At 40.6% G+C, this 55,817-nt stretch carries 67 protein-coding genes, 1 pseudogene and 3 riboswitches (2 of these 71 running past the window's edge); of the genes and pseudogenes, 16 read left to right on the top strand and 52 right to left on the bottom strand.

Translation table 11 applies throughout. The features are described from left to right. Positions 1-199: the 3' portion of a helix-turn-helix domain-containing protein gene (locus HUS26_RS03090; RefSeq protein WP_254434129.1), read on the top strand. It extends 158 nt beyond the left edge of the window; 199 of the gene's 357 nt are visible here — the last part of the coding sequence; its start codon lies beyond the left edge, outside the window; the stop codon is at positions 197-199. Between the two features lie 183 nt (positions 200-382). Continuing rightward, positions 383-1,561 carry a MalY/PatB family protein gene (locus HUS26_RS03085; RefSeq protein WP_173915765.1) on the top strand — a complete coding sequence of 393 codons (1,179 nt, stop codon included), beginning with the start codon at positions 383-385 and terminating at the stop codon, positions 1,559-1,561. 17 nt (positions 1,562-1,578) lie between these two features. On the opposite strand, the gene HUS26_RS03080 is transcribed toward HUS26_RS03085, so the two are convergent. Next, positions 1,579-2,145: a superoxide dismutase family protein gene (locus HUS26_RS03080; protein WP_173915764.1), complete on the bottom strand. Its 567-nt coding sequence runs from the start codon at positions 2,143-2,145 to the stop codon at positions 1,579-1,581. Positions 2,146-2,229: 84 nt separating this feature from the next. After that, positions 2,230-2,427: a hypothetical protein gene (locus HUS26_RS03075; RefSeq protein WP_173915763.1), complete on the bottom strand. Its 198-nt coding sequence runs from the start codon at positions 2,425-2,427 to the stop codon at positions 2,230-2,232. A 125-nt stretch (positions 2,428-2,552) separates the two neighbouring features. Here HUS26_RS03075 and HUS26_RS03070 point away from each other — a divergent pair, with 125 nt between their 5' ends. Further along, positions 2,553-2,930, top strand: coding sequence for a kinase-associated lipoprotein B (locus HUS26_RS03070; RefSeq protein WP_173915762.1), 378 nt, complete (start codon positions 2,553-2,555; stop codon positions 2,928-2,930). 72 nt (positions 2,931-3,002) lie between these two features. After that, positions 3,003-3,713, top strand: coding sequence for a purine-nucleoside phosphorylase (gene deoD, locus HUS26_RS03065; protein WP_173915761.1), 711 nt, complete (start codon positions 3,003-3,005; stop codon positions 3,711-3,713). Between the two features lie 89 nt (positions 3,714-3,802). On the opposite strand, the gene HUS26_RS03060 is transcribed toward deoD, so the two are convergent. After that, complete coding sequence (locus tag HUS26_RS03060; protein WP_371809530.1) at positions 3,803-5,272, bottom strand: leucyl aminopeptidase; 1,470 nt, start codon at positions 5,270-5,272, stop codon at positions 3,803-3,805. A gap of 170 nt (positions 5,273-5,442) precedes the next feature. On the opposite strand from HUS26_RS03060, the gene HUS26_RS03055 reads away from it, so the two are divergent. Then, entirely contained in the window at positions 5,443-5,919 is a 477-nt protein-coding gene (locus HUS26_RS03055) for a divergent PAP2 family protein (RefSeq protein ID WP_173915759.1), read from the top strand. 40 nt (positions 5,920-5,959) lie between these two features. Here the strand turns inward: HUS26_RS03055 and HUS26_RS03050 are convergent, their stop codons facing one another. The 3 genes from HUS26_RS03050 to HUS26_RS03040 all read right to left on the bottom strand — a co-directional run bounded on the left by HUS26_RS03050 (position 5,960) and on the right by HUS26_RS03040 (position 7,849). After that, complete coding sequence (locus tag HUS26_RS03050; protein WP_173915758.1) at positions 5,960-6,145, bottom strand: hypothetical protein; 186 nt, start codon at positions 6,143-6,145, stop codon at positions 5,960-5,962. Between the two features lie 97 nt (positions 6,146-6,242). Next, on the bottom strand, positions 6,243-6,560 hold the full coding sequence (locus tag HUS26_RS03045; protein WP_254434128.1) for a YuiB family protein: 318 nt from the start codon (positions 6,558-6,560) through the stop codon (positions 6,243-6,245). Positions 6,561-6,628: 68 nt separating this feature from the next. Further along, entirely contained in the window at positions 6,629-7,849 is a 1,221-nt protein-coding gene (locus HUS26_RS03040) for an NAD(P)/FAD-dependent oxidoreductase (protein ID WP_173915757.1), read from the bottom strand. Positions 7,850-8,141: 292 nt separating this feature from the next. Between HUS26_RS03040 and HUS26_RS03035 the strand changes: the two genes are divergently transcribed. After that, positions 8,142-9,128: an NAD(P)/FAD-dependent oxidoreductase gene (locus HUS26_RS03035; RefSeq protein ID WP_173915756.1), complete on the top strand. Its 987-nt coding sequence runs from the start codon at positions 8,142-8,144 to the stop codon at positions 9,126-9,128. 397 nt (positions 9,129-9,525) lie between these two features. Here the strand turns inward: HUS26_RS03035 and HUS26_RS03030 are convergent, their stop codons facing one another. The 3 genes from HUS26_RS03030 to HUS26_RS03020 form a co-directional block, all read right to left on the bottom strand. Then, positions 9,526-9,888, bottom strand: a complete 363-nt coding sequence (locus HUS26_RS03030) for an iron-sulfur cluster assembly accessory protein (RefSeq protein WP_173915755.1) — start codon at positions 9,886-9,888, stop codon at positions 9,526-9,528. Positions 9,889-10,023: 135 nt separating this feature from the next. Then, positions 10,024-10,260: a YuzB family protein gene (locus HUS26_RS03025; RefSeq protein WP_173915754.1), complete on the bottom strand. Its 237-nt coding sequence runs from the start codon at positions 10,258-10,260 to the stop codon at positions 10,024-10,026. A 77-nt stretch (positions 10,261-10,337) separates the two neighbouring features. Further along, complete coding sequence (locus tag HUS26_RS03020) at positions 10,338-10,673, bottom strand: YuzD family protein (RefSeq protein ID WP_173915753.1); 336 nt, start codon at positions 10,671-10,673, stop codon at positions 10,338-10,340. A 162-nt stretch (positions 10,674-10,835) separates the two neighbouring features. Here HUS26_RS03020 and HUS26_RS03015 point away from each other — a divergent pair, with 162 nt between their 5' ends. Beyond that, complete coding sequence (locus HUS26_RS03015) at positions 10,836-11,057, top strand: NifU family protein (RefSeq protein WP_082233502.1); 222 nt, start codon at positions 10,836-10,838, stop codon at positions 11,055-11,057. A gap of 41 nt (positions 11,058-11,098) precedes the next feature. Here the strand turns inward: HUS26_RS03015 and HUS26_RS03010 are convergent, their stop codons facing one another. Then, a complete protein-coding gene (locus tag HUS26_RS03010) occupies positions 11,099-12,070 on the bottom strand; it encodes a D-glycerate dehydrogenase (RefSeq protein ID WP_173915752.1) in 972 nt (323 codons plus the stop codon). A gap of 142 nt (positions 12,071-12,212) precedes the next feature. On the opposite strand from HUS26_RS03010, the gene HUS26_RS03005 reads away from it, so the two are divergent. Both HUS26_RS03005 and HUS26_RS03000 read left to right on the top strand, forming a co-directional pair. Further along, complete coding sequence (locus tag HUS26_RS03005; RefSeq protein WP_173915751.1) at positions 12,213-12,719, top strand: phosphatidylglycerophosphatase A; 507 nt, start codon at positions 12,213-12,215, stop codon at positions 12,717-12,719. A gap of 98 nt (positions 12,720-12,817) precedes the next feature. Next, complete coding sequence (locus HUS26_RS03000) at positions 12,818-14,368, top strand: hypothetical protein (protein WP_173915750.1); 1,551 nt, start codon at positions 12,818-12,820, stop codon at positions 14,366-14,368. A 109-nt stretch (positions 14,369-14,477) separates the two neighbouring features. On the opposite strand, the gene HUS26_RS02995 is transcribed toward HUS26_RS03000, so the two are convergent. The 3 genes from HUS26_RS02995 to HUS26_RS02985 form a co-directional block, all read right to left on the bottom strand. After that, the gene (locus tag HUS26_RS02995) at positions 14,478-15,242 is read right to left on the bottom strand and encodes a TIGR01457 family HAD-type hydrolase (protein ID WP_173915749.1); all 765 of its coding nucleotides are present in this window, start codon (positions 15,240-15,242) and stop codon (positions 14,478-14,480) included. A 10-nt stretch (positions 15,243-15,252) separates the two neighbouring features. Beyond that, positions 15,253-15,693 (bottom strand): DUF86 domain-containing protein, encoded by a 441-nt coding sequence (locus HUS26_RS02990; protein WP_173915748.1) that lies wholly within the window; start codon positions 15,691-15,693, stop codon positions 15,253-15,255. 136 nt (positions 15,694-15,829) lie between these two features. Next, positions 15,830-16,105, bottom strand: a complete 276-nt coding sequence (locus tag HUS26_RS02985) for a YutD family protein (RefSeq protein ID WP_173915747.1) — start codon at positions 16,103-16,105, stop codon at positions 15,830-15,832. A gap of 132 nt (positions 16,106-16,237) precedes the next feature. On the opposite strand from HUS26_RS02985, the gene HUS26_RS02980 reads away from it, so the two are divergent. Next, positions 16,238-16,825, top strand: coding sequence for a YhcN/YlaJ family sporulation lipoprotein (locus tag HUS26_RS02980; RefSeq protein WP_254434127.1), 588 nt, complete (start codon positions 16,238-16,240; stop codon positions 16,823-16,825). Continuing rightward, a complete protein-coding gene (locus tag HUS26_RS02975) occupies positions 16,822-17,775 on the top strand; it encodes a M23 family metallopeptidase (RefSeq protein WP_173915746.1) in 954 nt (317 codons plus the stop codon). Before HUS26_RS02980 ends, HUS26_RS02975 begins: the two co-directional genes overlap by 4 nt. Positions 17,776-17,808: 33 nt before the next feature. Here HUS26_RS02975 and HUS26_RS02970 read toward each other — a convergent pair whose 3' ends face one another. The 16 genes from HUS26_RS02970 to HUS26_RS02895 form a co-directional block, all read right to left on the bottom strand. Beyond that, a complete protein-coding gene (locus tag HUS26_RS02970) occupies positions 17,809-17,913 on the bottom strand; it encodes a methionine/alanine import family NSS transporter small subunit (protein ID WP_173915745.1) in 105 nt (34 codons plus the stop codon). A gap of 1 nt (position 17,914) precedes the next feature. After that, on the bottom strand, positions 17,915-19,441 hold the full coding sequence (locus HUS26_RS02965; RefSeq protein ID WP_173915744.1) for a sodium-dependent transporter: 1,527 nt from the start codon (positions 19,439-19,441) through the stop codon (positions 17,915-17,917). Between the two features lie 217 nt (positions 19,442-19,658). Next, positions 19,659-21,218 (bottom strand): Na+/H+ antiporter NhaC family protein, encoded by a 1,560-nt coding sequence (locus HUS26_RS02960; protein ID WP_173915743.1) that lies wholly within the window; start codon positions 21,216-21,218, stop codon positions 19,659-19,661. Positions 21,219-21,392: 174 nt separating this feature from the next. After that, a riboswitch (Lysine riboswitch) is annotated at positions 21,393-21,572 on the bottom strand. Positions 21,573-21,626: 54 nt separating this feature from the next. Next, a complete protein-coding gene (gene yunB / locus HUS26_RS02955; protein WP_173915742.1) occupies positions 21,627-22,394 on the bottom strand; it encodes a sporulation protein YunB in 768 nt (255 codons plus the stop codon). 145 nt (positions 22,395-22,539) lie between these two features. Further along, positions 22,540-23,937: a bifunctional UDP-sugar hydrolase/5'-nucleotidase gene (locus HUS26_RS02950; RefSeq protein ID WP_173915741.1), complete on the bottom strand. Its 1,398-nt coding sequence runs from the start codon at positions 23,935-23,937 to the stop codon at positions 22,540-22,542. Positions 23,938-23,952: 15 nt separating this feature from the next. Then, positions 23,953-24,768, bottom strand: coding sequence for a sulfite exporter TauE/SafE family protein (locus HUS26_RS02945; RefSeq protein WP_173915740.1), 816 nt, complete (start codon positions 24,766-24,768; stop codon positions 23,953-23,955). 116 nt (positions 24,769-24,884) lie between these two features. After that, on the bottom strand, positions 24,885-26,282 hold the full coding sequence (gene sufB / locus HUS26_RS02940; protein WP_173915739.1) for a Fe-S cluster assembly protein SufB: 1,398 nt from the start codon (positions 26,280-26,282) through the stop codon (positions 24,885-24,887). A gap of 35 nt (positions 26,283-26,317) precedes the next feature. Further along, positions 26,318-26,761 carry a Fe-S cluster assembly sulfur transfer protein SufU gene (sufU, locus tag HUS26_RS02935; protein ID WP_173915738.1) on the bottom strand — a complete coding sequence of 148 codons (444 nt, stop codon included), beginning with the start codon at positions 26,759-26,761 and terminating at the stop codon, positions 26,318-26,320. Next, on the bottom strand, positions 26,751-27,971 hold the full coding sequence (locus HUS26_RS02930; protein ID WP_173915737.1) for a cysteine desulfurase: 1,221 nt from the start codon (positions 27,969-27,971) through the stop codon (positions 26,751-26,753). Before HUS26_RS02930 ends, sufU begins: the two co-directional genes overlap by 11 nt. Beyond that, positions 27,971-29,278 (bottom strand): Fe-S cluster assembly protein SufD, encoded by a 1,308-nt coding sequence (gene sufD / locus HUS26_RS02925; protein WP_173915736.1) that lies wholly within the window; start codon positions 29,276-29,278, stop codon positions 27,971-27,973. Before sufD ends, HUS26_RS02930 begins: the two co-directional genes overlap by 1 nt. Before the next feature lie 19 nt (positions 29,279-29,297). Next, positions 29,298-30,083, bottom strand: a complete 786-nt coding sequence (sufC, locus tag HUS26_RS02920) for a Fe-S cluster assembly ATPase SufC (RefSeq protein ID WP_173915735.1) — start codon at positions 30,081-30,083, stop codon at positions 29,298-29,300. A gap of 259 nt (positions 30,084-30,342) precedes the next feature. Continuing rightward, a complete protein-coding gene (locus HUS26_RS02915) occupies positions 30,343-30,513 on the bottom strand; it encodes a hypothetical protein (RefSeq protein ID WP_173915195.1) in 171 nt (56 codons plus the stop codon). 195 nt (positions 30,514-30,708) lie between these two features. Beyond that, positions 30,709-31,068, bottom strand: a complete 360-nt coding sequence (locus HUS26_RS02910) for a carboxymuconolactone decarboxylase family protein (RefSeq protein WP_173915734.1) — start codon at positions 31,066-31,068, stop codon at positions 30,709-30,711. Positions 31,069-31,142: 74 nt separating this feature from the next. Continuing rightward, complete coding sequence (locus HUS26_RS02905) at positions 31,143-31,970, bottom strand: MetQ/NlpA family ABC transporter substrate-binding protein (protein WP_173915733.1); 828 nt, start codon at positions 31,968-31,970, stop codon at positions 31,143-31,145. Between the two features lie 26 nt (positions 31,971-31,996). After that, the gene (locus tag HUS26_RS02900; RefSeq protein WP_173915732.1) at positions 31,997-32,665 is read right to left on the bottom strand and encodes a methionine ABC transporter permease; all 669 of its coding nucleotides are present in this window, start codon (positions 32,663-32,665) and stop codon (positions 31,997-31,999) included. After that, a complete protein-coding gene (locus HUS26_RS02895; protein WP_173915731.1) occupies positions 32,658-33,683 on the bottom strand; it encodes a methionine ABC transporter ATP-binding protein in 1,026 nt (341 codons plus the stop codon). Before HUS26_RS02895 ends, HUS26_RS02900 begins: the two co-directional genes overlap by 8 nt. A gap of 72 nt (positions 33,684-33,755) precedes the next feature. Continuing rightward, positions 33,756-33,874, bottom strand: a riboswitch (SAM riboswitch). Positions 33,875-34,071: 197 nt separating this feature from the next. Here HUS26_RS02895 and HUS26_RS02890 point away from each other — a divergent pair. Beyond that, entirely contained in the window at positions 34,072-34,488 is a 417-nt protein-coding gene (locus tag HUS26_RS02890; RefSeq protein WP_173915730.1) for a TlpA disulfide reductase family protein, read from the top strand. Here the strand turns inward: HUS26_RS02890 and HUS26_RS02885 are convergent. The 9 genes from HUS26_RS02885 to HUS26_RS02845 form a co-directional block, all read right to left on the bottom strand. Continuing rightward, the gene (locus HUS26_RS02885; RefSeq protein WP_173915729.1) at positions 34,481-34,798 is read right to left on the bottom strand and encodes a hypothetical protein; all 318 of its coding nucleotides are present in this window, start codon (positions 34,796-34,798) and stop codon (positions 34,481-34,483) included. The genes HUS26_RS02890 and HUS26_RS02885 overlap by 8 nt on opposite strands. A 108-nt stretch (positions 34,799-34,906) precedes the next feature. Further along, positions 34,907-35,215, bottom strand: a complete 309-nt coding sequence (locus HUS26_RS02880) for a thioredoxin family protein (protein WP_173915728.1) — start codon at positions 35,213-35,215, stop codon at positions 34,907-34,909. Positions 35,216-35,231: 16 nt separating this feature from the next. Then, on the bottom strand, positions 35,232-35,579 hold the full coding sequence (locus HUS26_RS02875; RefSeq protein ID WP_173915727.1) for a topoisomerase: 348 nt from the start codon (positions 35,577-35,579) through the stop codon (positions 35,232-35,234). A gap of 127 nt (positions 35,580-35,706) precedes the next feature. Then, positions 35,707-36,090, bottom strand: coding sequence for a glycine cleavage system protein GcvH (gcvH, locus tag HUS26_RS02870; protein ID WP_173915726.1), 384 nt, complete (start codon positions 36,088-36,090; stop codon positions 35,707-35,709). Positions 36,091-36,174: 84 nt separating this feature from the next. Continuing rightward, positions 36,175-36,534, bottom strand: coding sequence for an arsenate reductase family protein (locus tag HUS26_RS02865; RefSeq protein ID WP_173915725.1), 360 nt, complete (start codon positions 36,532-36,534; stop codon positions 36,175-36,177). A 192-nt stretch (positions 36,535-36,726) separates the two neighbouring features. Next, complete coding sequence (locus HUS26_RS02860) at positions 36,727-38,508, bottom strand: acyl-CoA dehydrogenase family protein (protein ID WP_173915724.1); 1,782 nt, start codon at positions 38,506-38,508, stop codon at positions 36,727-36,729. 15 nt (positions 38,509-38,523) lie between these two features. Then, positions 38,524-39,699 (bottom strand): acetyl-CoA C-acetyltransferase, encoded by a 1,176-nt coding sequence (locus HUS26_RS02855; protein ID WP_173915723.1) that lies wholly within the window; start codon positions 39,697-39,699, stop codon positions 38,524-38,526. A 21-nt stretch (positions 39,700-39,720) separates the two neighbouring features. Next, positions 39,721-42,120, bottom strand: coding sequence for a 3-hydroxyacyl-CoA dehydrogenase/enoyl-CoA hydratase family protein (locus HUS26_RS02850; RefSeq protein WP_173915722.1), 2,400 nt, complete (start codon positions 42,118-42,120; stop codon positions 39,721-39,723). A gap of 376 nt (positions 42,121-42,496) precedes the next feature. Next, a complete protein-coding gene (locus HUS26_RS02845; protein ID WP_173915721.1) occupies positions 42,497-43,414 on the bottom strand; it encodes a proline dehydrogenase family protein in 918 nt (305 codons plus the stop codon). Positions 43,415-43,638: 224 nt separating this feature from the next. Here HUS26_RS02845 and HUS26_RS02840 point away from each other — a divergent pair, with 224 nt between their 5' ends. Together HUS26_RS02840 and HUS26_RS02835 are read left to right on the top strand one after the other, a co-directional pair. Further along, positions 43,639-43,875: a hypothetical protein gene (locus tag HUS26_RS02840; RefSeq protein ID WP_173915720.1), complete on the top strand. Its 237-nt coding sequence runs from the start codon at positions 43,639-43,641 to the stop codon at positions 43,873-43,875. A gap of 13 nt (positions 43,876-43,888) precedes the next feature. Next, complete coding sequence (locus HUS26_RS02835; RefSeq protein ID WP_173915719.1) at positions 43,889-44,227, top strand: spore coat protein; 339 nt, start codon at positions 43,889-43,891, stop codon at positions 44,225-44,227. Positions 44,228-44,267: 40 nt separating this feature from the next. Here the strand turns inward: HUS26_RS02835 and HUS26_RS02830 are convergent, their stop codons facing one another. The 8 genes from HUS26_RS02830 to HUS26_RS02800 all read right to left on the bottom strand — a co-directional run bounded on the left by HUS26_RS02830 (position 44,268) and on the right by HUS26_RS02800 (position 48,112). Continuing rightward, positions 44,268-44,474, bottom strand: a complete 207-nt coding sequence (locus HUS26_RS02830; protein WP_173915718.1) for a copper ion binding protein — start codon at positions 44,472-44,474, stop codon at positions 44,268-44,270. A 169-nt stretch (positions 44,475-44,643) separates the two neighbouring features. Next, entirely contained in the window at positions 44,644-45,402 is a 759-nt protein-coding gene (locus HUS26_RS02825) for an STAS domain-containing protein (RefSeq protein WP_173915717.1), read from the bottom strand. Then, a complete protein-coding gene (locus HUS26_RS19970) occupies positions 45,389-45,640 on the bottom strand; it encodes a hypothetical protein (RefSeq protein ID WP_254434126.1) in 252 nt (83 codons plus the stop codon). The genes HUS26_RS02825 and HUS26_RS19970 overlap by 14 nt, the downstream gene beginning before the upstream one ends. Continuing rightward, entirely contained in the window at positions 45,637-45,906 is a 270-nt protein-coding gene (locus tag HUS26_RS19965) for a B12-binding domain-containing protein (protein WP_254434125.1), read from the bottom strand. Before HUS26_RS19965 ends, HUS26_RS19970 begins: the two co-directional genes overlap by 4 nt. Before the next feature lie 12 nt (positions 45,907-45,918). Further along, a complete protein-coding gene (locus HUS26_RS02815; protein WP_173915716.1) occupies positions 45,919-46,284 on the bottom strand; it encodes a hypothetical protein in 366 nt (121 codons plus the stop codon). Further along, positions 46,281-46,586: an antibiotic biosynthesis monooxygenase gene (locus HUS26_RS02810; protein WP_173915715.1), complete on the bottom strand. Its 306-nt coding sequence runs from the start codon at positions 46,584-46,586 to the stop codon at positions 46,281-46,283. The genes HUS26_RS02815 and HUS26_RS02810 overlap by 4 nt, the downstream gene beginning before the upstream one ends. Positions 46,587-46,793: 207 nt before the next feature. Further along, positions 46,794-47,606, bottom strand: a complete 813-nt coding sequence (locus HUS26_RS02805) for a VLRF1 family aeRF1-type release factor (RefSeq protein ID WP_173915714.1) — start codon at positions 47,604-47,606, stop codon at positions 46,794-46,796. Between the two features lie 311 nt (positions 47,607-47,917). Next, entirely contained in the window at positions 47,918-48,112 is a 195-nt protein-coding gene (locus tag HUS26_RS02800; RefSeq protein ID WP_173915713.1) for a YfhD family protein, read from the bottom strand. Positions 48,113-48,189: 77 nt separating this feature from the next. Next, positions 48,190-48,291, top strand: a riboswitch (guanidine-I (ykkC/yxkD leader). Positions 48,292-48,341: 50 nt separating this feature from the next. On the opposite strand from HUS26_RS02800, the gene HUS26_RS02795 reads away from it, so the two are divergent. Both HUS26_RS02795 and HUS26_RS02790 read left to right on the top strand, forming a co-directional pair. Beyond that, on the top strand, positions 48,342-48,686 hold the full coding sequence (locus tag HUS26_RS02795) for a multidrug efflux SMR transporter (RefSeq protein WP_173915712.1): 345 nt from the start codon (positions 48,342-48,344) through the stop codon (positions 48,684-48,686). After that, positions 48,683-48,997 carry a multidrug efflux SMR transporter gene (locus HUS26_RS02790; RefSeq protein WP_173915711.1) on the top strand — a complete coding sequence of 105 codons (315 nt, stop codon included), beginning with the start codon at positions 48,683-48,685 and terminating at the stop codon, positions 48,995-48,997. Before HUS26_RS02795 ends, HUS26_RS02790 begins: the two co-directional genes overlap by 4 nt. Positions 48,998-49,033: 36 nt before the next feature. Here HUS26_RS02790 and HUS26_RS02785 read toward each other — a convergent pair. From HUS26_RS02785 to HUS26_RS02760, 6 genes and pseudogenes are all read right to left on the bottom strand, one after another. Further along, a pseudogene (locus HUS26_RS02785) lies at positions 49,034-49,648 on the bottom strand (PH domain-containing protein). A gap of 46 nt (positions 49,649-49,694) precedes the next feature. After that, a complete protein-coding gene (locus HUS26_RS02780; RefSeq protein ID WP_173915710.1) occupies positions 49,695-50,522 on the bottom strand; it encodes a carbohydrate ABC transporter permease in 828 nt (275 codons plus the stop codon). Positions 50,523-50,535: 13 nt separating this feature from the next. Continuing rightward, on the bottom strand, positions 50,536-51,408 hold the full coding sequence (locus tag HUS26_RS02775) for a carbohydrate ABC transporter permease (protein ID WP_173918720.1): 873 nt from the start codon (positions 51,406-51,408) through the stop codon (positions 50,536-50,538). A gap of 133 nt (positions 51,409-51,541) precedes the next feature. Then, the gene (locus HUS26_RS02770) at positions 51,542-52,792 is read right to left on the bottom strand and encodes an ABC transporter substrate-binding protein (RefSeq protein WP_173915709.1); all 1,251 of its coding nucleotides are present in this window, start codon (positions 52,790-52,792) and stop codon (positions 51,542-51,544) included. Between the two features lie 22 nt (positions 52,793-52,814). Continuing rightward, positions 52,815-54,932: an amylo-alpha-1,6-glucosidase gene (locus tag HUS26_RS02765; protein ID WP_173915708.1), complete on the bottom strand. Its 2,118-nt coding sequence runs from the start codon at positions 54,930-54,932 to the stop codon at positions 52,815-52,817. An 85-nt stretch (positions 54,933-55,017) separates the two neighbouring features. Beyond that, positions 55,018-55,817: the 3' portion of a LacI family DNA-binding transcriptional regulator gene (locus tag HUS26_RS02760; protein ID WP_173915707.1), read on the bottom strand. 205 nt of this gene lie beyond the right edge of the window; the window shows 800 of its 1,005 coding nt (coding positions 206-1,005); its start codon lies beyond the right edge, outside the window; the stop codon is at positions 55,018-55,020.

The raw sequence follows: 55,817 nt of genomic DNA, 5'->3' as shown, positions 1-55,817 counted from the left end.
TACCGTATTAGACATCCCAGCTTCTGAACTGATGGAGTCAGAGGAGACCCAGAAACCGGACAAAGAACTTCTGGAACTGATTCAGAAGTCCGGAACGAAACGAGCAAAGCTGCTGCTTAGAAAAACACTAGATTTCACAGAAGAAGATATTTTAAAAGCAATTAATCTACTTTATGAATTAAAACAGGGAAAAAAATAAAATAAGAGGTTTAACTTACTAGATTTTTGGATATATTGATTAACGTAAGACTTTCTCGTATTCCCCCTGTGTAAGCAAAGCTTAACTAGCTTTGCTTTTTTTTTGCCCAAAATCTCATCAGTATCATCGCAGCCTATTTTTAGTTATGATGAAGCTAGTTTAAAAATAATAGGAGTGATTATAGTGAGCCGTTTTACTGAGATAACCTCCAGAAAAGGAACCCGTTCTGTAAAATGGGATTACGCTGCAGAACTTTATCAAAGTGACGACGTCCTGCCGATGTGGGTGGCAGATATGGACTTTCAGGTACCTGAGCCTGTCATTGAGGCCCTAGAAGAAAGAGTGAAACACGGAATCTTCGGGTACACCATGCCTGATGATCAAGTGAAAGAAACCATCACCTCCTGGCTGTATAAAAGGCACGACTGGGAAATGGAAAAAGACTGGATTACTTACAGCCCTGGTGTTATTCCCAGCCTTCATATGATCATTCAGTCACTGACGCAGCCTTCGGATTCTGTTATTATTCAAACACCTGTTTACCCACCGTTTTATTCAGTAATCAAACAACATGATCGTAAGCTGGTCACAAATCCCTTAATTTATCAAAATGAAGAGTACAGCATTGATTTTTCTGATTTTGAAAATAAAATTGTTGAACATGATGTCAAAATTTTTATTCTCTGCAATCCGCACAACCCTATAGGAAGAGTATGGAAACGGGATGAGCTTATCAAATTGAGTGAGATCTGCCTTCGTCATGAAGTGACGATTGTCTCTGATGAAATACATGCGGATTTAGTCTTTAAGCCAAATACGCATATTCCTATTGCTTCGCTGAGCGAAGAGGTTAATCAGTCGGCAATCACCTGCCTCTCCCCTACAAAAACTTTTAATTTAGCCGGTCTTCAAGCTTCTTATCTCGTAACGGCTGATGAAGAAAAAAGGAAGCAGATTAAAGCCCAGTTTGATAAGCAAGGAATGTTTATGTTAAATACTTTAGGTTTAACCGCGATGGAAGCTGCTTATCGTGACGGAGAAGAATGGTTAGAAGAATTATTAAAGACTCTTGAGAAAAACCGCGATTATGTAACCGAAAGAATTCATAATGAAATCGATGAAATCCGTGTCATTCATGCGGAAGGAACATACCTGATCTGGCTTGACTTCCGCAAGTTAAACCTGTCGCATAAGGAGCTTAAATCGTTTATGCAGAAAAAAGCGAAAATAGGCTTAAACGATGGCGAATCCTTTGGAGAAGAAGGCCAGGGCTTTATGAGAATAAACGTAGCCGCTCCGCCAAAAATTGTCCAGGACGGAGTCGACCGCATTATCCAAGCTGTAAAAAACCACCGTCAGTAGAGCATGACGGTGGTTTTTTATTCTTTATTTTTATCAGCTTCTGTTGGATCGGTTGTGGGATCTTCATTAGCTTTTACGGTAATTTCCGCGCATGCAATTCGCTCGCCGGAATCCCCTGCCGGCTGAGTCATTCCATCATCCTGCCGGCTGTGTATAACAAAGGATGTGCCCTTATCACGCAGAAGGGATGTCTGCCCGTCTCTAAGCGTAGCCTCTGACAGTGTCAGCTCAACATCAGTTTTTCCACTTTCATCAGCTTCTACGTTCGGCAGGTCTCCTGTATGGGCTCCTTTTTCATTCATAAGTCCGTGATCAGCTTTTTTCGGGTTAAAATGGTTCCCAGCGCTTTGAAAATCCGGCCCGTTACATTCCGGGCGCTCATGGAAGTGGACAGCATGCGGTCCCGGCTCTAGACCCTCTGCTTTGATTTTAACTCCTACTCCTTGGGCTTCTTCAGTTAATGTGACCGTCCCTATACGATCGCCGTCTACGTTATATATCGGGGATTCAAGCGGAGACCTTTTATCGCCGCTGCATCCAATAAGAAAACCAGCACATACAACAAAAACTATCCATAGTTTCATCTCATAACGTCCTTTCCTGACGAGTCCTACAGATAGTTTCTCCTTAAATTCCAGCTTTTATAAGCAAAAAACAAGCCAAAAGAGCTATCCTCTCTGACTTGTTTCCTTTTCGCCATTTGGCACCTGAGCCTTCGTTTGGCTTTCTGACTTCTGCTCCTCTTTACGTGAATGCTTTATAATAAAATACATAGTTATGGCGGCACCAATAATAAATATACTGAGCATGATGACGGCAGGTATATATTCACTTTTATCTTCAGGGAAATACAGGAATTCCATCATGAGGCATCACTCCCTTTCTGTACACTCTCCATATTATAACAAAAATTTAACGCGGCTGAAGGAATTCACCACTTTTTCACATATTAAAATAGTTTGATACACTAATCCTAAAAGGAGGATGACATATGACTCTAAAAGCAGGAGATTTAGTAAAAGCTCATTACAAAACGGGCATCTATATCGGCGAGCTCGTAGAGGAACGAAGAAATGCTTATTTAGTTAAAGTGCTTGCTGTAGATAAACACCCAATGCAAGGGGACCTGCACAATCCCGGAAAAACAGAAAATGTTTTTTTCCATCAGCGTAAAGCATTGAGTTATCAAGAAAAAGCGAATATCCATAAAGAAGCCATCGAAAAATATGAAGGAACAGAAGTTCCTGATTACAAGGATTCTTTGAAACAGTCCATAGAGAAGCTGAAGCAGAAGGTACAGCGAAGAGAAACTGAATTTAACCAATTGGCACTTAGTCGGCTGGAAGAACTGGAAAAACAATATTTCTAATCCGGTTACATTTGTTTTCTCTATGTCATTGTGGTAACTTAAAAGCGTGTGAATTTAAGAGGAGGTTTACCTATGAGTGTACATATTGGTGCAAAACCTGGAGATATTGCAGAGAAGATTCTTTTGCCTGGAGATCCGCTGCGGGCTAAATATATCGCTGAGAATTTCCTGGAGGATGTCCGCTGCTATAATGAAGTACGAGGCATGTATGGCTATACAGGAACATACAAAGGTGAACGCATTTCTGTTCAGGGAACAGGAATGGGGGTTCCATCCATTTCCATCTACATCAATGAATTAATGGAAAGCTATGGCGTTCAAAAATTGATTCGTGTCGGTACATGCGGGGCTCTTCAAAAAGATGTGAAAGTGCGTGACGTCATTTTAGCTTCTACCTCCACTACTGATTCCCAAATGAACCGCATGGTTTTCAACGGCATTGACTTCGCCCCTACCGCAGACTTTAATCTGCTTAAAGCTGCATATGACGCAGGTGTTGAAAAAGGTTTGAAACTGCGCGTAGGTAACGTGTTTACCAGTGACAGCTTCTACCGCGATAACGCTATGGATCTGTTTAATCTTCTGGCCAGCTACAACGTTTTAGCTGTAGAAATGGAAACAACAGCTCTTTACACATTAGCAGCCAAGTATGGCAGAGAAGCCTTGTCGGTTCTTACTGTAAGTGACCATATCCTAACAGGTGAAGAAACATCTGCAGAAGAAAGACAAACCACATTTAACGAAATGATAGAGGTTGCTTTAGAAGCAGCTATTCAACAGTAATGATAAAGGAAAGGCATTTAAACGCCTTTCCTTTTAGTTTGTAAAAAACCCCCGAGATATGGGACTCGATAAAGGGAATTTCTTAACTTTTAATTTCGCATGGCAAAAGCTGCCAGGGTCCGCGCCATAACACCTGTAGGCCCTTTTGGACCAAGTTCATGCCTCGATTCAGCCATAGATGTTCCAGCAATGTCTAAATGAACCCAAGGTGTGTCTTCTGCAAATTCACCTATAAACGCTCCTCCCATAATCGGATGAGCTTTTCTAGTTGGCGAATTATTCAAATCCGCTATATCACTTTTTCTCACTTGTTCCCGGTAGTCGTCATTATAAGGAAGCTGCCAGATCGGTTCCCCCATATGAGCGCCGAGTTCTTCTACTTGCCGGTACAGGTCCTGCTGATTGGTAAGAGCCCCTGTCATCCACGAACCTAAAGCCGTGACCATTCCACCCGTTAATGTGGCCACATCAATTATGCGTTCTGCTCCCAGCTGTTTAGCATAAGTGACAGCATCGGCTAAAGCTAGGCGTCCCTCTGCATCAGTGTTTAAAACTTCAATCGTCCGCCCGCTTAAAGAAGTAATGACATCATCAGGCTTAAAGGCAGTACCAGAAATCATATTATCTGTACTAGGAATGACAGCCAGAATATTAGCCTTTGGTTTCACGCGGCCAATCGTTTCCATCGCTCCTAATACAGCGGCTGCACCTCCCATATCCCCTTTCATTCCCGGCATTCCGGTTTTAGGCTTTATGGAATATCCGCCTGTATCGTATGTGACTCCTTTACCGACAAAGGCAGTGACATCCTTCCAGTCCTCAATCCCTTGATATTTTAATACAATCATAGCGGGCGGCTCTTCAGATCCCTGATTTACAGCAAGCAGGGCCCCCATTCCCTGTTCTTCCATCTGTTCTTTTTCTAACACATCAATGGAAAAGTCGTGCATTAAGGCCAGTTCTCTGGCGTACTCTGCCATAGCGGTGGCGGTTAATAAATTCGAAGGAGAATGGACAAGGTGTCTTGCCGTGTTTACTCCTTTACTGAATGCATAGCCTTCAGCCAGTGGGAGAAGAAGGTCTTCTTCCTCACTTTCTGTTACGATGGTAAGCGAATCTATGTAAGGCAAGTCTTTTCTCTTACCTGTTTTAAAATGAGCAAGCTGATAAGTCGCCGTTCCCATACTTTCTGTGATTAATGAAGCACATTCTTCTTTATTTAAATCAGCAGGTATTACACTGTCCATAGCTATAGATACTTTTGTCACATGATCAGCCTGCAGCCTTTGAAATAATTTACCGAAAGCTTTCCTGTATAAAGTTCGATCTAAGCTGTTTTTCTTCCCTAAACCTATAAAATAAATACGTTTCGTCTCACACTGACCCATCGGCCAGATTTTTGTTATCTGACTATAGCTTGTGGAAATCTCTCCATCTTTTATGCCGTCGGTAACAAATCCATTCAGGTGTTTGTTCACCTCGTCAACAACGGATTGCTTTTCATCTTGGAACAATCCAACCACCAGCGTATCTTTTTCTTGAAATAATTTGATTCTCATACTAAACATTCCTTACCACCTCCAATAACTAGTATACTAAAACTTCTTAACTACTTCTTGTATGAGACGTTCTTTTAACGGACATCCCCTCTCCTTATGTGATACAATCAACTTACTGTTAGAAAATTTTTCATGACAAATACTTTTTGGGAAGGGACGTATCTAAAGGTATGGATTTGCTGCACAACTTTCCATTATGGGCTGCATTGCTTTCAATTTTTTTCGCCCAGCTGGTGAAAATCCCCATCCAGTTTATCGCATCACGATCTTTAAATCCCGGCCTTGCGTTCAGCACTGGAGGCATGCCGAGCAGTCACTCTGCTGCGGTAACTGCTCTTTCAACGGCGGTCGGTATGGAACACGGCTTAGGCTCCTCTATCTTTGGCGTTGCTGTTGTGTTCACAATTATTGTCATGTTTGACTCAACCGGTGTGCGCCGTCAAACAGGTGAACAGGCTATTATGTTAAATATTTTAATTAATGATTTCCACCGCTTTGTTGGGGAAGCTAAAGAATGGGCGCACAAGGGAAACTTTCAAAAAAGAGAAGAACTAAAAGAGTTACTCGGACATAAACCTATAGAAGTATTCTTTGGAGGACTGACAGGTATTCTGTTAACTTTATTACTCGCTCCACTTTTCCTATAAAAAAAACCGTTCGTCTATGACGAACGGTTTTAGTATTTTATCAGCCTGGAAAAATAAACAGGTCTTTGAGCATTAAATTTCCATCCGCTGATATATCTTTTTGTTCCTTTATTCTCAGCCAGTCATTGACATCTTTTATCGTCATATTGGATAAATGGATCCACGTAGAATATAAAGCTCCTAAAAACAGAAGACAGAATAGAATAGATTTGCATAACCGGATCATTGCACACACCTCTTGCCATTCATAATATCCAACTCTGTGCCACCCTATTCAAAAAAACCTTAACATCCTGCGGGAGACTCGCAGGATGTTAAGGTTTTTAAAACATTTGATAGCCATTTTTTCTAAGCCACTTAATAACAAGACCGGCGACAATCGTTCCGGCAAACCCGCTGGATAAGATGGCGATATCCACTACTTGAAGGCGAGTAAGCTGGCCAAAGACTTCTGAAAAGGCCTGCCCCGTTTCCGTAAAATAACGGCTGAATTTAAAATTATCTACAATTAACAATACGACAAGCGGATAGACGAAAGCCATGATCCATGAAGAGCGCAGAATCATATTTAATAAGAAGCCAATCCCAAAGAAAAGCACAAAAAACAAGAGCATAGAAACTATGAATTGTACGATATTCAAACTGCCGTTCCCCCTAGCTTGAAAAAAGCAAAGACAGGGAAAGTCTGCCTTTGCTTTCTTAACAATCTTTATTTAAAGAAGTTCAGTTTACCTTTTTTCAATAAGAGACCTACTCCGCCCAGCTTAAGCAGATAACGGTTGTCAATAACTTTCTTCATCGCTGATGCAGACCATCCGAATAATTTCTTATCATCAAATACTACACCAATCGCGTCATCATGTCCTAGAGAAGCAACTGTACCTTTTAGATCCGGATTAAATGGTTCAAGTTCTTTTTCTCCCTGAACAAGCTTCTTAAGGTTAGCAGCTGTCTGTTCTGCTTGTTGAATGGCAATTTGAGCAGTTGGCGGGTATGGTCGACCAGTTTCATCGTTAAAGATAAGTGCACAGTCTCCTACGATGAATACATCAGAGTACTGCTTGCTTCTTAAATCAGGGTCAACCTCGATACGGCCGCGGTTCGCTTCAAAACCGGACTCTTCAACTAGGGAGTTTCCGCGTACACCTGCAGCCCATACAACAGTATTTGTAGCAATTTCTTCACGCTGTTCGTCTTTTTCGAAGACAAGCTTATCTCCAGTTACCTCTTTAATCATAGCGCCGATTTTGAATTCTACGCCTTTTGCTTCAAGAGAGTTCATTGCATACTCTACAAGTTCAGGATCGAATCCTGGCAGTGCTGTTGGAGCAGCCTCGACTACAACAATGCGTACTTTTTCACGCGGAATGTCGTACTCTTTGCAAAGCTCAGGTACACGGTTTGCAAGTTCACCAGCGAACTCGATACCTGTGAAGCCAGCTCCCCCTACAACAAGGTTAAGACGTTCTTCTTTTGGATTCGCTTCGTTATTATATTTCGCAAAATTATATTCGATGTGCTGACGGATTAAGCGAGAGCTGTTAATGCTGTTGATCGTATAAGCATGCTCTTTAAGCCCTGGAATACCAAAGGTAGCCGCTTCAAATCCAAGTCCAATTACTAGATAGTCATAAGAAAGTTCACTATTTTCAAGCTTTACTTTCTTCTCTTCAGGAAGAATATTTGTTACTGTGTCCTGAACGAAATTAATTTTGCTTGTATCGACTACATCTTTAATAGCAATGCGAGTCTTATCATGGTGAAGGGTTCCTGCTGCGTTTTCGTGCAGCCAAGTTGTTTGATAGTGATAGCTGTGCTTGTTCACTAATGTGATATTAGCGTCATTAGCACCTAAGCTTTTTTGCAATTTTACGGCTGTCATGATTCCGCCGTAACCTGCACCTAGTATCACGATATTCGGGTTATTCATGGTATCACATCCATCTCTTATATTTGCCTTAAGGCATTGTGACTTGTTTCACACAATCCTACATAAAAAAAAGCTTGTCATATCTTATATAATTCTGTCACAAAATCGTTAAATGTTTTCTAGTCTTCATATTAGACCTTTTTATTTCGATTTTCAACCCTTTATATATTTATCGGAAAGTTAATAATATTCAATTAAATGCTCTTTGTTTATTCTGTCTCCGTGCGCCTCAGGGTCATTTTATGATAGAATAGTAAAAGTGTAATTTGAACTAGAGTTAGGGGGACAAAACATGAGTGATAAAGTTTATGAAATAACTGTTATCGGCGGAGGACCCGTCGGCTTATTTACCGCTTTTTATGGGGGGATGCGCCAGGCAAGTGTGAATATTATTGAAAGCCTGCCGCACTTAGGCGGGCAGCTGTCCGCTCTTTATCCTGAAAAATATATATTTGATGTAGCAGGGTTCCCGCGAGTGGGTGCTCAGGAACTTGTCGATAACTTAAAAGAACAGGCTTTTGCTTTCGATCCAACCATCTCTTTAGAACAATCAGTGGAAGAAATCGAAAGACTTGATGACGAAACCTTTAAGTTAACAACGAATAAAGAAGTACATTACACGAAGACGATCATCATTACTGCAGGAAATGGTGCTTTTCAGCCCCGTCGTCTTAAGATTGATGACTCCGAGAAATTCGAAAGCACGAACCTTCATTACTACGTGGATGATATGAATAAGTTTGCAGATAAAAATGTTATGATCTGCGGCGGAGGAGATTCCGCAGTAGACTGGGCCTTAATGCTTGAGCCAATTGCTAAGCAAGTCAGCCTCGTGCACCGCCGTGATAAATTCCGTGCCCATGAGCATAGTGTAGAGCAGCTTATGAATTCTAAAGTGAAGCTCATGACACCTTTCACTCCTGAAAAGCTGATCGGAAACGAACGAATCGAGAAGGTTGAGCTTCATGAAGTTAAAGGGGACCGCGTCGAAACGGTCGATATCGATGAATTAATTGTTAATTACGGATTTATTTCCTCACTTGGCCCTATTAAAGAATGGAACTTGGAAATCGAGAAAAACAGCATTGTCGTTAACTCTAAAATGGAGACGAACATTAAAGGCATTTATGCAGCAGGTGATATTTGTACTTATCCTGGAAAAGTGAAGCTGATCGCTTCAGGCTTTGGAGAAGGACCTACAGCCGTCAATAATGCTAAAGCCTACATGGACCCAGGTGCCAGAGTACAGCCTAAGCACTCCACCAGCATGTTTTCTTAATCTCAAGATGTCTATCTAATGTTCCGTCATAAAAAGCATCCTTCCCTTAGAGGAAGGATGCTTCAGCTTTTAGAGAAACCTCATGCTGCAGACGACCGACTTTTCTTTTAAAGGATCGGATACAGCAAAGGGCTACGGGAAACGGATCGCTTTCCTTGGGCGTATGGTGAGCTTCTCTAAGGATTTCGTCTTTTTAGGGATCTCACCTTGTACGTTCCTCCCTCAGGAATCTCACCGTTTCCCTTCGCCCCTATCCTCATAAGTTTTTCTCCCTCCTTCTATTAGCTCTCTTACCAGTTCCTCGTAATGAGATCTTAAAACACGCCAAAAAGTAAAGGCTGCCGAAACTCTCTCGACAGCCTGATCATCAAATCTTATTTTATTACATTATTACATTTTAGCAGTTAGGATCTGGTGTTCCTGCGTTTGTTGCCGTCTTAAAGGAAGAGCCGCAGCCGCACGAAACAATGGCATTCGGATTATCAATCGTAAATCCCCCGCCCATCATATTCTGCTTATAATCGATTGTCGTACCTTCAATAATGGGAACATCCTGCGTTCGGATCACGACAGGAATACCTTCATAATCTTCTATCGTATCAAGTTCATCATTAACCTCATCTTCAAAACCCATTGCGTAGGATAAGCCGCTGCAGCCTCCACCTTTTACTCCGAAACGAAGATGAGCATCTTTTGACTCTTCTTCCTTCATCATTTCCTGAATCTGGTGTCTTGCCGCATCTGTAATATTAAGAATCATCTCGGGACTCTCCTTTCTTATCGTACTCTCAGTATACTAAGTTGCCTCTCGTTTTTCAAACAATCGAGAAGCTAAAAACTCTTTGCCGTCAAGGGCAAAGAGTTTATATTAATAAGCTGATCACTGCTTTTCGCTTTAAAAAAGGGGGTTCTCTTCCAGGTGCTGATAAATTTTCTCGACAAGCTCTTCAGCAGTGTCAGCCATTACCCGTTCACCATTGACAAGAGCGAACAGACCTTGAGAACAAATTCCGCAATGGCTGAGACAGCCATATTCTACGACATCTAAGTCGGGATCTTTTTCGAGCACTTCCATTGCTTCATCAGAACCGCTTATTAAATTGTTCACACAGAACTCAATGATTGGATTCATCCACTTCACCTCTTCTGCCCTGGATGAAGCCCCATCTCTATCCTATCATACCACAGCTCTGCTCATTTTTATATCGACTAAGCTTCCATTTCCGGCTTAAAACCTAAGTTTTCTAATGCTTTGTATACATTTTTAAGACGGGGGGTGCCTTCGTCGACAACTTCATTATTAATAGTGACGAGAGGATAAAAAAGCTCATCATCGAGGATCTGCTCCACATATTCTTCATCCTTGTCGTTCTTTTGACTTCTGTGAATGTCTACGTAACGGTAATCTACACTTTGATTTGGATATTTTCTTGCAATAGCTGCTTGAAGCCATTCGTACGTTTCTTTTGATCCAGGAGCATTTACACAGCTGGCGCACCGCTCTTCTGCTCCATATACGGTCAGTGTTATTTTTTTATTACTCATTTTTCCCACCATTTCACTAATTTGTAGTTATTACTATTTTACAAAACATCGAAAAAAAGATAAAATGAAAATAGTTATCAATCTCAATGCTTTACTGAGGAATCCATAGATTTTTTTAGACATACACTTTATAATAGGTTTACTGAAAGGGGAAGATTGAACATGGAAGCTCAAGTTCAGGAAGTTCTTAATAAACTTCGCCCATTCTTACTCCGTGACGGAGGAGACGTTGAATTAGTTGAAGTAGAGGATGGGATTGTGCGTTTGCGTCTAATGGGGGCTTGTGGAAACTGCCCAAGTTCAACCATTACGCTTAAAGCCGGGATTGAACGTGCATTAGCACAAGAAGTTCCTGGCATCTATGAAGTAGAACAAGTTTTTTAAATTAAAGCCAAACCGTACACTTATCCAAGTGTACGGTTTTTTTATGGCTGCGTAACGGGTGTGACCGGCTCGTCCCCTTTTAAAACTTTCTCGATATTTTCAAGGCTTAGGTTCATCATCTTCTCTCGAGTTTCTCTGCTTGCAGAACCAATGTGAGGAACACATACTATTTCTTTTAAAGTTAACAAAGGATGATCTGATGCGATCGGCTCTTCTTCAAATACATCCAATCCGGCTCCTTTAATTTCACCGCTTTTCACGGCTTTATACAGCGCTTTCTCATCAGTCGTTTTTCCTCGTGAGGCGTTAACGAAAATCGCTTCTTCCTTCATCTTCCTAAACACTTCTTCATTAAATAAATGCTCCGTCTCTTCCGTTAAAGGCACAAGCGACATTACAAAATCAGATGAGGAGATTAGATCCTCAAAGCTTTCGTAAGCGGCCAGCCCCTCCTCTTCAATTGCAGGCTTTCTTGAACGGTTATGATAAGACACTTCCATATCAAAACCTCGAGCCCTCCTGGCCACGGCTTCTCCAATACGCCCCATTCCGACGATTCCCAGTTTCTTGTGATGAATATCTGAACCAGCCAGCAAAAGGGGTGACCAATTGTTCCATTTGTTCTCCTTAATATAATCGGCTGCTTCGACTATACGCCTGGTTGCTGCCATCAGCAAACCAAAAGCTAAGTCAGCTGTCGTATCCGTAAGTACATCCGGGGTGTTCGTTACAGTTATTCCTTTTTGTTTGGCGGCTTCTACATTCACATTGTCATACCCTACAGCCATATTGGCGACCACTTTTAAATGAGGAGCATCACTTAAAAGGTCTTCATCAATACGCTCCGTGAGCATCGTCAACAATCCGTCCGCCCGCTGAGCTTCTTTCCTCAACGTTTCTTCATCAACCGGTTCCGTTTCGCTCTCCCACATTCCAATGTCCCATTCATTTGTGAACGGTTTAATTTGATCTTCGGGGAGCTTCCTTGTAATATACACATACGGTTTATTCACCAAATCACCTCTTCTTCTTATTATAAATAAGTAAAAGTAAATAAGTAAAATCACATCTGGTATAATACAACTATTGTTTCTTCTTTATATGAATCATAAGCTTATACAAAGATCGAAATCCTAAAAGAGGGAGGTCATCAACTTGACAGAAGAGAATCGTAAAATCAGCAATCTGGAAAAAACCGCAAGAGACTTATTAACCGAACGGGGAATTACTATAAAGGATATGGCGGAGCTCGTTCATTATCTGCAATCTAAATATCACCCTGAATTGACAATGGATATATGCGAATTCAATGTTCATCAGGTATTGAAGAAGAGAGAAGTTCAAAATGCTATAATTACAGGGATTCAGCTTGATAAATTAGCAGAGAAAAAAATGCTCGAAGAACCTCTGCAGACCACGATCGAGATAGACGAAGGATTATATGGTGTCGATGAAGTCATTGCTTTATCAATTGTTAACGTCTATGGGTCCATTGGGTTTACAAACTACGGATATATTGACAAGCAGAAGCCCGGAATTTTGAAAAGACTCAATGATAAGTCAACAGGAGAATGCCATACATTCCTTGATGATATTGTCGGTGCTATAGCGGCAGCTGCATCCAGCCGGTTAGCCCACAGCGAAGTCGGAGAAGAATACTAATTATTTACGCCACGCTTAAAGCGCGGCGTTATTTTTTTGAAACTTTTTCCATGTAAGATCGTATATATAGGGAAACTACTCGAAAAGGAGAGTTATCTATGGATAGAATTCGGAAGTACGCCATATGGCTGATCCCCTCCATCGTTATCCTTATCGGTATCAGCCTATTGTTTATCGAGAATTACCAAAAAGTAACCGAGGCTCCCCATGATAATTGGAGTCGGGAAATCGAACTCGGCCACGCCAATTTCACTTCTTCACCTGTAGTACGGGAGCAAGATGATGGTTTAAAGATATCTTTTTTAACTAACGAAGGAGTCACAACAGCCGGCGTTTCGCAATCATACGATATTAATACACGCAAATCCTTTACAATCCCTACCGGAAAATGGACGGAGTTCTACATAGACGAAGAGAAGTTAATATATACCGATTATTATGCAATGTATAATGAGTCTCAAGAGAAGATTGCCGACATTAATGAGTTTATCCCGCTGCAGGATGAAGTTTTTTATAAAGCAGGTGACACCGTTTTCCGTTTAGATCCGCAAACCGAGGAGTCTTCTGAACTTCTCACCTTAGATAATGGAGAAACCCATGTGAATGCAGTTCAGACAGAAGGAAGGAAATTATTACTCACTTATTATACTGAAGACACTACTACCCATTTAAAGATATATGAAGTGAAGGCCAGCGGCGCAAATCTAAAAGTGGACACCAGTTTTGTATTTAAAAGTGAGGAAGCCATCAACGAATTACAGTTTGCCTTAAACAAAGGGCAGTATGCGCTGGCGATAGCAACTTCGCAAAAAGCAGGTGGAACGACCTCAGAAAAACAATATTATTCGATTTCTCCGTTAAACGAAAAGCCAAATCTGCAGCCGATGGAAGCAAAAGACCCTGCAGTTGACAGTCAGCTTAGTAATCTACATGATTTTAACCTCAGCTCTGATAATAACCAGTTTAAACTTCTTTTCACAGCAAAAGGGAATACGAATACTCTTTATAGTGAAGACAGCCAATACAACATATATGAGACCGCGCTAAATGAAAACGGCTTGATGGAAACAGAGCGCTTAAGTAATACACGGAGAGCTTCAGCCTTACCTCAATGGGTGAATGAAGAAACTATCGTGTGGATCGATCATCGTGGAGAAAAGAACCAGGTCCTGATCTCCTCTTCTGATAAAAGTGCAGTACAACAAGCAGATAGTCTTTCCAATGGTTATCTTTTAGATGCATTAGGTAAAACAATGGGCATGTTATCTATAAGTTTTTTCACGATACTGGTAGGAGTACTGTGGTATATCTGGCCTCTCCTTTTCTTAGCGATTGTGATGTTTGCCAAAGAGTCGTGGGTGGATCATGATAAAACATGGGTTTACTACACGGGAGCCGCTATATATTTAGCTGCAGTGTTTACCTTTAAGGATAGGATATTTACACAGGAAGTAATGAACCGAGCTCCTGAATACTTAACCTTCACAGCAAGTTCTGTTATATTTATCCTTTTATTTGCCTTATTAGTATATGGAATATTAGCTTTAAACAGTAAGAAAAGAAAATGGTCTGTCTCTGTGAAATTATTTTATTTTGTTACTGTTCACCTGCTGTTTGTCATGATTTACTTCGGTCCTTATCTTTTATAAATAAGGCATTACTGGTTCATTTAAACAAAAGCTGCATAAGAAATCTCCCGTTCAATAACACCATTGAATACAAAAAAAGCCCGGCGCTGTCTAAGGAACAGCACCGGGTTTATATTTTCCAATCTGATAAGTTTTTTACGTGGTGAGTCGGCTGTTTATTTAAATGTTTAATTCCATCTCGAGTAGATACACCCGTTTCGACCATCAGCGTATCAATGCCCGCTTTAATACCAGCCATAATATCCGTATCATAATTATCCCCAACCATCAGGATATCTTCTTTTGGAAAACCAAGCATTTCTACTGCCTGTTCCATTAATATAGCCTCTGGCTTCCCAACAAAAGTCGGCGTAACCCCTGTACTTACGGAAAGCACAGATGTAATAGCACCGTTTCCCGGCACCATTCCTCTTTCCGTAGGAATAGCGGCATCTTTATTCGTGCTCACAAGCTCCGCTCCATTTCTAATTTCAAGACAGGCCATTGCAAGTTTTTCATAGGAGATCTTTCTGTCTATCCCTATAGTTACGAAGTCGGCCTCTTCCTTTACTGGTTTTAGATTTTGATCCTCCAGTGCCTGCCATAATCCATTTTCCCCGATTATAAAAACATTAGCTCCTGGCTTTTTCGAATCGATATATTTAGCTGTCGCCATACTTGAAGTAAATACATTGTCTTTTGATGCTTGAATTCCCATGTTGTTCAGTTTATCGGCTAATTCTTTAGGAACCATCGATGAATTATTTGTCACAAATAAATAAGGAATTGATTTTACATTTAATCGCTGAACAAATTCTGCTGCTCCATCAATCGGCTCGATCCCTCGATACATCGTTCCATCCAAATCAATTAAATATGCGCTGTATGATTTCACTTTAAAGCTCCTATTCGTTAGCGTTTGAAAAAGCCGAAACCGGCCCTATTTCTTCATCAAGGTAACGGCGAATCCGTCCTGGAAAACTTTTCACAGCCTCTTTGCTGTCAGCCCAGACTCCTTCTATATGATCATGATCAACGGCGAGATATTCCTGTACGATTGATTTCCGCAGCTGAATAAACGCCTTATAATGAGCCGTGTTCTCTTCAGGAAGTACTTTTTCATCCGTTAAAATATCAATAATATCCTCATAACTGCCCGGGTCTCTCATAATAAACCCATCAATCATCTGGTTGCCGACATCAATGATCGACTCGATCACTAGATGAGTTAACCTTTCAAGCAGAAGTTTTTCCTTAAAAGATGTGTAAGATTCAGCTTTTTCGTCCATTAATTTTTCCATATAAGCTAAGATTCCCTCGATTTTGTGCCTGTCCACAAAATACATCGAACTCCTCCATTCTAACTCCTAAAAATATGGAGCTTATTTTTGTAATAGTTAGAGCAGATATTTATAAAATGGCACTGTTATGCAATGCTGCCTCCACGAAAACAACCGACGCGCTCATGTAAGCACGCCGGTTTTAAGGAGTTACTTTTTTTAATACAAAATACGCACAGCCGAAGTTACAGTATTCATATAAGTAATCCTCTAATGTACTAATTTTCGTATCAAATGTTGCTTTCGTATTCTGATCATCATAAAAACCTTTTAAGCGAAGCTGTCCATAGCCCCAATCTCCGACAATGAAATCATATTTACTCAGGATATCCGTAAAACGCCCTTCTACATCCTCTGGCTGAAAAGCGTCTTTATAATCCTCCACAATTTCATAATTTTTACCGAATAATTCAACCATATCCTATCACCTCTTACCTCTCCTTAGTGTACCATATTTCGTTAGAGACTAGAAAACCGCTTGCAAAAATTTGTATCAATATTCGTTTTTCGTCCAAGCTAAAGATATACCAGACACAAAGGAAGATGAAGAATGAAAATAAAACAATATAAATTATGGCTGGCTATAGCCTTATCCCTTCTTATACTCAATGGCTGTCAAAATCCACAGGAAGATGAAACGAATATGGATGATGAAGACCACGCCATTGAAGGCGAGACAATGGATAACTATAATAAAAATATGGCAGATGGCCAGGTGGGATACGTGCGCTTCCAAAAAGATCAACTTGATCAGGAAAGCGAGAAGAATCATAAGATTAAAGTCAATCGGGAACAAATGGCTGACATGATTACCCGAATGATACTCCGCTATCCTGGCTTTGAAGACGCGGCTACGGTAGTGACAGATGATGAAATTCTCGTTGCTTATCAAAAGCCTGTTAATCGAGAAGCTGAAGTGGCAGCAGATATGGTTAAGAAAACAGCTTACTCTCTCGTCCCAAGCTTCTACCATGTATATGTATCAGATGATCCCGCATCTTTTGGAGACATCCAAAGCTTAGGTAACTCCACTGTATACGATGAACAATACCAACATGTCATCGATCAAATTATTGAACGAATGAAAAAATCCCCACAAGGTACAACTACCAGTGAAACAGTTGATGAGACCACATGATCATCATAAAATCTAAAGCCTTAGGTATTTTCGTGATTTTGATTCTGGGAGTCTTAATGCCAGCTTCCGTCAGTTTTGCTGCGACTGAACAAGAAGACAATGAGCGAATGTCCATCTATAAAAAGACGTCAGCTGTAACAGGAATACCTTGGACCTATTTAGCGGCTGTTGACCAATATGAAAGACAAATTTACAAAGATGCTCCAAAAGGCCGTGTAACTGCCTTTCGTCCAGACCCGTTGTTCTGGAATGGAATAGAAACTGAACCTTCCTTCTTTCCTCAGGGATGGGGGGATAACGGCGATGGAGACAAAAAAATCGATATGACTGATGATGAGGATGTATTATGGAGCTTAGGAAAATACATTCAATCCTATGGAACAACGGAAGATGATATCCGGATCGCTTTATGGAACTATTATAAACGTGACTTAACCGTCCAAACGATCATGAACACAGCGGAGGTTTTTGAAAAATTCCAAACCGTCTCGCTCAAAGATCGTGATTTCCCAGTCCCTATTGAAGCTAATTACAGCTATAAGAATACGTGGGGAGATGCAAGAGGATTTGGAGGACGTCGTATTCATGAAGGAACCGATATATTTGCCAACTATGGGGTACCAGTCAAATCAACAACCTATGGCGTCATAGAAATGATGGGGTGGAACGAATTTGGCGGCTGGCGTGTCGGGATTCGCGATATTTACAATATATACCACTATTACGCCCATCTTAACGGTTTTGAAAAAGGAAAACAGGTTGGAGACGTAGTAAAACCTGGTGATGTAATTGGAAGTGTTGGGGCTACGGGCTATGGACCTCCTGGGACATCTGGAAAGTTTCCTCCTCACTTGCACTACGGCATGTATCAGGATAACGGAAAAAATGAATGGTCTTTTGACCCTTATCCTTATTTGAAAAGATGGGAGCGTATGGTTAGAAATAAATAAGCGTCGCACAAAATGTGCGACGCTCTTTCATATTTATGATTGTTTTGCTTTCTTGACTGCGTTCATGATACTCGCAACAAGGCCTCCCCAAATTACGACCATTCCAATGATCATCATTAAAATTGCACTTGCTGTCATATCATTCTACCTCCTTGTGTGTTTCATTAAGAGCTTTGGAGTCCCAACGCTTCAGAGTCATCAGGAAACCAACTACTATTGCAAATGCTGCTACTGCCCATCCACCGAATAAGATAAAGGTATCTGCATACCCTTCATAGTTTCCGGTTTCAGTTTCAAACTGACCAAGCAGATTCGTTTTGAAAAGGTCGAACATCATATATCCAAGCACGATTGGTGTAATAACTCCAAGACAAACCTTCCACCATCCGCCCAGATGCAAATCAGAAATGCCATTCGCATGGGTCTGGAAATCATTAAGATTACGAACAAACCATGCGATAACGATTACTTCGACTAACCCGACAAAGGCTACTCCAAACTGATTAATAAAGTAATCGGCAGCGTCCAGGAAATATAGACCGCCTTGCGTTGCAAATATAAGAGAGATAACTGCAGCAACTCCACCGCCTAATCCAACTGAGGCCGTTCTTGACAAACCAAATTTCTCACTCAGTGCCGCAACGTAGGTCTCGGAAATAGAGATTAAGGAAGACAAGCCTGCCAAGACTAAAGATACAAAGAACAAGAACCCGAATAGTCCATTTAAAGCAGGAAATTCATTAATAATTTGCGGGAAGACAACAAAGGCAAGACCTACTCCTCCACTAACGACTTCTTCAACAGGGACATTAATTTGTGACGCCATAAAACCTAATGCCGCAAATACACCGATACCAGCTAGAAGCTCAAAACTGGAGTTACTAAAACCAGTAATAAAAGCGTTATTCGTGATATCTGATTTCTTCGGAAGGTAACTGGAATAAGTGATCATAATCGCAAATGCGATAGAAAGACTAAAGAAAATCTGTCCATAAGCTGCAACCCATACTGAACCTGAGGTAATGGTTTCAAAATTCGGCGCAAAAAAGGTTTGCAGGCCTTCTGCAGCACCAGGCAGCGTGATTGCTCGGATCACAATGATCAAGAACAATACAACCAGTGTCGGAATGAATATCTTGTTTGCCACCTCGATCCCCTTCTTAACACCTTTAAATAGAACTCCCAAGGTGATTACCCAAACTGCAATAAGCGGGATTAAGACACCAGGTACTAAGCTTCCTGCTTGACCAGGATCTACGGATAAATTCAAATAATCACTAAACAAGAAGCTTTCCGTGTCTTGTCCCCAAGATAGGTTAAAGGCAAAAATACTATACGAAATTGCCCAGGCAATAATGACCGCGTAATACGTTGAAATAACAAATGACACAAGTACGGCCCACCATCCAAGCCATTCTGTTTTCTTATTCATACGGAAGAATGATAGCGGTGCTGACCCACGGTACTTATGACCTATTGTGAATTCCATAACCAGTAATGGGATACCTGCTGTTAAAAGAGCGAATAAATACGGAATGAAGAATGCCCCACCGCCATTTTCGTAGGCGACTGAAGGGAAACGCCATATGTTACCCAGCCCGATTGCAGATCCGACAGCTGCAAGGATAAACCCGGCTCTCGTCCCCCATTGTGCACGATTTTCCATGTGAAAGACCTCCCCTTAGAACTATTCTCTTCCCTCTTATATTATGAGCTTGTATAGAAGAGAATGTTTCCAATTTTTATTTTTTTCTGATTATTCATGCTTATTATACCGATACACTTGTTCGATGTCAAAGTAATATTATAAAATTATTAATTTTCCAACAATTACTAAAAAAAGGACAAAGAAGTACTTTTGAAGCATTTTTTTGTCCTTTTTTTTATCCCGAAATATAGTCAGACCGTTTTTTTACATGAATAAAAATCCCCACACCCGCTACTACTGCTAATGTAATAAGCAGCGGGATAATGACACCGCCTGTAATCGCCAGGAGCACGTAACCAATAGAGGCTCCGGCTGCTGCTATAAATGCATAAGGAAGCTGTGTCATAACATGGTCAATATGGTTAGATCCAGCTCCTGTTGAGGAAAGAATGGTGGTATCTGAAATCGGCGAACAATGATCGCCGAATACTGATCCAGCTAATACAGCTGATAACGCCGGAAGAATAAGGGTTATGTCTGACACCGCAGCAATTTCTCCTGCGATTGGCAGCATGATCCCGAATGTTCCCCAGGACGTACCAGTGGCCAGAGCCATGAAGCCAGAAACAATAAATAAGAGTAATGGTAAGAATCCAGTACTAATATTAGATTGATTTACCAGGCCGGCTAAGTATTCTCCCGTTTGCAGCTGACTGATCACATCACCAATCATCCAAGCAAAAATAAGAATATAGATAGCCGGAAGCATCGCTTTAATTCCTTCAAGCAGTACATGGCTCATGCCTGATTTTTCACCAGGCTGCATCATATATAAAACCCCAGCCAGCAGCACTGCAATTAAACCTCCGGTGAATAAGGAAATGTTAACATTAGTATTTTCAAATATACTCAGAAGACTTACAGCGCCTTCAGTATCTTGAATACCAGTAATAAACATTGTCCCTACAGTCCCTAATACTAATGCAATGATCGGCCAGACTAAGTAGGCGATTTTCCCTTCATTATGAGCTTTAAATTCATCATTTAAGTCACCAGGAATATCTCCCTTTTCTTCATCTTTCAGCTCTCCTGTTTTGATGGCTTTCTGTTCGTGCTTTTTCATCGCAAAAATATCAAGCTTTAAGAAAATTGTTAAAAACACAAGAAGTAAAGCTGCGAATACATAGTAGTTAGCCGGTATCATGCGGATAAAAGCTTCAAGCGCCTGATAATCCGCTATCTCATTGGCTGCTAAAATACTGCCAATTGTACCGATAATATAAGCTCCCCAGCTTGAAATCGGAGAGATCACCGTAATCGGCGCTGATGTAGAATCGATATAGTAGGCAAGCTTCGCACGTGAAATTCGATGACGGTCTGTAACAGGCCTTGCCACCTGCCCAACAGCCAATGCATTAAAATAATCATCGATGAAAATAATAATTCCTAGTAAAGCAGGGACTAATTTCGCTCCTTTGCGGGATTGAATTCTTTGAACAGCCCAGCGTCCAAATGCTCTGCTTCCGCCAGAAGCTGTTAAGAATGCGGTCGTAATACCTAATAAGACTAAAAATCCTAATAAATACAAATTCCCTGTATTTAAGGCGCCTTCACTTACGAATATGGAATAAAAATTCGTCCAGATGAGTTGAATTCCTTCCAGAATGTTAAATTGAGTAAGCATAAATGCACCTACAATAATGCCGATACCAAGAGAAAGAATAACCTTTCTCGTCGTAATTACGAGAATCAACATTAAAACGGCCGGAATTAAAGAATAAATTGTTCCTTCCATTTGGGTTCCCCTTCCGTAAATCTTTTGATGAGAATAGGCTGTATGGAAGTCTACTGGGGTAAATGAGGGATGCTGGAAAGCTTTACACCGTGAAGAAACACCTTCTTGGCATACAAAAAAGCAATGATAGAAAATAACCTACCATTGCCTAAAGCAATTTGATTATCCTCCATTTCGATCAGTAGCGCTCCATGCAGCTTTAAAGCACGCATGACAGTATATTTCTTATTCAGAAATATACCAGGATATAAGAGGTGACAGCTCTTATAAACTTCGGCAGGGCTCCCCTTTCTAACGTGTTCTCCGCTGTCCGCTCCCACGAATACTAATGAAGCCTGCGCCTCTACCTCACCGATCTGATAAGGTCACGCATATTTAATTCCCTAACAGTTTAACAGGTCGCCCGTGTTATTGCAAGGGATCCATAGGGTAGGAAAAGCTTGGAGAATTTCCGCTGCCATCTCCATTATAAAAGTTTGGCACTTCACCCGGAATAACTGCAGAATCAACAGGAATATCATTTGTCACCGTAATCGTTTCGGTTGAAAATGGAATGACCACTCGTAAGCTGACTTTAAAATTAATCCATAATTGAAAGTGAGCAGAGTTTATTCCATACTCTGTGATATCATTTTTAAATTGTGTCTGGACATCCCCAATGATTCTAAGCTGAACTGGAATATTGGGCCCTAAATTTGAAAGAACTGTGTTATTTGTTGCCATACCGAGAGGGATTTCCACAAGAGTTGCAGGTTCTTTACCAAGATCCCTGTTCGAATCGTCGGATACAAGATCCGGCTCTAACGTAGTATCTTCTAAAGGAAGTTCATTCATTTCCATCCGCTTTAAGAAGTGCTGCACCCTGAACGTGGTATCCCTCAGCGTTCTATTTACTAAAGCTGAATTCCAGCCCATGTACACTATTTTTCCTTCATTATCTTTTTCGATCCTCACTAAATCTTCAAAATGCAGGTCTTCTGCGAGTTGTTTACTCACGGCTTCGTTGATAGCATCTCTGGCCAGCTGCTGAGCTCTCGTTTCCGCTATACCCTGAATGGCCGGTGTAATCCCTCTGTCAATCAGCCATAAGCATAAAGCTGTAAAAATCATAAGAAAGACCATGGTTAGTAAAATTCTTTTACCCACCGTGGGGGACCGGCCCCTGAACTTGCTCATTAAACAACCCTCCTCATCTCTTTCATTTATATGAAGAGGCTTGGCAGTTTAGCATACATCCTTAAATATTCCTTTATACAGCGATTGATTCCGTCCCCCCTAATAGATCTATAACAAAAAAGCTGCCGGTGAAGGCAGCTTTTCATTAGGAAGCATCTAGTTTTCTTATGGCACTTGCCAGCAGATCACGAAGCATTTCCGGCATATAGTACGTTTTCTTTTCCGCGTATGCAATTTCCGGGAACAGCCTCCCAAACGTAAATGTGTCTGCCGTCGCCAACGTATAAGTTTTATCCATGTCCACGGGCTTTCCTTTAAAGGTAACCTCCCTGACCCTTTCTTCTCCATCTGGGTCTCTTTTTGTACGAATATCTACACCTGTAAACACCATCTTGCCAATGACCTCCCCACGAAAGCCCAGACCTTTCAGCTGAATCTCTGTTAACTTTCTCGTATGTCCTACTCGAATGATTTCTAATAATTCATCCCCTTTGACTTCAACCTTACAGGGGTTCATCGGGTGTGGGCATATCCTGTGAATATCCTCGTACGTAATAGCGCCGCTTTCCAAATGATCTAAAAGGACGCCGGCATTTAACATGCCTACATCGGCACTAGTCCAATTCTGTACTTCTTTTGTTAAAGCTTTCATCAATAGGGTCTCTTTAAACCACGCCACATTCATTTTTTCTTTTAAATTCGTTACTGGTTCTTTTAAAAAGCTGCTGGCACGCGCCGTCATATTCTCTAAGTCCAGCATCACATCTTCATCTTTCTTCATATTTTCCGTAGAAATAGCATAAGCTTCTTTTTTAGTCAGCACTTTCTTATCCTGATCCCACTCTAAATGAATTTCGCCAAAGTGAGTGCCATGCTTCCCGGCAGCTGTTAATACGGCATTTCCATAGTATTCTCCGTTTTGAAACAGATGGTGAGTGTGCCCGCCTATAATGACGTCAACAGCGGGGTAGGACCTCGCTATTTCTTCATCGTCGTGGATGCCTAAATGTGACAACATGACAATAATGTCTACCTGCTGCTTTAACTCTTCATAATATCGATCAAGCGTTTCATATGGCGAATGGATCTCCCATCCAAGGAGACGGTAGAAAGTCTCAAATGGGGCTGTCAACCCTACGACAGCAACCCTTGTCCCACGATTAGTTTCTTTAATTCGATAAGGTTTCAGCCACTTAGGCTGAGGTCCAGTCATGCTTTTTAAATTTGCACAAACTACATCAAATTCTGCCTCATCATAAAGCTGGAACAGGTCGTTATAAGGTAATGTTATTCCTTCGTTGTTCCCTAAATTAGCGAAATGATAGCCGGCACGGTTAAGAAGCTCCACATTTCCTTTTCCCATTAAGCCTTCTGTAACCGGGTGAAACCGGTCCGCATGATCGCCATTGTCCATGACCCAGAAGGTTTCATTATTCTTTAAATGCTTGGCTTTTTTCTTATTAAAATAACCTACAATCTGGGGCCAATTTTCAAAATGGCTGTGCAGGTCACTTGTATAATACAGAAAAATTTTTTCCTTCATCGTCATTTCTCCTTATTATCCAATCCCTTGCCAGATGAGTCGTATACCAATTAATATGAGCAGAACTCGTAAGAACCACTCGACAGCCTGGCTGTTTAACCGGCGGTTGACTGCAGCTCCGACCATTCCCCCAAGGTAAGCTCCAGGAATGAAGTATATTGTATTCCCCCACTCTACATGTCCTAAACTAATATGTGTGGCTGAGCTGGATATACTGGCAAAGAAAATCATAAACATAGACGTTGCTGTTGCAACATGAGGAGGAATGCTAAATAAAAGGATCATTGCCGGAACAATAAGAGATCCTCCTCCTATGCCAAGAAGCCCTGACAGCACTCCGACTCCAAACGCAAAAATAATACTTATCACAATAGGAAACTCATACCGGTAAGTCTCGCCGCCGATGAATTTTTCCCTTTGGACCCCTTTAAGTTTGGAAAGACCAAATGAACGATTCCTTGGAATAAAAAAAGCTAAGGAAACCAAAATCATGACGACTCCGAACAGTAACGCAAATCCGTCCGTTTCAAAAAACTGATTGAGCCAGGAACCTGTTATCCCTCCTGGTATACTTCCTATCAACAGGACTGTACCCATTTTTAAATCTACACGTTTGTGTTTCAAGTATGAAAGTGTTGAAGAAAGTCCTGTAAAAATCATGACAACAAGCGAAATACCTACAATTGATTGAGGCGTAACCCATGAATAGGTGTCTGATAAATCCCCTAAAAATAATAAAATAGGGACAAGGATTACTCCTCCTCCTAATCCGGCTATACTGCCTATAAATGCTGTAATAAATCCTATGACTAAAGATAATAAAATAACCATAATCAGCCTTCTCTATATTTAAGATAATATTATAGTATCACGTTTTCTATGACGAAAACATCTCACACAGAAAAAACCGTACAGGCAAGATGCCTGCACGGTTTTCTGTATTTTTATTAACCAATGGAACCTTCCATCTCGAATTTGATAAGACGGTTCATTTCAACAGCATATTCCATTGGAAGCTCTTTCGTAAACGGCTCGATGAAGCCCATTACGATCATTTCTGTAGCTTCTTCTTCTGAAAGCCCGCGGCTCATCAGATAGAACAGCTGCTCCTCAGATACTTTGGAAACCTTAGCTTCGTGCTCTAAGGAAATGTTTTCATTAAGGATCTCGTTGTAAGGAATTGTATCGGAAGTGGACTCATTGTCCATAATCAGCGTATCACACTCGATGTTAGAGCGTGCTCCGTCTGCTTTACGCCCGAAGTGCACAATCCCGCGGTACGTTACTTTACCGCCATGCTTCGAGATAGATTTAGAAACGATAGTAGAAGAAGTATTTGGTGCTAAGTGGTGCATTTTAGCTCCTGCGTCCTGGTGCTGTCCCTTACCTGCTAAGGCAATGGAGAGCGTCATTCCGCGGGCACCTTCTCCTTTAAGGATAACTGCCGGGTACTTCATCGTCAGTTTAGATCCTAAGTTTCCATCTACCCATTCCATTGTCGCATTTTCGTCAGCTACTGCACGTTTTGTAACCAGGTTATAGACGTTATTCGCCCAGTTCTGAATGGTTGTATAACGGCAGTACGCATTTTTCTTAACGAAGATTTCAACAACCGCACTGTGAAGAGAGCTTGAAGAATAAGTTGGAGCTGTACAGCCCTCTACATAGTGTACAGAAGCACCTTCATCAACGATGATCAGAGTACGCTCAAACTGTCCCATATTTTCAGAGTTAATACGGAAGTAAGCTTGAAGCGGTGTCTCCACTTTTGTATCCTTTGGTACGTAAATGAAGGAGCCGCCGGACCATACCGCAGAGTTTAAAGCCGAAAACTTATTATCCGCCGCCGGAATAACTTTGGCAAAATATTCTTTAAACAGATCTTCGTTTTCTTTAAGTGCAGTGTCGGTATCTTTAAACACTACACCCAGGTCTTCCAGGTCTTTTTCCATGTTGTGGTAAACAACTTCGGACTCATACTGAGCTGAAACCCCCGCTAAATACTTCTGTTCAGCTTCCGGAATTCCTAAACGGTCAAATGTGTTTTTGATCTCTTCAGGAACCTCATCCCATGAACGTTCAGAACGCTCAGATGGTTTAACATAATACGTAATATCATCAAAGTTGAGCTCTGAAAGGTCTCCACCCCACTGAGGCATCGGTTTTTTATAGAATTGCTCTAACGATTTCAAACGGAAATCAAGCATCCATTTAGGTTCACTTTTATAATCGGAAATCTGCTTAACAACTTCAGCTGTTAAACCTTTTTGAGTACGGAAAATAGAAACATCTTTTTCGTGGAATCCATATTGATACTCTCCGACTTCTGGCGCTTTTTTAGCCATGGTTAAATACCTCCTTTTGGTATATCAAGCAGCAATCATGCATTCTGTTCATCATCTACGCCTTTTTCCATTGCCTTCCACGCTAAGGTGGCACATTTAATTCGTGCCGGGAACTTTGCGACTCCTTGAAGTGCTTCTATATCCCCTAGATCAAGGGTATCATCTTCTACTTCGTTTCCCAACATCATATCAGAGAAAATCTCAGACATTTTCAAAGCATCATCGACTGATTTTCCTTTAATAGCCTGGGTCATCATAGAAGCGGAGGACATACTGATTGAACAGCCTTCACCATCGAATTTGGCATCTTCAACTACTCCATCATTGACTTGAAGCTGCAATTGAATTCGATCACCACAAGTGGGGTTATTCATATCCACTGTCAGATGATCTCCATCTACTGTCCCTCTGTTTCGAGGGTTTTTGTAATGGTCCATAATAACTTGACGGTAAAGCGTATCTAAATTATTAAAAGACATCGCCAAAATACTCCTTTGTCGTTTGTAATCCCTCAACAAGACGATCGATATCTTCTTTAGTATTGTAAAGGTAAAAGCTGGCTCTTGCTGTAGCTGTAACATCAAGCCACCTCATCAGCGGCTGTGCACAATGGTGACCGGCTCTTACCGCAATTCCTTCTGCATCTAATACTGTAGCTACGTCATGCGGGTGCACATCACTAATATTAAAAGTAACTAGTCCAGCTCTTTCCTCAGGACCATAGATTGTCAGTCCGTCAATTTGGTTCATTTTTTCCACCGCATAATCAACCAGCTCATGTTCATGTTTTTCAATTTCCTCTAACCCAATATCATTTAGGAAGTCAATAGCTGCTCCCAAACCGATGGCTCCACCGATAATCGGTGTACCACCTTCAAACTTCCACGGAAGCTCTTTCCAGGTAGAATCATACAGGTTAACGAAATCGATCATTTCACCGCCGAATTCGGCAGGTTCCATGTCATTAAGCAGCTGCCTTTTACCATAGAGGACGCCAATACCAGTTGGGCCGCACATTTTATGACCGGAAAATGCATAGAAGTCACAGTCTAAATCCTTGACATCAATTCTCATATGCGGCGCACTTTGGGCACCATCCACTACCATGACAGCTTCATGTTTATGGGCAATAGCTGCCAGTTCTTTAACAGGGTTAATTGTACCAAGGACATTGGACACATGCATGATGGAAACAATTTTAGTCTGGTCTGTAATTGTTTCTTCGGCATCCTGTAAAGAAATCGTACCGTTTGGCTGCAGTGGCATATATTTTAAGGTAGCACCGGTTTCTTTGGCAACCTGCTGCCAGGGAATAATATTGCTATGGTGTTCCATAGGGGTGATTACAATTTCATCACCCGGTTTCAGATTCGCTCGCCCGTAGCTCGAAGCTATCGTATTAATAGCTGTAGTTGTACCTCTGGTGAAGATAACTTCCTGGGTACTTTGAGCATTAATAAACTGACGTACTTTTTCCCGGGCCCCTTCATATTCATCGGTCGCCTTTGTTCCTAAAGTGTGAACACCCCGGTGAACATTAGAGTTATAGCCGCGATAGTATTCGTCCAGCTTCTCAATCACTTGAACGGGCTTTTGCGACGTTGCAGATGAGTCCAGATAGACAAGTGGATGCCCATTTACTTCTTGATGAAGTATTGGAAAAGCATCGCGAACTGATTTGACATCCATTAATATACTTTCCTTTCAATCAATTGACGTAATTGCTGCTTAACGGCTTCAATTGGCAACTGATTGACAACAGGAGCTAAGAAACCATGAATGATTAAACGCTCTGCTTCAAATTGCGAGATCCCGCGGCTCATCAAGTAATACAGCTGCATTGGATCTACTCTTCCAACAGAAGCTGCGTGGCCGGCAGTTACATCGTCTTCATCGATTAAAAGAATTGGGTTCGCGTCACCACGAGCATTTTTACTAAGCATCAGGACACGAGATTCCTGTTCAGCATTTGATTTAGATGCTCCGTGTTCAATCTTGCCAATTCCGTTAAAGATACCTGAAGAGTTACCTTTCATAACTCCATGCTGAAGGATATATCCATCAGACCCTTTACCAAAATGAGTAATATTTGCAGTGAAGTTCTGCTTCTGAGAACCTCTTCCAATAGCTACTGTTTTAGCGTTGGAATGAGAGTTATCGCCAAGAAGGTGAGTAATATTTTCAGAAACAGTGTCTCCTTCATTCATTTGACCGAGAGCCCACTCAATTTTAGCGTCTCTGTCAGCCAGTCCGCGGCGATTTGCATATACAGTCGTGCCTGCTTCAAAGTTGTCAACTGCACCAAAAGATACAGTTGCTCCTGCTTTGGCAATTACTTCTGTAACGATATTTGCAGAAGTACGTTCTTCTTTATTATTTGAAGTATAGTTTTCTACATACGTCACGGAGCTGTTTTCTTCCGCAACTACAAGAACATGGTTAATGAGAGATGCTTCTGGATCTTCCTGCCAGAAAATAGCCTGAAGCGGTTCCTCAACTTGTACATTCTTAGGAATATACAAGAAGATTCCTCCGTTCATAAGTGCTGCATGAAGGGCTGTTAAACGGTGTTCATCAACCTGAACAGCTTCAGTCATATAATATTTTCGCACTAAGTCACTGTGGTTTTGCAATGCTGTGTTAATATCCGTAAGAATAACACCCTGATCAACTAACTTTTGATTAAGATTGGCGTAAGCAATCGAATGATTACGCTGAATGATTAGATTCTGGTTCTCGTTATCTTTATCTAATAAATCCTGAAGCTGTTCAGGAATATTGCTTAAAGAACTGATCGCTTCACCATCAGCCTGGTGTTTAAATTCAGTGAAATTCCAGTTATCTACATTCGTTTTATCCGGTTTTGGCATATCTAATGATTCTGACTTGTCCAAGGCGCTCAAACGAAGCTGGGTCATCCATTCAGGTTCATTTAAGCCTGCGGAAAAATCAGCTACATAATCTTTATCATATGGCAGCGAGACTTTTACTGTCATAATATCCCTCCTGTCTTAGTTACGCTTTTTGGCCGATTGTTTCGTCTTCGATGCCTAGCTCTTTTTTGATCCAGTCATAGCCTTCTTCTTCCAGACGCTGTGCAAGCTCTGGACCGCCAGACTTAACTACGCGTCCCTGCATCATAACGTGAACATAATCTGGAGTGATATAGTTTAACAGGCGCTGATAGTGAGTAATTGTTAAGCAGCCGAAATTCTCATCGCGCATTTGATTAATACCTTTAGCTACTACTTTGAGTGCATCGATATCTAGTCCTGAGTCAATTTCATCTAGAATAGCAATAGCCGGCTGGATCATCATAAGCTGAAGAATTTCATTACGCTTCTTCTCACCGCCGGAGAAACCTTCATTAAGGTAACGCTGAGCCATGTTTTTATCCATTTCTAACATATCCATTGCTGCGTCCATTTCTTTAATAAATTTCATAAGAGAAATTTCGTCGCCTTCTTCTCTATGAGCATTAATAGCAGAACGCAGAAAATCAGAATTAGTAACACCGCTGATTTCACTAGGGTATTGCATAGCAAGAAACAGGCCGGCTTGAGCGCGCTCATCCACTTCCATTTCAAGTACGTCTTCTCCATCGAGTAGTACTTGTCCCTTTGTAACTTCAAACTTTGGATGTCCCATAATTGCTGAAGCCAAAGTAGATTTACCAGTCCCGTTTGGACCCATTACTGCGTGGAATTCTCCACCATTTATCGTAAGGTTCACACCTTTTAAGATTTCTTGACCTTCGATTTCAACATGAAGATCCTTAATTTCAAGAGTTGATCCTGCCATAAATAATACCTCCAGTATCTATTATAGTTGTTGCTTTAGTTGATATGGATCAAAAACCATTCTCAATTTATTCTCATTACAATCTTATATCATTTAGAATGTGATATCAACTGATTTTACCTAATTCGACAAGTTAGCTATATGCCTATCGAGCTATTTTCATGACCGAAAATAGTACGAGTTTTTTCCTTATTATAATATCAAAATTATAATATCAAACTTTTTCTAATAAAAAAAATCAGGCACTAGGCCTGACCTTTTATTTATATATTTGCCGGCTTACTTCATCAATGAACTTCTTACTTTGTTCGAATTCTTTCTGCCTTTTTTGTTCAACCTTCATCATTTGATCTAAACTGCTTGCATATTCCGCATAGCTAATGTTATGCGTTTGGTGCATGGCTTTTTCCATATCAGGAGTAAAATTCAAACCTAGCTGGTCACTAATAATTAATCAATCCTTTCAATTAATTTACATTTTTTAGATTACCATAGTTTGATACCCCGACCAAAAGCCGTATAAACTCAAAAGTTCAGATCTATCCGCTTCCCACCCCATGTAAGCGTTTGTATTTAGAAAATGCCTTTCATTCATCCGTTTTTCTTAAATTTTCTAACTATTCAATCAATGTTGTGTTAAATCGTTAAAGGATTCCTGTACTAAAGTAACACACTGGCTAAGTGCTGCACCGCCGCCAAAAGCTGCTGCGACTCCACACGCTTCCATGATTTCCTGTTCCGTGGCACCTTGATCAATACAACCTTTTGTATGATAAACGATGCAATATTCATCTTGAGCTACAATACTTATTCCCAGCGCCATTAATTGCTTTTGTTTCTGAGAAAGTTCTCCTTCTTTAAAACAAACTTCCGAAAATTCATTAAACGCATGAGCAACCTCAGGCAGTTTTCTCGTAAATAATCCTACTCCATGCTTATACTGTTCTAAATAAGCTTCTGCTAAATTATGCTGTTCATACTCCATCTGTTTTTGCTCCTTTATAAAAAAAATGCGTAATGGGCTTAGTATCAACCGCATTACGCATTTCATTCATAAATTTATTCACTTACAGGAACTACTGCTCCCTCATATTCTTCTTCAATAAATGTTTGGATTTCTTCTGAGCGAAGAACTTCCACAAGTTTGTTTAAAGATTCGTTATCTTCATGCTCACTTTTCGCTGCGATCACGTTCACGTAAGGAGAATCAGAGCCTTCAAGGATTAAAGCATCCTCACTAGGGTTTAAGCCTGCTTCGATCGCATAGTTCGTATTGATCGCTACAAGAACATTGTCCTCACGCTCATAATTTTCAGGAAGAAGCGCTGCGTCAATTCCTGCATCAAACTGTAAGTTCTTTGGATTTTCTACGATATCATCAACAGTTGCTTCCACTTTTTCTACATTCTCATCCAGCTTGATTAGTCCTTCTGTTTCCAATAAGGAAAGAATTCGTCCATGATCTGCTGTTGAATTACTCATTAGTACAGTTGTACCTTCTTTAATTTCGTCAATGCTTTGAAAATCTTTAGAATAGATACCCATTGGCTCTATATGAATACCGCCTAAATTAGCAAAATCAAAATCATTTTGAGCCATTTGGTCCTCTAAATAAGGAATATGCTGAAAGTAGTTAGCATCGATATTTCCTTCATGCAGGTCCTGGTTCGGCAGGATGTAGTCCTGATACTGCTCAATATTAAGGGTGATTCCTTCTTCTTCAAGAAGCGGCTTAGCCTCTTCTAAAATCTCCGCGTGAGGAGTACTGGAAGCTCCTACAGTAATTTCAGAGCCAGGTCCTTCCTCTGATGAATCATCTGATGAACCGCAAGCTGCAAGTACGAGCAGCAGCAGGGCAAAAATAGAACTTGTTAAAAACTTTCTCATCTTTGTTACCTCCTAAATATTTATGTTTATCTTTTATCCAGTTTTCTGGAGGAAATATCTCCAATGAACTGGAAGATGAATACAATGATCACAATTAAAATCGTACATACAGCAACGACATCGAACTCTCTGCGCTGGAAACCATAGAAGTAAGCAAAGTCCCCTAGACCGCCTGCACCAATAACACCAGCCACAGCTGTGTATCCTATTAAAGCAATGGCCGTTACCGTAATCCCTGAAATTAAGGCCGGCATAGACTCAGGAAGCAGGACTTTAAAAATGATTGTTCTGTATTTCGCTCCCATAGATTTAGCAGCTTCAATAACCCCTTTGTCCACCTCTTTTAAGGCAATTTCTACAAGACGGGCATAAAATGGGGCGCCTCCGACAATAAGAGCCGGCAAGGCTGCTTTAGGACCTCGAATCGTTCCCATAAGAAAATCTGTAAAAGGGAACAGCAGTAAAATCAATATGATAAAAGGAATAGCCCGGAAAACATTGACTAAAGCAGAGGTGATCCAATTCAATGCTTTATTTTGCCACATGCCGCCTGGACCTGATAAGTAAAGAAGCAGCCCAAGCAGAAGACCTATAATAAAAGTTCCAGCTACAGATATCACCGTCATGTACATGGTTTCATAGGTTGCCTCAACGATATCTTCGGCTTTTACATTGGGAAATAGCTGATTAAACATTAGGGCTGACCTCCACTTCAACAGATGTTTCTCGAATATACTCTATAGCACGGCTGATCTCTGCCTCAGCGCCTACGATTTGAACAAGCATAGTTCCGTAGGCTCCTTTTTGAGTCTGAGTAATTTTTCCATGCAGGATATTTACGTCGACAGGGAATTTTCTCGAGACATCACTTATTAACGCCTGGTTTGTATTCTCTCCAATAAAATGAAGCTGTACAATTTCACCGTTCTTGTACCTTTCCTGGATTAAGTTCAGGGAATCTTCCCGATCCGGGTCTCCCATCACCTGATCAACGAATCGCTTTGTTACTTTTTCTTTTGGATGAAGGAACACATCCAGAACGTCACCTGACTCGACTACCTTCCCGCTTTCCATAACAGCAACACGGTGACAGATTTTACGGATAACATGCATTTCGTGAGTAATTAAAATGATAGTAAGTCCAAGTTTTTCATTAATGTCTACTAATAAATCGAGAATAGAGTCCGTCGTTTCTGGATCAAGTGCGGAAGTGGCTTCATCACAAAGCAGTACCTCCGGGTTGTTAGCAAGAGCGCGGGCAATACCCACTCTCTGCTTTTGACCGCCGCTTAATTGAGAGGGATAAGACTGGCCTCTGCCGGTTAACCCAACTAAATCAATAAGCTCACTTACTCTATTGGCACGTTCTTCTTTAGGTACTCCTGCTATTTCTAATGGAAAAGAAATATTATCGAAAACTGTACGAGACCATAATAAGTTAAAATGTTGAAAGATCATCCCGATATTTTGGCGGGCTACCCGCAGTTCACTTTTACTCAGTTCAATAATATTTTGATCGTTTATATTAATTGCACCTTCGGATGGTTCTTCGAGGCGGTTAAGGAGCCGGATAAACGTACTCTTCCCGGCACCGCTGTACCCGATTACTCCAAAGATTTCTCCTTTATCGACCGTTAAATCCAGCTTATCGACTGCTTTAACGTCTCGATCTCTTGTCTTAAAAACCTTAGATAAACCTTCAATAGATATCATGATGTCACTCTCCCTTACTAAAAAACGCTTTTCTGCATAAGAACAGAAAAGCGTAGTCAGTTTCAATCTGTTCTCTCATCTGTCAAAGGTTTCACTTTGCAGGAATTGGCACCACTTCAGTTCTTTTTTAAAAAGATCCTGATGGTTGCCGGGCATCATCGGGCCAGTCCCTCCGCCTCTCTGGATAAGAGGATTCCTTTATTCAATTATCAATTTATCGAACTTAAGCACCAAGAAGGAGTTTAGCATTTAACTTAAGATGCTGTCAATAAAAAATCTTCTCAAAGAATGAGAAGAGAATTTAAAATATTCAATTCTTTAACGAAGTGCGATTTATGTTAGCATGGTAAGGAGAAATCGTCAATTCTTATGCAGAGGTGAACATACAATGAAACTTGCTCCTGATTTTACACTGCCTTATATAGATTCAGAAAACAACTTTACCCTTTCCCAACAACAAGGAAAAGTTGTAATCCTTACGTTTTGGGCTTCCTGGTGTACTGATTGCGGGATTGACATGCCTAAAAAAGAACAGCTGTTTCAAACGATGGATCACTCCAAAGTTTCTATGCTGACGATCAACGTTACAGGCAGAGAAAGAAGTATTCATGACGCCGAAGACTATTATGATAAATTTCTGACGCAGCCTACTTTAACAGATAGAGGTACAAAAATTTACAAATTATATAAAGCTAAAGGAGTTCCCACTACTGTGATCATAAATCAAGAAGGAGAACTGGCTTTTCAGTTTAACGATAAAGCTGACTTCCTGGATATTGTGAAAGCGATTGGGACCCTTATCTAGCCAGCAGCATTAAAGATTCAACATAAAGAATATCTCGCAGCTTGCCCTCGATTTTTCCTAGATCAGCAGGTAATTTTGAAAGCTGTACTTCTCCTTCCAGCATTTTTTCGATGATTTGCGAAGGAGCATGAACATGCACAGGACAATGAAATTCATAATCGTAATCAATTCTTACGTTCTGTGTGCTGATCGTTAAAGGAACCGTTTCCTGTTCACCATGAAAAAACAATACAATCGGCCGCTCTTTCCACTTTTTCAGCAGGTCAGATCGATCGTTCACTGATTCGATCCAAGATTGAATCGCATGCATAAAATCCCCCCTTAAATGCTGTATTTAATAATTCGGCATTTAAGAGGGCTGATCCTTGTTAATAAATGGAGAATCGCTCGTCATTTCCCGGGAAATCGCGATATTATATTACAAATATTGTTGAACCTTTTCATACATGTGAGGAACAGAATGAAAAGCATACACTTTTTCTATGACTTCAGCTTGGTTGGTAATAAGCAGACAGGGAACACTTTTCACTTGATACTCTTGCATAAATTCCGGGTAGAGAGATGCATTCATTTCGAGAAATACTTCATCTTTTATAGTAGTTTCTATCGTTTCAAGCATTTTACGGGCTAAATGACAAGTTCCGCAAAAAGGAGTATAAATGTAAGTGAATGCTAATCCTTTAGTCTTGAGCTGCTCTGTTACTTCCCGGTTTTGAAACTCCCGCAATTCATATCCTCCTATATTAAATAAGATAAATTGGCTTTATTTTAAAATGGTGTTTTAATAAGACTCTCGCTAATTCTGGTTCTGGAGTGGCTGCCACTTCCCGGAAAGCTTTATCAATATAGATTTGCTCCGCGTGCGGCAATTCAGCAGAAAGCTGTTTTCTCAGCTTATTTCCCGAATAATCTTCATCAACTAATATAAAAACAGGTCTATGATCAAGATTATAATCTAGGATAAGTTCTTCCATCCTCTCAATTCCTAACGTACCATGGGTACATAAAATCTCCACAGGATCCTTAAGAATTTTATTAATTTGTTTCTTGTCGGTAATACCTTCAACTATTAATATTCGCTCATCCATCATAAGAGTCACCTACTATAGAGAAACAGACCATGCTAAACAGCACGGCCTGCACATAATGAGTATCAAAGATTGTTCTTACAGGCTTTGTAATTTATGTATATGCACATAAACAACAACCTGTGGCGGCTTAGTCTTCGTTAATCATTTCCTCATAATCTTCAGCAGACATAAGCTCTTCCATTTCAGAGGAGTCACTAGGTTCAACTACAATCATCCATGCCTTTTCATACGGTGACTCATTAACAAATTCAGGACTGTCTTCGAGCTCCTCATTGATTTCTACTACTTTACCGCTGACAGGAGCGTAAAGTTCGGAAACTGTTTTAACAGATTCTACACTTCCAAAAGGCTCATCTGCTTCAACGGTATCTCCTTCTTCAGGAAGCTCTACGAATACGATATCCCCAAGTTCGGATTGTGCAAAATCCGTGATGCCGATACGTACTTTGTCGCCTTCTTTTTTTACCCATTCGTGTTCTTCAGAATACAGCAAGTCTTTTGGTAAACTCATTGAATACCCCTCCAGATTAAAATTAGTATAAATAATCACATTTATAAACATAAAAGCTTTTCGCTTTTATTTCCAATGTTCTGCTCACTTATTCCATATTTTCTCGAACTGATCCTCTTTAAAACCTACCGTTACTTTTTCACCATTCGTCACAATAGGACGTTTAATAAGCATGCCATCTTCGGCCAGCCAGGTAATCATCTCTTCTTCGGAAGCGGAAGGAAGCTTGTCCTTCAATTTTAATTCTCTATATTTCTTCCCACTGGTATTAAAGAACTTTCGGACAGGCTGATCACTTTTTCTCACTAATTCAGTAATTTCATCCTTACTCGGAGTATCTTCTACAATATGTACAGCTTCATAAGATACCTCATGTTCATCCAGCCACTTTTTAGCTTTCTTACATGTTCCGCAGTTTGGATACCAATAAAAGGTTAACGGCATTCTTATATTCCCCCCTCTTATTTATTTGATTCTTATTTTATCATACTCTCTTCTATAATAGCATTGCTATTAAGGGGATCACCGAAAAACGGTCTTTAGAAAAACCTAAAGTTTTTTCCGGTTTTCTGTATTGGCTCCGGCAGAGAAGTTCGAAAAAAGGCTTTCTCATGAGAGAAAGCCTTTTTCCTAAATTTAAACGGTATACTTTTCATTCTGGATAAGTGTTTGTGCGATCTTACGTTTCTTCACAATAACATTTGTTGGAGTATGACGTGTTAATTTTCTTAATGCTCCAAGCATCATACGAAGTGTATCACCAGATTCAGAAGCAATTAATGTTTCTTTAGCGTGGGCTTCAATCCGGTTAAAGGCTTCCTGTACATAAACTTGAGTATAAAGAAGTTTTTGGGCTGATTTTTCTTCTCCCAGCTTGCCGATTGCTTTTTCGGTACGAAGAACAGCCGATTCCATATTGTAAATCTCGCCTGTGATGTCAGCTATATTCACTAAGAGCTCCTGTTCATTCTCAAGCTTCTCGCCATACTTTTGAGCAGCTAATCCAGCAGCAAGCAGAGCAATTTTCTTGGCATTTTTCAGCAGGTACTTTTCTTGCTCCAATGCTTCTTCGCCAGGCTCTTCAGGCATCATGGTCATAATTTCTTCCTGCAATGCCTGCGCTTTCTGAAGTAATGGCAGTTCACCTTTCATTGCTTTCTTAAGCAACGTACCAGGTACAATTAAACGGTTAATCTCGTTCGTTCCCTCAAAGATTCGGTTAATACGGGAATCACGGTAGATCCTCTCTACTTCATATTCCTGCATAAACCCATAGCCGCCATGGATCTGTACAGCTTCATCCACTGCAAAATCAAGCAGTTCAGTACCGAACACCTTATTTAATGAACACTCAATCGCATATTCAGCAATAACTTTGGCTACGGCTTTACCGTCTTTTAATTCTTCTTCTGATAATTTACCCATGCTCTGTTCGAACAAACCAACTGTACGATAAACTGAGCTTTCATTGGCATACGTATTAACAGCTACAGACGCCAGTTTTTCCTGGATTAATGGAAAACTAGAAATAGGAGTTTTGAACTGCTTGCGCTGATTTGCGTATTTTACAGCTAACTCAATTGCTCGCTTAGAACCGCCTACTCCACCAATGGCCAGCTTATAGCGGCCCACATTTAAGATATTAAACGCGATTACATGGCCTCTGCCAATTTCACCTAGTACATTTTCCACCGGTACCTCAGCATCTTCTAAAACTAACGTACGTGTAGATGAGCTCTTAATTCCCATTTTCTTTTCTTCAGGGCCGGTAGACACTCCGCTGAAATCTCTTTCTACAATAAATGCGGTAAATTTGTCTCCGTCTATTTTTGCATAGACAACAAATACATCAGCAAAAGCTGAGTTTGTAATCCACTGCTTTTCACCATTTAACACATAATGAGTGCCCGCTTCATTCAATTTAGCCGTTGTCTTCGCCCCTAAAGCGTCGGATCCGGAACCTGGCTCTGTTAAAGCATAAGCTGCAATTTTCTCACCAGTCGCAAGCTTCGGTAGGTACTTTTGTTTCTGCTCTTCATTCCCAAAAAACACAATAGGAAGAGAACCAATTCCTACGTGTGCACCGTGAGTGACAGAGAATCCGCCGGCGCGTGAGAACTTTTCCGTAATGAGAGAGGAACTGATTTTATCAAGCTGCAGGCCGCCGTATTCTTCAGGTACATCTGCTCCAAGAAGACCAAGCTCTCCCGCTTTTTTCAAGAGGGCAACAGAATGTTCAAATTCATGGTTTTCTAGATTATCAATTTTAGGAACTACTTCCCCTAATACAAAGTCTTCCGTAGTTTTGGCAATCATGTGATGTTCTTCTGTGAAATCTTCTGGAGTAATTACGTCATTCGCTGTTAAATCTTCAACAAGAAAGCCTCCGCCTTTAATCATCTCTTTTAATTCACTCATTCTTTCCCTCTCCTTTTATAAAAGTTCAAATACCCCAGCAGCTCCCATACCGCCGCCAATACACATAGTGACTACGCCAAACTGTTCGTTTCTGCGCTTCATTTCATGGATTAAGCTGAGCGTCAGTTTTGTTCCAGTACATCCAAGCGGGTGACCTAGTGCGATCGCTCCTCCATTGACATTTACTTTATCAATATTCAAGCCAAGTTCCCGAATAACTCTTAATGATTGAGAAGCAAAGGCTTCGTTTAATTCAAACAATCCAATGTCCGCTAATTCCAAACCCGCCATTTTTAATGCTTTCGGTACAGCTTCGATCGGTCCCACACCCATGACTTCAGGCTCTACTCCAGCTACCGCAAAGGAACGAAATTTAACTAATGGCGTCATCCCTTCTGCCTTGGCTTTTTCACGGTCCATAAGTAATACAGAAGCAGCTCCATCACTCATTTGTGATGAATTCCCCGCTGTTACGGAGCCTTTCACAGAAAAAGCTGGTTTTAATTTAGCTAACACATCAACCGTTGTGTCCGGGCGTACCCCTTCATCCATTTCAAAAGTGATTTCTTTCTCTTTTAGTTTATGGTCACTGCCGACTGTCCGATGAACAACATTCACAGGAACAATCTCATCTTTAAATTTTCCTTCTTTCAATGCCTGCCCCGCTCGTTCGTGGCTTCTTGCGGCAAATGCATCTTGATCCTCACGGGAAATCTGAAACCGATTTGCTACCTCTTCGGCTGTATGCCCCATGGACATATAATACTCAGGTGCATTTTCAACTAATTGAACATTTGGCTTAATTACATGGCCTCCCATTGGAATAAGACTCATGGACTCTGCTCCGCCTGCAATCGCCGTATCAATATGCCCCAGCATAATTTTTTCCGCACCGTAAGCAATACTCTGCAGGCCAGAGGAACAATACCGGTTGATCGTTATCGCCGGAACCTTATAATGGAGGCCTGCCAATCCACAAATATTTCTGGCCATGTTCATCCCCTGTTCAGCCTCTGGCATGGCGCAGCCTATAATTACGTCATCGATGTTTCCTTCATATCCGCCTGCCCGCTTAAGAGTCTCTTTTATAGTAAGTGCTGCCAAGTCATCCGGTCTTGTATGGGCCAGTGTTCCTTTTTTCGCCCGGCCGACCGGGGTTCTCGCTCCAGCTACAATAACTGCTTCTTTCACGTTTCTTCCCCCTTTATATGATTAGTTGCGCAGAGGCTTTCCTTTCAAAAGCATGTGCTGCATTCGCTGCTGCGACTTACCTTCCCCAACAAGGCTCAAGAAGGCTTCCCTTTCGAGGTCTAATAAATACTGCTCATCCACAAGAGTCCCTTCTTTCACACGTCCCCCGGCTAATACAAAAGCTAATTTCTCTGCAATTTTTAAATCATGTTCGCTCGCATAGCCGCTAAGGCCTAAAGATTTCGCTCCCAGCAGCATCGTCGCATATCCCTGTTCACCAACGACAGGTATTGTTGTACGTTTTGGAGCCTTATACCCTGACCGCGCAAGGCCGAGTACTTTTTGCTTGGCGTCATAAATAAGATGATCACCGTTCACACTAATCCCGTCACGTTCGTCTAAGAAGCCATTTTCTTTTGCTTCTTCAGCCGATGTTGAGACCTTAGCCATAGCGATCTTTTCGAAGACGGAATTAGTTATTTTCTGCAGATCTAAATCAATTCCTTGAGGAATATTTCGTAAATGCTTAATGTAAAGTTCTTTGTTGCCGCCTCCTCCCGGAATCAATCCAACTCCGGCTTCAACCAGACCCATATACGTTTCTGATGAAGCTTGAATGGCTGCAGACGGAAGACAAACTTCAGCTCCTCCGCCAAGTGTCATAGCAAATGGTGCACTAACAACCGGTTTATCAGCATACTTTATATTCATCATGGCATCCTGGAAACTCTTGACGACCATTTCGATCTCAAAAAAGTTGAAGTCCTGGGCTTCCATTAAAATCATGCCAAGGTTTGCACCTACACAGAAGTTCTTTCCTTGGTTACCGATAACGAGGCCTTCATAATTTTTATCAACTTCTTCTAAGGCGTAGTTCACCATTTGAATAATATCGAGTCCTATTGCATTGCTCTGTGAGTGGAATTCAAGCCCTGCCACCCCATCTCTAAGATCGATAAGACTCGCTCCCGCATTCTTTTTAATGACTTCGTTAGTTTCTTTTAATCTTCTTAAATTAATGGACTTCGGATTAAAGGAGTATTGGACATATTCTCCATTGTGGTAATAGAGAACGCTCCCGTTTTCTTTCTCATAAAATTGTTCATGTCCCTCATCGAGCATTTTCTTTACCCACTGAGGAACATCAGCGCCCTCTGCTTCCATCCGTTCTGCGGCTGTTTTAACTCCTAATGCATCCCACATTTCAAATGGCCCTAGCTCCCAGCCAAAGCCCCAGCGCATTGCTTCATCAATGGAAGGAATATCTTCTGCGATTTCACCGCAAAGCTGTGCAGAATACAGAAGTACAGGTTTAACGATTGACCAGACAAAGTCGCCTGCCCGATCTCCTTGAGATGAAACGAGAGCTTTCAGTTTGCGTTTTGTTCCTTTTTCCTGTTTGGCTAATTCAACAGCTTTTGTCTTAAGTTTCTGGCGTTCCTCATACTCTAACGCTTCTGGGTTGAGCTGCAAGATTTCCCGGCCGTTTTCTCCTTTTTTCTTTAGAAAGAAACCTTGACCGCTTTTAGCTCCAAGCCAGCCTTTTTCCTGCATTTCTCTCATAAACGCAGGTATTTCAAATACCTTCTTCTCTTCACCTTCCACCTGGTGATAAACATTATTTGCTACGTGGATAAATGTATCGAGACCTACCACATCTAACGTTCTAAAAGTTGCACTTTTCGGCCGGCCGATCATCGGGCCAGTGACGGAGTCGACTTCTCCTACACTATATCCCCCGGCGAGCATTTCGCGGACTGTTACTAACAAACCGTAGGTGCCGATCCGGTTTGCAATAAAGTTAGGCGTATCTTTTGCTTCAACAACGCCCTTACCTAAAGTATCTTCACCAAACTGCTTCATATATTGAAGAACTTCCGGATCCGTATTTTTAGTAGGTATGACTTCCAATAACTTCAAATAGCGCGGTGGATTAAAAAAGTGTGTGCCTAAAAAGTGTTTTTGGAAATCTTCGCTGCAGTCTTCAGACATTGCTTCAACCGAAATTCCCGAAGTGTTCGAACTGACGATACTTCCATTCTTTCGATACTGATCTACCTGGGCAAAGATTTTTTTCTTTACATCCAGATTTTCGACCACTACCTCAATGACCCAGTCGACTTCCTTAAGTTTTGGCATATCATCCGTGAAATTTCCGACTTCAATAAGGTCAAGGCTGGATTTGCTTGTAATGGGCGATGGTTTTTGCTTCTTCAACTTCTCTTTGCTCTCAGCCGCGATGCGGTTTCTTACAGAGACGTCTTCAAGGCTTAACCCCTTATTTCTTTCCTTTTCACTGAGCTCGCGCGGTACCATATCAAGCATCAATGTTGGAATTCCGACGTTTGCCAGGTGAGCAGCGATACCTGCTCCCATTACCCCGGACCCTAAAACAGCGGCGCGCTTGATTTTTCGATTCATATTTCCTCCCCCTATCGTAACTTGAATGAATACTCATTCATTTTATGGCTAAAAAAAATACGGTTAATAAAAATTGGTATCTGATTTAACTATAAAATATATTCTGACATTTCGCAATCTTTTTCAAAAATAAAATTTATCTAATTTGTCCTTCTTTATTTTGGTGCTGTTAACTGTTAAACGATCTGTTTATTATAATTGATTTGTTTAAAAAATGGAGACCTCAACGCTCGTGACCTCTCTGCGAGCCTCGGCCGTCCGCAGGAGTCTCGCAGAACCTCCTTCTTTTCTTTACCATGTCACCTACGCCCGTTTAAAAGCGCCTTAATTTTAAAAAACCTTCAAGAGAGCTGTTCTCCTGAAGGCGTAATTATTATTACTTCCCGGCTACTCCTTTTAACACAAAGGCCACATTGGCCGGCCTTTCAGCAAGACGGCGCATAAAGTAGCCATACCAGTCATCCCCATATGGTACATACACACGCATTTTATAACCTTCCTTTACTAATTCCTGCTGACGCTCCACACGAATGCCATAAAGCATTTGAAATTCAAATTGATCGATTGGAATATTATGCTCTTTTACAAGCTTCGTTGTATATTCAATCATGGCATCATCATGTGTAGCTACGGCTGTATAGTTGCCATTAAGCAAGTGCATTTTAATAATCTTTTTATAATTTTCGTCAACATCCTTCTTATCAGGGAAAGCAACTTTCGGTGATTCTTTATAAGCCCCTTTTACTAAACGAAGGTTAGGACTGTATCTGTTTAAATCTTCAATATCTTCCGCCGCCCGATATAGATAAGATTGAATAACTGTTCCAATATGTTCGTAATCTTCCCTCAGTTCTTTGAATAAGTCAAGGGTGGTCTGACACCGTTCAAAGTCTTCCATATCTATAGTGACGAACACATCCTTTTCCTCGGCCACTTTTAAAATATTTCTCATATTCTCGAGCGCGAGTTTATATGAAATGTCCAGTCCCATTGAAGTAAGTTTTAGCGAAAGCTGTGAATCGAGGTTATGAGAAGATATGGCTTTGATCGCTTCAATACATTCGTCTGCTGCAGTTCTTGCTTCCTCTTCACTGTCTATAAATTCACCCAAGTGGTCAATCGTCACACTCATTCCCTGTTCGTTAATCTTTTTTATTGTCTCAACGGCATGCTGGATGGTTTCGCCGGCGACGAAGCGTCCTGCGCCGAACCGCAGTCCGTATCTTTTGGCTAACTTAGTAAAGAATTTATTTTTTGATAAAAATAAGAAGAAATTCCGAAGTATTTGTTCCATAACAAGGCCCCCTGAAACCAAGCTGCTATAAAGAATAAGAGCTATTATCCTGTATAATCATTCTGGTAATAATTAGTTTTGTAAACGATATCATAATACATTTTATCATCATTCATAAAAAATGGGTACACATTCGTTATTATCTTTTCCTGTAAAAATCTATTCATAATCATGAACTTTCAGGCAATACTAAGAAAAGATTTTAAAATTAAGGAGGATGTATTATGCAGCAATCTCAACCAATGGAACAGCCGCCAACTTTAGTCAGCACAAAAGATCAAATGTATATCACTGATATGCTTGCTTGGAACCTGAACGCTTGTAAAAAAGCTCATTTCTTTGCAGAGCAGTGTCAAACACCTGAGATTCAACAGGCTTTAGAGCAGGCTGGCCAAATGCACCAGCGACATTATGACAAGATTTTAAGTTACTTAAACACTAACAACAAAACTATGAATTAAGGAGGAATTCTAAATGCAGCAGCAAAACCAACCGCAAAAGATCCAGAATCCTGAAACAACCGTACCAAAAACCCCGCAAATGAACGAACGTGATTTCGTTAATGATTATCTGTCTACAGAGAAGTATATGACAAATGCCTATAGCGTAGCTTTAAATGAGGCCAGCAACCAACAGTTCTATCAAGACCTTTCTTCGATTTTTAAAGAAACTCAAGACTGCCAAAGAAACCTTTACAACTTAATGTTTAAAAACGGATGGTATTCTCTGGAGGCCGCTGACCAAACAAAGCTGCAAAATTCTTACCAGCAGTTTAACGGCTATAAAAACCAACTGCCATACATCGTTCAATAAAAAAATGCCTCTTTAGCAGCAGCTAAAGGGGCATTTTCACTTAACCTACGGGTTCATACCCTTGTGCTTCCACAGCTTCTTTCATCATATCTTTTGAGACATACGATTCATCAAAGGAAACCTCTACTCTGCCACTGTCAACGTCCACATTGGCTCCATATACTCCTTCTAATGAAGTTAAAGCCTCTTTTACAGATTTCTCACAGTGGCCGCAAGTCATTCCGTTTACTTGTAAAGTTAATTCCATAATGTTATTCATCCTTTCAATAAATTAAATCTTCCTTCATTTAATTTCCATCTTTATATTTCTTGTATTCCACAGCACGCTCATTAAATAACGTGTCTGTTCCAATTAAAATAAAAAATTGTACCTGCACGCAAAAAAACAGACCGAATTCCGGTCCGTTTTTCTAAGGTTAACAGTATTTATCAATCGCCTGCTGTAAGGAATTCATAAAATTCACTTGAGAAGGGATTTCCATTTCGTGCAGATGCTTCGCTTGTACTGGCTTCACACCAATAATAATAATGTCCAGTCCCATATAAAAGAGAGAGGTCATCATGTTTGTAAGCACATGAACTCCCTCTCTGTCCATTTCACCGACTGCTGTAAAATCAAACAGCAAGCGATCCATATCTTCTTTTTGAGAGGACACTAGTAAATTATTTTCGACAGCCCGCATTTTCTCCTCTGATAAATCTCCAAACAGCGGTATAAGTGCGGTATCCTGAGTTAGTTCAATAAACGGCGCAGACAAGCGGTTATTTTGATCGATTACTTCTTCCAGCTTTTCTTTTTCCTCTAGCAGCTCGAAGTTCGTATCGTTTAAACGAGAGCGTAAATTGTTAAGAGTTTTTGTAACCTTTCTCAGCTTCTCATCTTTGATTAGAAAGATAACTTGAGCATATAAATCATTGTTCCACGTCACATACATATCTGCTGTAATAGGATCAGGCTCGGCATTGAAAGGCTTAAGATGGACTTCCAGGGCAGTCTGGTGAAGTTCTGGGGCTACCCATTTTTTTATTTTATTTTTGCTTTCTTCATCAATAATTTCCAGCAGACTATCCGGCTCTCCCCATAAATCTTTAGCCTGTTTAGAATAGGACTGCACGTAAAAGTTCTTATTAATGACGTAAAAAGGCAAAGGAAAAGACCGATCAGCTTGTTTCATTGATAATGCCTGCCCTTCCTTCTTTAAACCATTGATGAAGGTTATTCAAATCCTTTACAACCATAACCTGATCTGTTTCTAATTCTTCCAGTTCAAATTTTCTGGCCATCCGGCCGCCAATCATAATCAAAGGATTCCATTCGAGCGCCATGAACTCCTGGACGAGCTTCTTAAGTGTCGGCAAACGATAAGACAAGGCCGCTGATAAACCAATAACGTGAGGTTTAAAACGGTTCACCTGGTTAAGTGAATGTTAATGTCCGGGGCTTTGGCGTCCAGCCTGGATAATACAAAATCACAAATAGCTGTAGCTAAGTGCTCATCTGCTACTGATATTTCATTTTTCTCCCAGAGCTCACCCACATGGTACATGGCGGGAGTGATAATGTCCTCATATAAATAGAGACGTGGATATTTTGAGAACAAACCTTCGATATATTCTAAAGCCCCTTCTTCATCACCCTCAAGAAAGTAATGGGCCAGTTTAATATGATGTTGAGTCATTTGTATCACCTCTTATTGAGAAAGCTTCTGCAGCCTTTCTAATCCTAGTTCCAAGTAGTTAATATACGTCTTCACTTCATTGGGATTTTCCCATTTTCCGTCACTCAAATGGCGGATTAACCGATTATAATTATCTACGATCAGCTGGGTTCCTACGCCTCTTGAAGTCAAGACATTGTTCAGCCAATCAGTATATTCAAGGAAAAAAGAAGCGCTATTCATCTCATAGGCTGCAAATAAGTGGTCCAGATGATGATAGTTATCTTCTTCCGTCCGTTCATGACCATGGTCGCCAAACCGATCCCATAGTTCAGGATAGGCTTTGTAAATTTCTTCAACTACTTGATCTATAAGAACAGCTTTTTCTTTTTTATTCATGTGGCTACAACCTCATATTTCTTAACTTTAGGCACAATACCCTGCAATTCCTGATCCGGATATTTCTTTTCAAGTTCATGAATTTTTTTAAACTGTTCGCTTCGTACCCAGTTTAAATAATATTGCTTGTTTTCCCATTCCATATGAACTGTAAGCTCCCCGGGTTTTTTATCATTTTGTAATAGTTGAAAAGTTAAAAACCCTTCCGCATCATCAACCTGCCGGGAGCGATTTTGATAGATTGATATTAAATCCTCTGCTTTATGATCAGGAACAATAACAGTAGAATCAACTACATACATGAGCTTCGCTCCATTCGAAAAATTTTTATTAAATATTATTTTATCATATTGAATCACCCGATGTATAACAATGGAGACTTACCCTCAGGGAACCTCATTAAAAGTGACTCAACGGCGGAGAAAGCAGAATCACCGCCTCTACTGCCGAAACCAAAAAAAAAAGAGGTGCCAGGCGGAGCCGGCACCTCTTTTACTTTATGATAAAAGTTAATTATAGACAGATACTACCTCTTGAATGACAGTTTTTTCTTCATGATCCAACAGGTTTTTGTTAACATAGTCGTTCACTTCTTTATTCATATTATCGTCTAAGTCTTTAAGCTCTTCTTTATCGCCTACCATATAGATGCGTTCCCATTCATTATCTTTTGCCAGCTTATCCAGCTTTGGTGCAACGCTCTTATACCAGCGGTGACGGTTCGCTTCAAAACGGTCTTTAAACTGTTCGAACTGACTATTTTGACCGCCGGATTGTCCTCTATTCTGCCCTCTCTGCGGTCCCTGGTAGACTCTCCAGTCTTCTGTGTCCAAATCGAGTTCAAATAAATGAGTATCATTGATTGTCCCCAGGTTGGCATCTATGCATTTAATCTGGTTTTTCTGGGTTAAAATAATGCCCGTCTTAGGAAACGTTTCGCGCATTTCTTTTAGTTGATCAAGCACCGGCGCCTCTTCCCAGTAAAATTCACTTTTAACCGGCATTTGGAAACGTTCAGCAAACCATACTGTATCGTCACCAGTAGCGATTACTACAGCACTTTTCCCGAAATTCTGTTCGTTATTTTCAATAAACTTCTCTACCTTTTCTTTCACAGCCCAGAAATTTCTTTTCTCTTCAGGATCTCCGTCCTCTTTTAAATATTTCTCAAAATTGTTCAATCCGTTCTTCAAATGAATTTTCCATTCTCCGCCTTGCTGATCTGGGTCAGATGGATCTGTATTCAAATACATCGTAAATACTTTTTGCGGTTTTTCTAAGTGAATGTTTTCAAGTTTTTTAATTTCTTTGTTTAAATCCATATGCTATATCGACTCCTTTATTGATGTCATTTATTAACTATGTTTCCGGAAAGGAAAGTCGTTAAACTTCTAATTATCGAGGTATAAGGCTCTTGGAACTTTGATTTTTTAACAATTAGACTATTTAATACGCTGTTGTTCGATATAACGATCTTTAATATTCCGTTTTATTTTTTATCGGATAGGGCCGGGTGAAACGACTCGATTTTCCATCCCCCTTTCGCTTAGCAAAAGACTTTAAGGGAGTAAAAAAAAAGACAGCCGAAAGTTTCGGCTGCCTCGAACCGGATTAAGCGGTTCGGTTCTGTTATTTATCGTTTCCTTCTGTTTTCATGATTGGCACGGCGATCCGCAGCTTCTGCTCTTTTCATTGCTTCAATATCGTCATTATCGGCCATATCTTGTGAAAATTCCACATCGATCCCGTTATGCTTCTCAATTTGAGGAGTTTGTGATAATTTATTTTTCTTCCTGGGATTTTTGTGTTTATGTTCATCTCTGCCCAAAGTAAAAACCTCCTTTTGCGAAGATACATATATCGTTTGCCATTTAAGATTTCTTATTCTATACTACCTGTAATTTCATACAGGTTCTCTAGGGTTCCGCCATTTTCAAAAGTGGGCTGGTCCGAGAGAGAACATATAGCATTCGTGCTATAACACGGAGGGATAAAAACCCGGGAGATATCTGAGTATTGCAGCGGATATCTCTTTTTTTATTGGAGGAGGTCTTCTTATGAACAATGAGTGGCAGAAACTGGTGGCTGCTTCGATATTTGAAGTGGGATGGGTCGCAGGTTTAAAACACGCTGATACAGGATTGCAATGGGGAGGAACGATTATTGCCATAATCATAAGCTTTTATTTGCTTATTCAGTCCGGGAAGTATCTGCCGGTCGGGACAGCTTATGCCGTATTTACAGGATTGGGAACCGCCGGCACCATTACTATTGAAGTACTTTTATTTAATGAAGCATTTAAGCTTTCTAAAATTGGAATTATTCTTATTCTTTTAGCTGGTGTCATCGGTCTTAAATTACTGACCCCTTCGAAAGGAAGTGAGGAAGGAGAGGTTATATGAGCTGGATATTTTTAATCGCTGCCGGTTTATTTGAAATGTCAGGAGTGCTTATGATTAACGTTTTTCACAATAGACGCACCTTCCTAACGGCATCTGGATTAGCCGCGTCTTTTTCCCTAAGCTTTTTGTTCCTATCCCTGGCTATGGAGAATATTGCGATGGGTACAGCTTATGCTGTCTGGACTGGTATAGGGGCTGCAGGCGGAGCCCTCCTTGGAATGGCTTTTTTTAATGAGCCAAAAGAATGGCGCCGGGTAGTCTGTATCTTTATGATTATTGCTGCTGCTGTGGGATTAAAAATAATCGAATAAAAAAGCGGTCCGCCAACTAATGGGACCGCTTCTTGTTTAGTTTTTAATAAATAAATCAAACACATGTCCGAATTCTTTCATATGGTACTGGTCCTTCGTTTCTAAAAGCCAGTTAAAAGCTGTTTCATTGATATCTCTAAACTCATGGGAGAGTCTTGTTTAATTCGTCCGGCTGTTCTGTAAAGTGGAAGAAGCCGTGTGCAGGCTCTGGTTCGCAAAGTCAGTAAATGTTTTATTCTCTTCAGTGATCTCTTCAATTTTAAGCAGAGACTTATATAGATCCTTTACCTCTTCGATGAATTTCTTATGGATATCAATATCAAATTCTTCATTACCCAGAAGAAATTTCAGCTCTACATCCAAATCAATCGTTCCGGCCGTTTCAAGCTCAATGTTGGAAAATGTATATTTGTAATAGGGATAGCGGCGCATTGTTCTCTTTCGGCTTGTCGCACTTGTGCCGTCTACATGGATAAGTGCCTTGTTCGTAAAGCAATATTCATCCGCCTTTGATTTGATGAGGAAATAAATCTTTTCATTATCCTCGTCCATCACATAATCATCAGCATCTACTTTGTCATAATCCTCAGGCTGAATGACACTTCCAATATCACTTAATCCTAATGCATCTGTCGCCATTTTTTTAAACATTTATATTCCCCTCCTTACTAGCATTTTACCATTAAACAGAGGAAGATCATTTATCAGCCGTAAACGAAAGACCTTTCATAAAGAACTTATTGAAGAACATGTAAAGGACTAGCACAGGCATTGTGAAAACCATCGATGCAGCCATGATGTAATTCCAGTAAGTCACATACTGCCCTTTAAATGAATTTAATCCAACGGTCAGTGTATACATTTCCGCATCTGTCATTATGATAAGCGGTCTCATAAAGTCGTTCCAAAAACCCATGAACACGAAAATGGCCTGAGCTGCCAATGCTGGCTTAGCCATTGGAAGGACGACTTTAAGAAACGTTCCAAACCTGCCTAAACCGTCGAGAGAAGCTGCCTCCTCCAGTTCTTTAGGGAAATTCAAAAAGAACTGTCGCATCATAAAAATAAAAGTAGCATTTATCATAGCAGGGACGATCATTCCCTGGTAACTGTTCAGCCATCCCAGCTCTTTAAGAATTAAGTAATTCGGTATCATCGTCACTTGAGCAGGAATCATGATGACAGCAAGGATGAGCATAAACCACATCCGCTTTCCTGGAAAGCTGATGCGTGCCAAAGCGTACCCTGCCATTGAATTAAATAACAGGTTTAAAGCAGTACCCCCGCCTGCAATAGCAACAGAGTTTAGCAGCCAGCGATAGAAAAGTTCTTCTTCAATAAAAATTTGGACGTAATTTTGAAGGGTGAAATCTTTTGGTATAAAATTCATCACCCCGCTGGAAATTTCCGCAAAGCTTTTAAATGACGAAGAAAGTGCCCAAACGAAAGGGACTAATGTGATAAGTGCATAAGCGATTAATACAACGTAAAGCAATTTCTTAGCCCAGGATGTTTTCTTATTCATTTAGTACCCTCCATTAGTTGAATTGTTCTTCCTTCGATAGAACTCTTTGTAATATACTTGCGATAAGTATAACTAAGGCAAGCATAAAGGCAATCGCAGTTGCATACCCCATTGTACCTAATGATTTAAAGGCATACTGATATATTAAAAGCACAACCGTCAGGGTAGAGTTAGAAGGTCCTCCCGATCCCCCGGAGAAAATATAAGACTGGTCAAACAATTGAAAGGTTCCGATTAATCCCATGATTACTACAAATGATGTAATTGGCCTAAGCTGCGGAACAGTGATGTGCAAAAATCTCTGAACGACGTTAGCACCATCTAACTCTGCCGCTTCATATAAGCTTTTTGGCACTCCTTGCAATGCAGCTAAATAAATGACCATAAACAGAGGGGCAGTGGCCCAGATATTCATAATCATGATGGAATATAAGGCGATGTTCGGATCCCCAATCCAATTATAGGTAGGGAGATTGAACGTTTCTAAAATCTTATTGATAAGTCCGTTTTGGTTGTACATCCACATAAAAATAAGGGTGAGTACAGCTGAAGAGGTTAACGTCGGCAGGAAGTAAATGATTCTGAAAATCTTTTCTCCCTTTAATCCGGCATTAAGCGTGGCTGCTAAAAATAACGCCAAAAATGTCTGGGTTGGGACTACAATTCCTACATATAGGGCAGTATTCAATAAAGCTCTCTGTGCCCTTGCATCATCCATAATTCTTAAATAATTTTCAACACCTGTATAATTTAAAACTGTGCCTCCTAGTAACGTTACATCAAAAAATGAAAGGAATACCGCATAAAGAACGGGCCCCAGTATGAAAACCAATAAAACAAGTATTGTCGGAAGCATAAACCCATACCCTTGAAGAACACTTTGCATTAAACGTCGATAATTTCTTTTCTTCTTCTTGCGTGCTTTAGAATAACTTCCAGCCTCAGCACGTTCCATATGAGATTCCTCCCTTTAATTGAATAGTAACTTGGGAGGCCGGTTTAAGAGGCCTCCCGAAGCTTTATTGACCAATTTCATTATTAGCTACTTCTTCTCCGGTTTTCAAAGCGTCTTCTAATGATTTTTCACCTAAGAAGGCTGCTAAAAATTCATTGTTAAAGTTGTTATAAATCGTAGGCAGATTAGGACCGTCAGACCAAACGGTTGCGTATTCAGCACCTGCAACAAGAGGACCGCGTACTTCGTCATTTTCATAGCCTAATTCATCAGCAACCGATTGACGAGCGGGAAGCTCTAACCCTGTTTCTGTCCAAGTTTTCATTCCTTCTTTGCCTGTTAAATATGAGATTAGCTTCCATGAAGCTTCTTTTTTCTGAGAAGCCTGGTTCATCACATAAGACACGGTAAATGCCATCGTTCCTTTAGTCCCGCCAATTTCTGGAACCTCAGCCACTCCATAATCCATATCAGGGAACGTTTCATTTAAGTAAGGAACATTCCAGTTCCCCTCCATAACCATGGCTGCACGTCCCTGACCAAACATTTCGCCTGTAGAATTAGATCCCATTTCAGAAGGAGCAGCAGCTGCTCCTTCTTCACGTAAATCTACTACTGGCTGAAGGGCTTCGATTACTTCTTGGGTGCCAAAATTCGCTTTTCCATCAACTACCATATCTCCTTCACCAGATTCCCCAATGAATTGGTTACGTGCCATTTCAGGAGCGACACCTAATCCAACTGTTTCTTCCGTTGTCAGTTGCTTAGCAGCTTCTTCAAGCTCTTTCCAGTTTGTCGGTACTTCTACACCAGCTTCTTCAAACATTTCTTTGTTATAGAAAAGACCAAGAGTTGAATATCCTTTAGGAATACCGTAGACTTCTCCCTCCTCGTCTTTAAACGCGTTGATCAAGTTATCTTCAAAGTCATCGATATCAAATTCCTCGTCAACATAACCACTTAATGGCTCTAACACACCTGTTTCAATTAAGGCTGGAGCTTCCACTGCATCTAAATAAAAGACGTCAGGTCCTTCACCCCCGACTAATCTAGTTTTCATAACGTCCATATATTGGTCGGCGATCACTTCATGCTTTACAGTAATATCCGGGTTTTCTTCTTCAAAAGCTTCCAGCTGTTGATTCAGCAATTCTTCTTCCTCAGGAGAAGAAGCCCACCCTGCTAATGTAATTTCAGTTTTTCCATCTTCTGTTTGTTCTGCGTCTCCTGACGTGCCATCATTTCCAGAACATCCTGCCACTACAAAAATCATCAATAGAATTGAACTGATAAAACCCCATAACTTTCTTTTCATACCATTCTCCTCCTCATTCAATTTATTTAGAGCCCACCGTTTGATTCGAAATAAGTTTCAATCCTGTGGTGTTTTCTAATATATCTACCTGTAAAGATCCCTCTGTCCGTAAAACTTGCAGACTTAAATAACCTTTGGCAATTGGAAGTTGATGTACTGTTAATTCATTAATTTGTCCGCAAAGAGTAGGATTAATTGAAATTACTCCCTCCATAGCGTTTGGAAATATTCCTAACAGAGACTGGATCAATGTTAAAGACGTACCAGCTGCCCACGCCTGCGGAGAGCATGCTACCGGGTAACGAATAATTTTCCCCCGCTCTCTTGAGTATCCGCAAAATAATTCAGGAAGACGACGGTGTTCAAACTGAGAGGATGCTTCAAGAAGAGCGTTCACCAGTTTTTCAACTTCCTTCGTGAAACCTAACTTACTCATCCCAAGTAAAGATAAACTGTTATCATGCGGCCAAACGCTTCCATCATGATAGCTCATGGGATTGTAGGCTCTTTCGGAATCCGCCATCGTCCTTATTCCATAACCTGAAAACATTTCTTCCGATAATAGTCTCTCAGCAATATCCTTACTTCTCTTAGAAGAGGTAATATTTGAAAGCAGCAAGTGACCCGGATTCGAAGTGATGGATGCTACTTGCTTTTTGTCTTTATCAAGGGCAATCGCATAAAATTTTTCATCCTCTAACCAGAATTCTTTTTCAAATTTCACCCGAAGACTTTCTGCCTCTCTATTTAGCTGATCTGCTTTTGCTTGATCTCCTTTGGATTGATATATATCAGCAAGCCCTGTTTTCGCTTGATACACATAACCTTGAACTTCAACTAGAGCAATAGGTGCTTCTGCATACTTGCCTTCTTTATGAACAACGGAATCAGCAGAATCTTTCCATCCTTGATTAGCTATTCCTTTTGAGGATTCCTGAAAGTATTCCACAAATTCATCATTGTTTAAGTCACCAGATTCTTCGATCCAATGAAGCGCTTTCTCAACATGGCTGTCTAATTGTTTGAACGTTTCTAAGTCGCCTGTCCACTTCACATATTCAGTCAGCAGCATTAGAAACAGCGGGGTTGAATCAATGGAACCATAGTAAGGAGTAAAAGGCACCTGGTTCGTCTTTGCCAGTTCCCCTTCTCGAAGCTCATGCATGATTTTCCCTGGCTGCTCATCCCTCCAGCCATCTTTTTCTGTCCCTTGGTAGTGGGCCAAGGTAAATAATGTTCCTTTGGCCGCTTCAGGAGAGAATGGAAGCAGCTGCCAAGCCGCGATTAAGCTGTCTCTGCCAAACGGCACCCCAAACCACGGAAGTCCGGCAACAGGGAAAGGTCCAAATCCTATATCGGAGATTAACATTCTTAAATCTTTTAATCCCTGGTCCAGCGTCAGGTTTAACTCTTGAGAATCTGAATTTACAACTGGAAGCTTTTCTCCCCATTCCTGATGGGATTTTTCAAGTCGGAAGAGAGCCTCTGAAAATTCGAGTTTTTCCTCAGAACACGGGCCGTCTATACCTGCTTCTACTTTAAAAACGAACTCTTTAGATGCTTGAGGGTCTAAGTGAACTTGGAAATGAATATTATTTTTCTCTTTTCCATCTACCTCCCCCCGCTCGTTCCAGGAAATATCAGCTGTGCGTGAGATCCCATCAGCTCCTTTATAATGGAACGTTAAATGATCACTATTTGAAACAACTTCTTCTATCTCGCCAATATTTCCGCTCTGGAACCCTCTAATAAGAAACATATCCTTAAAATCAGCTTCTGCTTTTAAACTGAAAGAAAATTGAACAGGATTAGGGCTATAGTTTTTGAGCGTAACTTTCTCATAAAAAGTAGAGTCATAAATAAAATGTTCTTTCTTAACCTCCACACTTTCTCTCCACAATTTAATGCTTCCTCCCTCTTCCTGGTGGGGGTTAGTTAATATCATTTTTGAACGGTAATTAGAGGAACCATCTGAATCCAAAAGAATAAGAGGCTCATCATTAATAAAATAACTCCACTTGCTTAAAAACCTGGTATCACTTATGTATAAACCTAATCCATAGCTGTGATCAGGTTCTATATCTCCTGATTGCTTTGTTAAGAGAAACATGTTCCCTTCTTTGATTGCACGATAATCCATCGTAAGCCTCCTTTATTTTTAACCGAAACGTTTTGGATTTTACCTATTTAAAAACCCGAAACGTTTCGGACGTTGAGTAAAAAAATTATTTTGTGGACTCTCTTACAATTAATTTTGTTTCTAAAATACACCTTTCCGGAGCACTTTGCTGTTTCAGCATGCTGACGAGCATTTTCGCTGCCTGAAACCCGAGTTCATATTTATCCTGGGAAATTGTCGTAAGAGAAGGTGAAACATATCTGGCCAGCGGTATATCATCATAGCCTATAATAGAAAGATCTTCAGGAATTTTAATATTTAATTCCTTAGCTGCTCTCATAGCTCCAATAGCCATTAAATCACTGGCACAAAACAAACCGTCTATGGATTCGTGATCTTTAAGCAATGATAGAGCTTTTTGATACGCTTCTTCTTCCATAAATCCCCCATCAACAGTTAAGTTTTCTTTGTAAGGCAAGTTAAATTCATCAAGAGCCTGTTTGTATCCTTCAAGTCTTTCCTGACTGACGAAAGCCTGCTGGTGACCGTTAATCATCGCGACTTCCTGGTGGCCATTCTCTAATAAATAAAGAACGGCTTGTTTGGCACCCTCCACATTATTTGTTGAAACATAACCTACATGCTCAGAACTCACAGGTATATCTATAAATACACAAGGAATATCTGACTCTAAAACTTCCTGCAAGTATGGATCATCTCTTTTTATTCCTTGTAAGATCACACCATCTACTCTTCTTTCTTTGCAAAGCTGAGTATATGTTTTTTTTCGTTGTCTCGAGGAATCCGTATTAAATAATACTAAATCATATTCTGTTTCAGCTGCATAATTGTTTATTCCAGACATTACTTCAACAGTGAAACCATCCTTTACGCTTTCCTTTGAAA

The sequence above is a fragment of the Halobacillus sp. Marseille-Q1614 genome (genome assembly GCF_902809865.1).
In the GTDB taxonomy this organism is placed as follows: Bacteria; Bacillota; Bacilli; order Bacillales; family Halobacillaceae; genus Halobacillus_A.
The sequence above is the reverse complement of the archived record's forward strand: the minus strand, read 5'-3'. Positions and strand labels throughout refer to the sequence as shown.

Coding starts and splice junctions, on each gene's coding strand:
- HUS26_RS03080 (WP_173915764.1), bottom strand. CDS start 2,145: ATGAAACTATGGATAGTTTTTGTTGTATGTGCTGGTTTTCTTATTGGA.
- HUS26_RS03075 (WP_173915763.1), bottom strand. CDS start 2,427: ATGATGGAATTCCTGTATTTCCCTGAAGATAAAAGTGAATATATACCT.
- HUS26_RS03070 (WP_173915762.1), top strand. CDS start 2,553: ATGACTCTAAAAGCAGGAGATTTAGTAAAAGCTCATTACAAAACGGGC.
- deoD (WP_173915761.1), top strand. CDS start 3,003: ATGAGTGTACATATTGGTGCAAAACCTGGAGATATTGCAGAGAAGATT.
- HUS26_RS03060 (WP_371809530.1), bottom strand. CDS start 5,272: ATGAGAATCAAATTATTTCAAGAAAAAGATACGCTGGTGGTTGGATTG.
- HUS26_RS03055 (WP_173915759.1), top strand. CDS start 5,443: ATGGATTTGCTGCACAACTTTCCATTATGGGCTGCATTGCTTTCAATT.
- HUS26_RS03050 (WP_173915758.1), bottom strand. CDS start 6,145: ATGATCCGGTTATGCAAATCTATTCTATTCTGTCTTCTGTTTTTAGGA.
- HUS26_RS03040 (WP_173915757.1), bottom strand. CDS start 7,849: ATGAATAACCCGAATATCGTGATACTAGGTGCAGGTTACGGCGGAATC.
- HUS26_RS03035 (WP_173915756.1), top strand. CDS start 8,142: ATGAGTGATAAAGTTTATGAAATAACTGTTATCGGCGGAGGACCCGTC.
- HUS26_RS03030 (WP_173915755.1), bottom strand. CDS start 9,888: ATGATTCTTAATATTACAGATGCGGCAAGACACCAGATTCAGGAAATG.
- HUS26_RS03025 (WP_173915754.1), bottom strand. CDS start 10,260: ATGAATCCAATCATTGAGTTCTGTGTGAACAATTTAATAAGCGGTTCT.
- HUS26_RS03020 (WP_173915753.1), bottom strand. CDS start 10,673: ATGAGTAATAAAAAAATAACACTGACCGTATATGGAGCAGAAGAGCGG.
- HUS26_RS03015 (WP_082233502.1), top strand. CDS start 10,836: ATGGAAGCTCAAGTTCAGGAAGTTCTTAATAAACTTCGCCCATTCTTA.
- HUS26_RS03000 (WP_173915750.1), top strand. CDS start 12,818: ATGGATAGAATTCGGAAGTACGCCATATGGCTGATCCCCTCCATCGTT.
- HUS26_RS02990 (WP_173915748.1), bottom strand. CDS start 15,693: ATGTATTTTGTGGACAGGCACAAAATCGAGGGAATCTTAGCTTATATG.
- HUS26_RS02985 (WP_173915747.1), bottom strand. CDS start 16,105: ATGGTTGAATTATTCGGTAAAAATTATGAAATTGTGGAGGATTATAAA.
- HUS26_RS02980 (WP_254434127.1), top strand. CDS start 16,238: ATGAAAATAAAACAATATAAATTATGGCTGGCTATAGCCTTATCCCTT.
- HUS26_RS02975 (WP_173915746.1), top strand. CDS start 16,822: ATGATCATCATAAAATCTAAAGCCTTAGGTATTTTCGTGATTTTGATT.
- HUS26_RS02970 (WP_173915745.1), bottom strand. CDS start 17,913: ATGACAGCAAGTGCAATTTTAATGATGATCATTGGAATGGTCGTAATT.
- HUS26_RS02965 (WP_173915744.1), bottom strand. CDS start 19,441: ATGGAAAATCGTGCACAATGGGGGACGAGAGCCGGGTTTATCCTTGCA.
- HUS26_RS02960 (WP_173915743.1), bottom strand. CDS start 21,218: ATGGAAGGAACAATTTATTCTTTAATTCCGGCCGTTTTAATGTTGATT.
- yunB (WP_173915742.1), bottom strand. CDS start 22,394: ATGAGCAAGTTCAGGGGCCGGTCCCCCACGGTGGGTAAAAGAATTTTA.
- HUS26_RS02950 (WP_173915741.1), bottom strand. CDS start 23,937: ATGAAGGAAAAAATTTTTCTGTATTATACAAGTGACCTGCACAGCCAT.
- HUS26_RS02945 (WP_173915740.1), bottom strand. CDS start 24,768: ATGGTTATTTTATTATCTTTAGTCATAGGATTTATTACAGCATTTATA.
- sufB (WP_173915739.1), bottom strand. CDS start 26,282: ATGGCTAAAAAAGCGCCAGAAGTCGGAGAGTATCAATATGGATTCCAC.
- sufU (WP_173915738.1), bottom strand. CDS start 26,761: ATGTCTTTTAATAATTTAGATACGCTTTACCGTCAAGTTATTATGGAC.
- HUS26_RS02930 (WP_173915737.1), bottom strand. CDS start 27,971: ATGGATGTCAAATCAGTTCGCGATGCTTTTCCAATACTTCATCAAGAA.
- sufD (WP_173915736.1), bottom strand. CDS start 29,278: ATGACAGTAAAAGTCTCGCTGCCATATGATAAAGATTATGTAGCTGAT.
- sufC (WP_173915735.1), bottom strand. CDS start 30,083: ATGGCAGGATCAACTCTTGAAATTAAGGATCTTCATGTTGAAATCGAA.
- HUS26_RS02910 (WP_173915734.1), bottom strand. CDS start 31,068: ATGGAGTATGAACAGCATAATTTAGCAGAAGCTTATTTAGAACAGTAT.
- HUS26_RS02905 (WP_173915733.1), bottom strand. CDS start 31,970: ATGAGAAAGTTTTTAACAAGTTCTATTTTTGCCCTGCTGCTGCTCGTA.
- HUS26_RS02900 (WP_173915732.1), bottom strand. CDS start 32,665: ATGTTTAATCAGCTATTTCCCAATGTAAAAGCCGAAGATATCGTTGAG.
- HUS26_RS02895 (WP_173915731.1), bottom strand. CDS start 33,683: ATGATATCTATTGAAGGTTTATCTAAGGTTTTTAAGACAAGAGATCGA.
- HUS26_RS02890 (WP_173915730.1), top strand. CDS start 34,072: ATGAAACTTGCTCCTGATTTTACACTGCCTTATATAGATTCAGAAAAC.
- HUS26_RS02885 (WP_173915729.1), bottom strand. CDS start 34,798: ATGCATGCGATTCAATCTTGGATCGAATCAGTGAACGATCGATCTGAC.
- HUS26_RS02875 (WP_173915727.1), bottom strand. CDS start 35,579: ATGATGGATGAGCGAATATTAATAGTTGAAGGTATTACCGACAAGAAA.
- gcvH (WP_173915726.1), bottom strand. CDS start 36,090: ATGAGTTTACCAAAAGACTTGCTGTATTCTGAAGAACACGAATGGGTA.
- HUS26_RS02865 (WP_173915725.1), bottom strand. CDS start 36,534: ATGCCGTTAACCTTTTATTGGTATCCAAACTGCGGAACATGTAAGAAA.
- HUS26_RS02860 (WP_173915724.1), bottom strand. CDS start 38,508: ATGAGTGAATTAAAAGAGATGATTAAAGGCGGAGGCTTTCTTGTTGAA.
- HUS26_RS02850 (WP_173915722.1), bottom strand. CDS start 42,120: ATGAATCGAAAAATCAAGCGCGCCGCTGTTTTAGGGTCCGGGGTAATG.
- HUS26_RS02845 (WP_173915721.1), bottom strand. CDS start 43,414: ATGGAACAAATACTTCGGAATTTCTTCTTATTTTTATCAAAAAATAAA.
- HUS26_RS02840 (WP_173915720.1), top strand. CDS start 43,639: ATGCAGCAATCTCAACCAATGGAACAGCCGCCAACTTTAGTCAGCACA.
- HUS26_RS02835 (WP_173915719.1), top strand. CDS start 43,889: ATGCAGCAGCAAAACCAACCGCAAAAGATCCAGAATCCTGAAACAACC.
- HUS26_RS02830 (WP_173915718.1), bottom strand. CDS start 44,474: ATGGAATTAACTTTACAAGTAAACGGAATGACTTGCGGCCACTGTGAG.
- HUS26_RS02825 (WP_173915717.1), bottom strand. CDS start 45,402: ATGAAACAAGCTGATCGGTCTTTTCCTTTGCCTTTTTACGTCATTAAT.
- HUS26_RS19965 (WP_254434125.1), bottom strand. CDS start 45,906: ATGACTCAACATCATATTAAACTGGCCCATTACTTTCTTGAGGGTGAT.
- HUS26_RS02815 (WP_173915716.1), bottom strand. CDS start 46,284: ATGAATAAAAAAGAAAAAGCTGTTCTTATAGATCAAGTAGTTGAAGAA.
- HUS26_RS02810 (WP_173915715.1), bottom strand. CDS start 46,586: ATGTATGTAGTTGATTCTACTGTTATTGTTCCTGATCATAAAGCAGAG.
- HUS26_RS02805 (WP_173915714.1), bottom strand. CDS start 47,606: ATGGATTTAAACAAAGAAATTAAAAAACTTGAAAACATTCACTTAGAA.
- HUS26_RS02795 (WP_173915712.1), top strand. CDS start 48,342: ATGAACAATGAGTGGCAGAAACTGGTGGCTGCTTCGATATTTGAAGTG.
- HUS26_RS02790 (WP_173915711.1), top strand. CDS start 48,683: ATGAGCTGGATATTTTTAATCGCTGCCGGTTTATTTGAAATGTCAGGA.
- HUS26_RS02780 (WP_173915710.1), bottom strand. CDS start 50,522: ATGAATAAGAAAACATCCTGGGCTAAGAAATTGCTTTACGTTGTATTA.
- HUS26_RS02775 (WP_173918720.1), bottom strand. CDS start 51,408: ATGCAAAGTGTTCTTCAAGGGTATGGGTTTATGCTTCCGACAATACTT.
- HUS26_RS02770 (WP_173915709.1), bottom strand. CDS start 52,792: ATGAAAAGAAAGTTATGGGGTTTTATCAGTTCAATTCTATTGATGATT.
- HUS26_RS02765 (WP_173915708.1), bottom strand. CDS start 54,932: ATGGATTATCGTGCAATCAAAGAAGGGAACATGTTTCTCTTAACAAAG.